We start from the raw sequence: 57,671 nt of genomic DNA, 5'->3' as shown, positions 1-57,671 counted from the left end.
TCAGGACAAAGAACTCGTCACCGCCGCGGCGCTCTTCAACATCTTTGTCTTCGCCGTCCTCACCATCTTGTCGAGCGTCGAATTCAGTGTCGCTGCAGGCTTCGGGCTGTTCGCGATTCTCGCTTTGTTTACATTGCGATCCGAGCCGATCACCAAGATCGAGATCACCTACTTCTTCGGCAGTGTGGCGGTCGCGGTGATCTGCTCCGTGCAAGGCACCACGCTTCCGCTCATTGCTGCAACGGTGGTGCTGGTCTTGCTGGGCGCCTATGTCTTCGACCACCCGCGGATCGTGCATTCGGTCGAGAACATCAAGATCACGTTCGATCAGATCCACGCTCACGCACTTTCCGACCCCAAGGTGATGAACGCCAACATTGCCGAGCGCCTTGGCGTTGAGGTGGTGACCTATGAAGTCCGCGCCATTGATTACCTCAATGACACGGTCAGCATGCGCGTCTTTTATCGCAAACGTTGAGGAGGCCACCATGCACAGGCACATCAACAGCGCCGCACTTTCATACCGGTTCGCATCACCCATACCGGTGATCACCCCGGCAAACGCCATACAGTACAACCCACAAGGCGACGGCGGCGACACGGCCCTCCCTGATGTCAGCCAGGGTGGCGACTTTCGCGCCATTGGTCTGGCACGGCTCAACGAAACTGCGTCGATGCTGGTGCGACGCGATAACAAATATGTCGTGCATCAGCATCGCCTCGCGCCTGCCTGGCCGGAGCTGGCAAGGCAATTCGACATGCTGGAGATCGATGGCAAGCGCGACTTCCGCTACGACACCTGCTACTTCGACGACCCCGCCCACACCAGCTACTTCGATCACCACCGTGGCAGGCGCCAGCGCTGCAAGATCCGGATGCGTAACTATGTCGACGCACAGCTGTGCTTTGCGGAAATCAAACTGAAAGGAAAACGCGGACAGACTGAAAAGCAGCGGATTGCCTGCGCGCCAGACCAGTACGGCCGCCTTGATCCACAGACAGAGGCACGGATTCGTGCAGCCTACCGCGACCTCTACGCGCGCGAGCTCACACAAACGCTCGAGCCGATCGTATCGATGCGCTATCGCAGGATGACGCTGGTTGCCAAGGAAGGCGGCGAACGGATGACCATCGACCGCAGCATGGTGTTCATGGACGGGACCGGAACCTATCGCGTTGGCGAAGAATTGGTGATCGTCGAAACCAAATCGGGCAACGCCAATGGCATTGCCGACAAGATTCTCCGGGCCCTGCACCAGCACCCCACCAACAGTGCCTCCAAGTACTGCGTCAGCCTGGCTGCGCTGCGCAAGGTCTCCAAGTACAACAAGCTGCTACCGGCACTGCGCAAGCTTGACGCGGTGCCAACGCGCGATACACCGCCGACATGACCGCACAGCCGCCCGCCAGGCAAGTGCCTGCCCAACAAGCCTCTACTCTTCGAAAGGTTTTGCGCATGCATCCTAAAACACTGCTGGCCATCATCCTGGCCGCCGGGGCCTTTTTGACTGCGTGCAATCAGGACGCAGATGTGGCGACCGGTCATGCTGAGCGAGTACATCCGCAACCCGGCCCGATGCAAGCCGCATCCACCCGTTTCACATTTCCTCCCACAGCGATGGTTGGCGACATTCATCTGACCGCGCTTTCCGGCCTGGCCTGGGATGCCGACGAAGAGCTGCTATACGCGGTCTCCGACACGGGCTACGTGTTTCACTTCCGTCTCACGCTCGATGGCGATGCGATCGCCGACATCCAGCCAATTCGCGCTGCGCCCCTGGCGGACCCGCACCTTGCAGGTGGCACGCCCGAGGCATTCAACGCAGAGGGATTGACGCTGGTGAATGCCACAAACGGCATCCCTGGCGACACAGAGCTCATTGCGTCGCTGGAAGGCACTCTGCCCAAGATTGTCCGCTTCAGTCCAGATGGCACGGTGCTGGGCAATCTGCCCGTGCCACCACCAGCCGACGACCTCAACAACTATCGCAAAAAGGGACGCGGCCTGGAATCGTTGGCTATCCATCCAGCGCATGGCCTGATCACTGCGCCCGAGTCTCCACTGTTGCAGCAACCGCAGGATCAACACGCACTTTACGCAATTGGCGGGCATTGGTCCTTCGTGCGCCAAGCGCCAGACAGCCGGCTTAAGGGAATGGACGTCCTGCCCGATGGCTCGCTGCTTGTTCTTGAGCGAAGCCGACAAGGAGCGAAGGACGCGCTGTCGGCGAGCGTGCGCCGCGTGGACCTTTCCAACTGCACGAGAGACCAACAATGTGCGAGCCAGACGATTATCGTGCTGCCGGTCGGGCCGGACAATATTGAGGGCATGACGTTGCTGGATGCGCGGCATGTTCTGCTCGCAAGCGACAACGGCGGCCTGGTCACTCACGGCACGACCTTTGTGCTGCTCACACGGCCATGAGCATGGATCGTACGGAGCTCGTGCACCCATGAAAACCACACTACTGGTCGCACTCATGGCCTGCCTGGGCGCCATGTCGGAGGCTGCGGCAGTGGAGGTCACGGTTGGCGGGCGACTGCACCTGGACTACGCGCGGTACAACGCCGATGTCAGGCAGCTGGACAATGGCATGCTGCTGCGGCGCGCTCGCCTGGATATGGACGGCAAGCTCACCAGTGACTGGTCGTTTGAACTGGCGTACGACTTCGCCAATGTCTATGCGCTGACAAACACCGGCACCGTCAAGGACGGCGACTTCAAGGAAGGCTTCACCGACATCGCGTTGCACTACGACGGCTGGAAGCAAGCCGATCTCAACGTTGGCCAAACCAAGGTGCCGTTCGGGCTGGAGGAATTGAACAGTTCGAATGCCATCAGCTTCATTGAGCGCGCCTTGTCGACCGACGCGTTCGCTCCGTCCCGGCGGCTCGGCGCGGAAGTGAGCAGAAACCGCGATCACTACTCGGTATCTGTGATGGGGTTCGGCTCCTCGTTCGATGGTCGCGAACGTGGACGCGGCCTTGCTGCGCGCGCGACTGTCACACCGATTTATGCAGGCGGCGGCAACACCGTACTGCATCTTGGTATCGCTGCGGTGGTCGAGCGCCCTACCGGTGAGGTCAAGTTCACTGCGCGTCCGGAATCTCGTGCACTGGACGTCAGATTCTTGAATACGGGCGATCTGGTCGACGTCACCCACGTGGGCAGGCTCGGGCTGGAAGCTGCGGCGAAATCCGGCCCACTCTCCTTACAGGCAGAGTGGATGCAGACCGCGATCAAACGCGAAGGCATCGGTACGGATGCAACGCTGGAAGGCTGGTATGTGATGGGGAGTTGGGTGCTCACAGGCGAGTCGCGTCAGTACAGCAGCGGCAGATTCAAAGGTGTCCCCGTCCAACGGCCGGGCGGTGCCTGGGAAGTGACCGCGCGGTACAGCCATCTGGATCTGGACAACGCGCACGTACGGGGCGGCGAAGAAGACAATCTCACCCTGGGCGTGAACTACTACGCCAGCAAGCACCTGCGTATCATGCTCAACTACATCGACGTGCACAGCGAACGTCGGGGCAAGGCAGACAGCCCGCAGATTCTGTTGATGCGTGCGCAGCTGGCGTTTTAAGCCCGTACCGCGCAGCCCACCGTGGAGGCAACCTTGGCAAGAACCCGAATACTCATTGTCGATGACGAAGACAGCATTCGTTTTGGCATGCGAGACTTCCTGGAGTCGCGGGGCTATGGCGTTGTAGATGCTGACAGTTGCCAACGCGCGCGCGAACTCTTTCAAGCTTCGCCACCGGATGTTGCGGTCATTGATTACCGTCTGCATGACGGCAGCGCCATCGACCTGCTCCGTGACTTTCGGCAAATCGATGCAGATGTGCCGATGATTGTCTTGACGGCGTATGGGTCGATCGACCTGGCAGTGCAAGCCGTCAAGGAGGGCGCAGAGCAGTTCTTGACCAAGCCCATCGAAATGCCTGCGCTGCATGTGATCCTCAAGCGCCTGCTGGCCACACGACGGCTGCAGCGACAGCAGCAGGTGGTAGCGACCCGTGACAGGCGGGAGCGGGTCAACCCACTGTCTGGCGACAGCCCTGCAATCCGGGACCTGGCTGAGCAGGCGAGCAAAGTAATGCACACCGACAGCCCGATCCTCATCCTGGGCGAAACCGGCACGGGCAAGAGCCTGCTCGCCAAATGGCTGCACCATCATGGCATGCGCGCAGACGAGGCCTTCGTTGATCTCAATTGCGCGGGCCTGTCGCCTGATTTTCTGGAGACGGAACTATTCGGCCACGAGAAAGGCGCATTTACAGGTGCGACCGCGAGCAAGCAGGGAATGCTCGAGATCGCCGATGGCGGCACCGTCTTCCTCGATGAGATCGGTGATGTCGACCCCCGCGTCCAACCCAAACTGCTCAAGGTGCTGGAGGAAAAGCGCTTCCGTCGTCTGGGCGCAGTACGGGAACGCGAAGTCGACATCCGGCTGATTGCAGCCACGCATCATGATCTTGCCAGCAAGGTGAAAGAAGGCACATTTCGGAGTGATCTGTACTTCCGCATCAGCAGCATTCCATTGACGATGCCTGCGTTGCGTGATCGCAAGGAAGATATCGTGCCGCTTGCACGCACGCTCCTCGCACGCTCGTTGGCCGACCCCAGCCGTACGCCGCAGTTGACCGATGACGCCGCGCTGGCGCTGCGCGAGTATGCGTGGCCCGGCAATATCCGTGAGCTCCGTAATGTGCTTGAGCGCGCAGCATTGCTCTGCAATGACAACACCATCACCCGGCGCGACCTTCGCTTTGAGTCGACATCGGCACAGGATGCACACGCAGGCGATCTCAATCTCACCTTGCAACAGATTGAACGGCAACACATCAAGCGCGTCCTGCACGACGTGGGCGGCAAGGTCGAGCAGGCCTCGCTGCGGCTCGGCGTTCCACGCAGCACGCTTTACCAGAAGATCAAGTTGCATGGGATTGCGGCAGCGCCGGGTGATCCTGACTGACCCGGCTCACGCTGTCCTATGGCGCATCAGCACGGCAATGCCACCCGACGGGAGCAGGAGCGCCACATGGTCAAGGCAAGAATCTATGCGGGCATCACGGTCATCGTTCTTTTCGGCGTGATGTCGATGCTATACGTGTACCGCGGCCTGGCTGATGTCGTGGGCCATCTGACAAGGCTGGAGCAGGTCGATGCGCCTTTCAGCATTGCAGCGCTCGAGATGGAAAAAAATGTTGGCGAATATGCCTTCGGCGTACTGCAGTACGTCGCACAGCCGTTGCCGGATGTGCGCGCAGAAACCTCTAACGACAGCGCAGACTTTTCCCAGTACCACGCGAACTACATGCAGTTGAGTAGCACCAGGCGGGAAATCGAATTGGGTCGTCACCTGGCAAGGGACTTCGACAATCTCACACGGATCGGCGCCACCTTGATGGATAAACGCGACGGTCTTGATGTCACGTTCGAGAAGGTCAACGGGCTACTGGGAGACATCGATGCCCTCGTCAACCAGCAGATCCTGCACGTGGCCCCCACGCCCGAACCGATGCGACGCCGAACCCTTGCCGCACTTGCCAACGTGGAAGCAGAGGCGGCAAAGCTGGGCTTCTGGCTGTCCGCCTATGAGCGTCGGCCAACAGCACTGACGACGCGCCAGTTGCTGGAGAGAGCCGCCAAGCTCGATCGGGCAATTGCAGGGTATCGCCAGCTGCCGTTGCAGGCACGGGAGCGTCGCCTGGCCGGTGAGGTGGAAGCCTTGCACGTGCAGGTCAAGCGCGGAGTGGACGCACTGCTGACCGGCGAAGATGCCATGACCGCGCTTGCCAGCGACTTTGTTCGATTACAAAACCACATGGACGATGTCTCCGATGAAGAGATAGAGCCGCTTGCGGCGAAGGGGTTGACCGCGCCACAGAAAGAGGCAGACCGCATCGCGGTACGGGTACTGAACATGCTGGGCTATGCAATCCCGCTGTATCTGATCGTCGCGCTACTGGTTGGCGCGCTGCTGATTCTGTCGATCGTCAGACCGTTACGAAAGCTGGCATCGGGAACCAAAGCCATCGGTGCGGGCGACCTTCACTACCGTATCGTCGAACGAGGTAAAGACGAGTTCGATGACCTCGCACGGCAGTTCAACCTGATGGTGACGCGGCTACAAGAGAGCACGGTCTCCAAGGCACTGTTGGAGGAAAGCGAGCAGAAACTGAAGTTGACGGTCACCGACTTGCGGCAGGAAATTGCGGAACGCGAGCGCTCCGAGCGCGAACGCGGAAAGCTGCAGGCCGAACTGCGACGCAGCGAGGCGATGGCGGCGGTCGGTGCCTTGATGGCAGGCGTCGCCCATGAGGTGCGCAACCCACTGTTCGGCATCTCATCGACCCTGGATGCAATGGAGGCGACTTTCAACACAGGCCGAAGCGGCGGGAGGCATCAGGAAGTGCTGCGCCGCGAGGTCCGCAGGCTCAACAAGCTGATGACCGATCTCCTTGAGTACGGCAGGCCTCCAACAGAGGAATTCAGCTCCGGGCGGCTGGGCAACGTCATCGCCGAAGCGACGCGCATCTGCGCCCCAATTGCCGACGCCGGGAACGTTGTGATCGACAATCAGGCTGACTCCTATGACGGCGTGCTGCTGCTCAATCACGGGCGGATGCTGCAGGTATTCGTCAATTTGATCGAAAACGCCGTGCAGCATGCGCCGGCCGGTAGCCGCGTCGTTATCACCGCCCGAACGCTCGATGAGAATGGGCGCGCATCGGTCGAGTGTCGCGTGCAGGACGCGGGCAGCGGCTTCGCGCCTGACGACCTGCCGCTCATCTTCGACCCGTTTTTCACAAGGCGACGGAAGGGAACGGGCTTGGGCCTGGCCATCGTTCAGCGCATCGTCGAGGAGCACAAGGGCACGATCGCTGGTCACAACAGCCCGGAGGGCGGGGCCGTGATGGTCATGCGTTTACCCTTCATGGGCTGACCAATCGTCAGCAGAAGAGCGGCTCTATATCACCCTCCGCGGGGGGCGCTTGCCCCTCCCCGGCGCAGCGAGAGATGAGTGCACGCGCCACTCATGCGCAGCGCAGAAATATCAGAGAGGTGACGCGAGGCCGCATAACCACCGCTGGTCAGCGTCCGCTATCAGCCTGGTAATGCGCCATCGTGTCTTCGATGCCCTTGCTCAGCTCCATCACCTTGAGCGCGTATTCGGCCAGGCGTTGGTCTTCCGGTGTGGACGGCCGCCATGACGGCACTTCCACCGGGGTGACGCCGTCTGGATCCATCGCCACGAACACGATGATGCAGTGGGTGCACAGCCGCGAGTCGCCGCCCATCGGGCTGCGCGCGCGTACGTCGATGGCGAAATGCATGCTGCTGCGGCCGGTGTAGACCAGCTTGGCCGACACCGCGACCAGATCGCCAATGCGCACCGGCGCCACGAAGCGGATGCCGCCCACCGCCACGGTGACGCAGTAATGCCCGCTCCAGCCACTGGCCGCCGCAAAACCCACCTGGTCGATCCACTTCATGACCACCCCGCCGTGCACCTTGCCGCCGAAGTTGACGTCGCTGGGCTCGGCCAGGAAACGAAATGTCAGATCACGTTGTTGACCAATCACCGGGGTCTCTCGCCAAAGGATGAGCTTGAAGTGTGCCATGTGCGTGCGCGCAGGCGGGCATCGCCGTCGTGTTCAACGCACCACGTCCCGCCTGGATTCCGCTGAGTGGCATCGACGGCAAGCTGCGTCTCTACGTCCCAGCAGGCCAGCGCCTTGCGAGCAAATCCGTCATTCCTCCAGCAGGCGGCCGGACAAAGACCACTTGCAACGACGAATGCGCGCCGCGGATGCCCTTCCCGTTCTCGCCACCACGCAGGATCGATAGGCGCCTGCACATGCACGCACACGCGAAACTCCTTACGCTCGGCATTCCGGCACAGACGTGCCTGCTGCAGGACGCACCGCGATGCCAGAACGGCACATCCACGACCTCCTGCAGACACGCCAGCGCCTGGAACGCGACGGCTGGCCACGGCTGCAGATGAGCGCCATCGTGATGATCACCGCCAGTGGCGGGCTGCTGAGCTCGCACCTGCTGCGCAATGGCGGCATCGACGCGATGGTGCTGCGCTATCCGCTGGCCACACTCGTCGCCTATGGCCTGTTCTTGCTACTGATGTGGGCCTGGGTGCGTTGGCGCAACGACATGGATGACGCGCATGAGGAGCTGCTGGATCACAGCATCGACCTTGACGGTGGTAGCACACCAACAACGCCCGGCTGGACCGGCGGTGGCAGCTCCGGTGGTGCGGGCAGTTCCGGCACAGGGGGCGCACGAGTCAGCTCGGGGCTTTCGGAGGGCGATGCACTTCCGGACCTCATCGATGGCGATGCGGGATTGCCTGTCCTGGCAATCGTGGCGCTACTGGCTGCGTCCGTAGCCGCCCTGGTGGCTGCTGTCTGGGTGGTGTGGTCGGCACCGGTGCTGATGGCCGAACTCCTGGTGGACGCGGCATTGGCCGGCGGGCTGTACCGGCGGATGCGCGGCATCCAGGCCCAGGGCTGGTGGTGGCTGTGCGTCCGCCACACGATCTGGCCGCTGCTGGGCGTGCTTGTCTTCTTCATCGTGGTGGGCGCGGTTGCCCAGCACCAGGCGCCGGGGGCCACCACGCTGATGGAGGCCGTGCGAGCCCACTGACCCCGATCGATTGCCGGACCGTCAGTTGTCCTGCTTGCGCAGACACAACCACGGAAAATGCGGCTGCCGCCGTTTGAACAGGCGCCCCAACCGCGCGCTCGCGCGCCGGGGATCGAACAACCACTGCACGGCGAAGCGGTCGAAGCTGGCGTAGGTGTGCTGGTGATAGTGCGCGGCCAGCGCCGGGCATCCCAGGTCGGTGAAGTAACGCAGGCTGCGTGCGGCGCTTTCCCGGCCGCGTTGCGGCGTGGCGTACAGGGGGCTGTCGAGGATGTGCAGCTCGCCGCCTTCGCGCAGGCAACCGAGCAGGCGGCTGACGAGCGCGGCGGGATCGCTGAAATACTGCACGCAGGCGGGCAACACGATCACATCGAATACATCGCGCGGCAGCACCAGCGTGTGGATGTCGGCAGCGACGAATGTCAGCCGCGTGTCATGGCCGAAGACGCGCGCGGCCTGGGTCAATTCGGTGCGGTTGACGTCGACACCGCAGACCTCGCGCTGCAGGGCCTGCGCAAGCAGATGCGCCAACCACCCATTGCCGCAGCCCAGTTCGAGAATGGCGCCATGCCCGGCGTGCGTTTGCAGGTGCTGCACCAGCAGGCTGCTGGACAGCGCACGCACCTGCCACTCAAGCGTGTTGCCCAGTGCGCCACCGGGGCGCGGCAGGCTGCGCACCTGCGCGTCGGTGTACAGCCGGCCTTCCCTGCGCCGGATCTGCAGGTACTGCTGCTCGAACGGATCGTCGGGCAGGCCGTCCTGCACCAGCACACCGTCGATGACGTGCAACGGCGCAAGCGCCTGCAATTGCCCGCGCACGGTGGGAAACCCGTCTTCCATCACCGGTTCAGCGCAGCGGCGCCGCGCGATCGGTGGGCGGATCCTCGAGCCCCACGTTGGTGGATGCGGACTCGTAGATCGTCTTGTCCAGCAGACCGGTCTCCTTGGCCACCAGCACCGGCACCAGCATCTGACCGGTGACGTTGGTCATGGTGCGCATCATGTCGAGGATGCGGTCGATCGCGTACAGATAGCCGATCACTTCCAGCGGCAGGTTGGCGGCGCTGAGCACCACCGTGGCCATCACCACCGCGGTGCCCGGCACGCCAGCGGTGCCGAAGCTGCCCAGCACCGAGGCGATCAGCACCACGAAATACTGGTTGGCGGTCAACGGCACGCCGGTGTATTGCGCGATGAACACGGCGCACAACGCCGGGAAGATCGCGCCACAGCCGTCCATCTTGATGCTCGCGCCCAGCGGCACGGCGAAGGCGGCGTAGTCCTTGTTCACGCCGAGGTTGTGGGTGATCGAGCGCATCGCCACCGGCATCGCGGCGAAGCTGGACGAGCTCACGAACGCCACCTGCATCCCAGGCGCCGCACCGCGGAAGAACTTCCATGGGTTCAGCCCGTGCAGCAGCAACAGGCTGCTGTAGACCACCACGATGTGAAGCGCGCAGGCCACATACAGCGCCAGCACGAAATTGCCGAACGGCAGCAGCTTCGCAAAGCCGTAACTGCCCACCAGGCCGGCAATCAGGCCGAAGGTGCCCAGCGGGGTCATCTCCAGCACGAAGCGGGTGACCTGAATCATGATGTCGCTCATCTGCCCGGTGAGCTTGCGTGCCTCGGCCACGCGGTCACCCAGCTTGACCATCGCAAAGCCGAGCAGCGCGGCAAAGAAGATCACCGGCAGGATCGAGCCACGCCCGGCGGCCAGCACGGTTTCGCCGGCGGCATTGGTCTTGGTGCCGATGCCGGTCAGCGCGTAGAACGGGTTGGAGGGCACCACGTCCAGCAGCACCTTGATCGGGCTGGGCACATCGCGCGGCTTCCACGCCGAGTCCACGCTCAGGCTGAAATGGCCGGCGCCGGGCTGCATGATCGTGCCCACCGCCAGGCCCACGCCCACTGCCAGTGCGGCGGTGATGACGAACCACAGGAAGGTGCGCCCGCCCAAGGCCGCAACGGATTTTTGCCCGTGCAAGGACGAGATCGCGTTGATCACCGCAAAGAACACCAGCGGCACCGCGATCATCTTGATCAGGGTGACGTACAGATCACCCAGCGGCCCAAACCACACCTCGGCGGCCGGGCCCATGGCTGCGCCCGCGATCGCGCCCAGCACGAAGCCGGCCACCACGCGTTGCCAGAACGGAATGCGCAACCAGGCCGAGACCAATGTCATGCGTGAAATCATCCGGGGGGAGTGCATGCACCTTATCGCAGGGCCGCCCTGCCCGCGAGGCCACGACTGGAACAGCGGCGTGTCATCAGTGCGACGGATGCATCCCGGCATAATGGGCATTGATTCAGTCACGAGTTCGATGCCGATGCGTTACCGCCTGCCTGCCCTCGCCGCCCTGACCACGCTATGCGTGGCCGCCTGTGCTTCCACTGCCGGATCCACCACCGCGGCGCCCGCCTCGGTCAAGGTGGACGTGCCACCGGTGACGCACCCGGCCGGCGAAACCCCGCAATGGTGGTACCGCTCCGGCGCGGCACGTGCGGCCGGCAACGGCGCGATGGCCGGCAAGGCACGCAACGTGATCCTGTTCCTGGGCGATGGCATGAGCCTGACCACGGTGGCCGCCGCACGCATCCTGGACGGCCAGCGCAAGGGCGGCCCGGGCGAAGAGAATCTGCTGTCGTGGGAGCAATTCCCCGCCACCGCCTTCAGCAAGACCTACAACACCGATTCGCAGACCCCCGACTCGGCCGGCACCATGACCGCGATCACCACCGGGGTGAAGTCGCACATGGGCGCGATCGGGGTCAGCAGCGGCAACCGCAGCGACTGTGCCGACAGCCTGGGCAAGGGCCTGCTGAGCTGGCTGCAACTGGCCGACAGCGCCGGCATGGCCACTGGCGTCGTTACCACCACCCGTCTGACCCACGCCACGCCGGCGGCGACCTACGCGCATTCACCGGAGCGCAACTGGGAAAACGACACCGACCTGCCCGAGGCCGCCCGCACCGCCGGCTGCCAGGACATCGCCCAGCAATTGCTCTCCACTGCACGCTTCGGGCGTGGCCCGCAGGTGGTGCTCGGCGGCGGCCGCAGCCAGTTCCAGACCGTGCAGGAGCGCGACCCCGAGTACGACGACAAGGTCGGCCTGCGCCTGGACGGGCGCGACCTGGTGGCCGAGTGGAAGCAGTCCCACCCGCAAGGCGCCTACGTGTGGAACCAACAGCAATTGCAGGCCGCCGCTGGCGCACCGGCGCTGCTGGGCCTGTTCGAGCCCGATCACATGCAGTTCGACCATGACCGCAACCGCACGCCGCAAGGCGAGCCCAGCCTGACCGAGATGACCCGCACCGCGATCCAGTCGCTGTCGCGCGACCCGAACGGTTTTGTGCTGATGGTCGAAGGCGGCCGTATCGATCACGCCAACCACGCCGGCAATGCCTACCGCGCGCTGGATGAAACCGTCTCGCTGTCGGATGCGGTGCGCACCGCCGTGCAGACGGCGCCGCCGGACACGCTGATCATCGTCACCGCCGACCATTCGCACACGCTCAACTTCGTGGGCTACCCGGTGCGTGGCAACCCGATCCTGGGCAAGGTGCGCGGCACCGGCGGCGAAGAAGGCGACCGCACCCAGCTGGCCACCGATCTGGCCGGCCAGCCCTACACCACCCTCAGCTACGCCAATGGCCCCGGCCATACCGGCGCGACCAACGCACAGCCGGCCGGGCCGAAAAAGTATCCGCACGAGCCCAGCAGCAGCGAGCCGGCCCACGGTCGCCCCGACCTCACCCATGTTGATACCGAGGCGCCCAGCTACATGCAGGAATCGCTGGTGCCGACCAAGTCCGAAAGCCACGGCGGCGAAGACGTCGGCATCTGGGCCACCGGCCCGGGCAGCGCGGCGTTCCACGGCACGCTGGAAGAGAACGTGATCTACCACGTCATCGTCCAGGCCACACCGCGTCTGCGCGAGCGCCTGTGCAAGGCCGGCACCTGCGACAGCGCCGGGGTGCCGGTGAACCTGCCCGCACCCGCCACCTTCGAGCGCGCGACCCAGCGCTGATGGCCGAGCCCACCGCGCACAACCGGTGCGGTGCGCGGCCGGCAGCGGTCGGCGTCATGACGGGCGTGGCCTGACGTGGACGTGATGCAGGCAGCCGGGTTGATCCCCGCCACCCCACCGGCACCGGTGCTGGTCGCCTACAGCGGTGGTATGGATTCGGCCGTGTTGCTGCATGCCCTGGCCGCCACCCCCGGCTACCGCGAGGCCGGCCTGCGCGCCGTGCATGTCCACCATGGACTGCATGCGGATGCTGACGCCTGGGCGCTGCACTGCCAACAGCAGTGCGCGGCCTTGGGGATTGCCCTGCACATCGTGCGCGTGCAGGTGGCACGCGACAGCGGTAGCGGGCTGGAAGCGGCCGCACGCGCCGCGCGGCATGCGGCCTTTGCAGCGACCCTGGCAGCGGGTGAGTGGCTGGCACTGGCGCATCACCGTGACGACCAGGCCGAAACCTTCCTGCTGCGCGCGCTGCGCGCTTCCGGCCCTGACGGACTGGCGGCGATGCGTCCGCAGCGCCCGTTCGGCCCGGGCACGCTGTGGCGGCCGTTGCTCGGCCACGCACGCGCCGATTTGGCGGCCTATGCGCAGGCGCATGCAGTGCGCTGGATCGACGACCCCAGCAATACCGATCCGCAGCACGACCGCAATTTCCTGCGCACGCAGGTTCTGCCGGCGCTGCAGCAGCGCTGGCCGCTGGCGGCCGATGCACTGGCCCGCAGCGCGCAGCTGTGCGGCGATGCCAGCACCCTGCTGCACGACGACGACGTCAACCTGCTGCCCACCGTCTGCAACAGCGCCGGCGCCCTGGAGCTGCAGCCATTGCGCAGCCATTCCCCCGCGCGCCGCGCACGCCTGTTGCGCGCCTGGGTGGCCGCTGCGCACGCGCCGCCGCTGCCGGCGCAGGGCGTGCACGCACTTGAACGCGAGATCGCCACCACGCAGCCGGATCGGCAGACCTGCTTTGCCTGGCAACAGACAGAAATTCGCCGCTGGCGTCAGCAGCTGTACCTGCTCAGTGCGCGCGCGACGTGGCCAGCGCAGTGGCAGGCCGAGTGGAACGGCGACAGCACACTGTTATTGCCCGACGGCGCGCAACTGCAACTGCGCGGCACGCCGGGCTTGCGCTTCGAGCAGCCACTGCAGGTGCGCGCGCGCCAGGGCGGCGAGCGCATCGTGCTGCCGGGCCGGACCCATTCGCATCAGCTCAAACATCTGCTGCAGCAATCAGACCTGCCGCCGTGGGAACGCACGCGCCTGCCCTTGTTGTGGGCCGGCGAGACATTGCTGGCCGCCGGTGATCAGATCGTGTCTGCCACGCTGGACCAGTGGTTGCGTGCGCACGCCGCGCGCCTGCAGTGGCGCAGCGCTGCACCCGCGAATTGACCCGCCTGCGCGCGCGCCGCACACTTTGTCGATGGCCAAGAAGTCTTTGAACGAATCCTCCCCCGTCGCCCGCTTCGAACAGTCGCTGGAAGAACTCGAGCAACTGGTGCAGAAGATGGAAGTGGGCGAGATGAGCCTGGAGCAGTCGCTCACCGCCTACGAGCGCGGCATCGGGCTGTACCGCGATTGCCAGCAGGCGCTGGAACAGGCGGAATTGCGCGTGCGTCTGGTGACCGACCCCGCACGCCCCGAACAGGCAGAAGCATTCGAGCCGCCGTCGCTGGATGGCGGCTGAGTGAGCGCGGCGTTGTTTGAGCGCTGGCTTGCACGCACCGAACGGCAGCTGGACGCCTGCCTTCCCAGCCCCGCCCTCGCCCCGCAGCGTTTGCACGCGGCCATGCGCCACGCCGTGCTTGGTGGCGGCAAGCGCATGCGTCCGCTGCTGGTCTATGCAAGCGGCGCCTTGTTCGGCGCCGAAGAAGGCAGCCTGGACGCGCCGGCGGTGGCGGTAGAACTGATCCACGCGTATTCGCTGGTGCACGATGACCTGCCGGCCATGGACGATGACGCGCTGCGTCGCGGCCGCCCCACGGTGCACATCGCCTTCGACGAAGCCACCGCGATCCTGGCCGGCGATGCCTTGCAGGCACGCGCGTTCGAACTGCTGGCCGAGGCGCCGGCAGATGCGGCACTGCGGGTGGGCTGGTTGCAGAGCCTGGCATCTGCCGCCGGTGCGGCCGGCATGTGTGGCGGCCAAGCGCTGGATATCGACGCCACCGGGCAGGTGCAGGCGCTGGAGGCACTGCAGCGCATGCATGCGCTCAAGACCGGTGCGCTGATCCGTGCCGCGGTGCGCATGGGCGTGCTGACCGGCGGCGCGGGTATTGCCGACCAGCAGCGTCTGGATGCGTTTGCCGACGCGCTGGGGCTCGCGTTCCAGGTGCGTGACGACATCCTGGATGTGGAATCAAGCTCCGCCCAGCTCGGCAAGACCGCCGGCAAGGATGCGGCGCAGTCCAAGTCCACCTACCCCGCCTTGCTGGGCATGGACGGCGCCAAAACCAAGCTGGCGGAACTGGCCAGCCATATGCACGCACTGTTGCTGCCCTACGGCGAATCCGGCGCCACCTTGGCCAGCCTCGGCCGCTTCGCGGTCGACCGCGCCCACTAGATACGGCTAACCAGGCCTCACGCGCGGCTGCCGAGCGCGTGTGATGGCGCGTGGATGCCGAGCATCTGCGGACTCCAACGCATCGCTCCGCACCACATCGCCGCCCAGCCAGACGCCAACGCAAACACGGCGGCCGCCGCATGCATCACCTCCCGGTGTTCGCGTTACGCGACACGTTTGCGCATTCCGTGCGCCACCGCACGGTCGATCACGCGGATCCATTCAGGCAACAGGCGCGCCTGGTCACAAAACGGCACATTGGTCGCCACAGTTTGTGTCAGCCGGCGACACACAGGCACCACGATTCCATGACCGACGGCACGCTTTATTGCTGAATTATCTACACCAGTGATGTATCCGGATGCATAACCCATGCGCTACATCCAGAAATATTGCTAATTGAACGACTTGTCGCGTCCGCTCGCTCTGCCTAGGTTTGGCCTGCCCGCGCTTGCGGGCATCCCCCGACCAAGGAGAGTCACTGGTGAAGAATGTTTTTCTTGCATCGTTTGCAGCAGGCACGCTGGCCGTCGTCGGCGTGCTCGGTTCGGCGCAGGCACAGTCCGTGCGCGGACCGGTTCCGTTGACCATCGAACTGGCGCCAGTGGCCGACCAGGCCGGGCGACATCAAGGCAGGATCGCGGTCACCGTCACCAACAACGGCAGCCAGGTCGCCCGCGTTCCGACCTATCAGCTGCCGCTGAAGTCGCTGGACAACGGCATCCTGGAAGTGAGCCGCGACGGCAAGCCGGTGGACTACACCGGGCGCCTGGTCAAGCGCGGCCTGCCCAAGGCAGCCGACTTCACCATCCTGCAGCCGGGCCAGAGTGTCCAGGGCGAGGTGGATCTGGCCGGTGCCTATGACCTGTCCACCAGCGGCAACTACACCATCCAGGTGCGCTCGTCGCTGCAGTACGCCTCGCTGTCCGATGGCAGCCTGATGAAGGCCGCAAACGGCCTGCCGGCAGTGGCCACCAGCACCCCGCTCACCGTCTGGCTGGATGGCGCGCGGCGTGGCGTGGCGTACAGCGCCAGCTCGCAATCGGCCCGACCGCCGTGGTCAACGGCATCAACTATCTCAACTGCAGCACCACCCGCACCAACCAGGCCGCCAGTGGCGTCGCTGCCGCGCGTAATTACTCGCAGAACGCGCGTACCTACCTCAACGGCGGCAGCACCGGGGCGCGCTACACCACCTGGTTCGGCACCTACAACGCCGCGCGCTACAGCCGGGTCAGCTCCAACTTCGTCAACATCGACAACGCGCTGGACCAGAACAATGGCCAGCTGACGATCAACTGCAGCTGCGAAGCGGATCTGGCGGACGCCTTCGCTTACGTCTATCCGAACCAGCCGTACGAGATCCATGTCTGCAACGCGTTCTGGAGCGCGTCGACAACCGGCACCGACTCCAAGGCCGGCACGCTGGTGCACGAGACCAGCCACTTCACCGTGGTGGCCGGCACCCAGGACCGCGTGTATGGTCAGTCCGGCGCACGCAGCCTGGCGATCAGCAACCCGGCCCAGGCGATCACCAATGCCGACAGCCACGAGTACTTTGCCGAGAACACCCCGGCGCAGAACTGATTGCGTGACTTTCTAAAAACGCCAAAGGCCCGGCATGACTGCCGGGCCTTTGTTTTACGCGTAATCAAGAATTACTTGATCAGGCGCAGCGTGAACGGATAGCGGTAGCTCTCGCCGCTGTTGGCCTTGACCGCCGCCAGGATGCAGAGCACCAGGTTGGCGACCCACACCAGCGTCGGCACGAAGAACAGGATGCCGAACGACACGATGGTCAGGATCACCGCAGCCACGTAGGCAATGATCACGGTGATCTGGAAGTTCAGCGCTTCCTTGGCCTGGTCGGTGGCAAACGGCTTGGACGGGCTGGCGTCCTTGCTGATCAGCCAGATCACCAGCGCGCCGATGAAGGACGTCAGGATGCCCAGCAGGTGCGCGGCCAGTGCCAGCGTGCGCTCTTCCGAGGGCGTGCCGGTGCTGATCGGCGGCGGTGGTGGCGCGGCGTGTGTGTCGAACTCGCTCATCATGTCTCCCCATGCATGGTTGTGGTGTGCGGCGGACTATAGCAACCAATCCGCGCGCCACCAGTGCGGGAAGCCATGGGTCCGCCAGCGCCGGGACGCTGGCGGGCGCAGTTACTGGGCGGGTGACTCAGCTGTCGCCGGCCACGGTCATGCGATTGATCAGCACCGAGCCGATCTTGACGTGCGAGCGCGGGTCGACATCGCTGCCCACCGCTTCGATCCCGGCAAACATGTCGCGCAGGTTGCCGGCAATGGTCAGCCCGTCGACCGGATAGGCAATCTCGCCGTTCTCGACCCAGAACCCGCCGGCACCGCGCGAATAGTCGCCGGTCACCGCGTTGACGCCGTTGCCCATCAGCTCGGTGACCAGCAGCCCGCGCGACATGCCGGCGACCATCGATGCCAGGTCGCCGGCATTGGCGGTCACCTGCAGGTTGTGCACCCCGCCGGCATTGGCGGTGGTCTGCAGCCCGAGCTTGCGCGCCGAATAGCTGCCCAGCACATAGCGCTGCAACACGCCGCCGTCGACCAAGGCCGAGCGGCGCGTGGCCACGCCTTCCCCGTCGAACGCGGCCGAGCGCAGGCCGCGACGCAGGTGCGGCAATTCCTCGATGCCGAACCACTCAGGAAACAGCTGCGTGCCGACGCTATCGAGCAGGAAGCTGGCGCGGCGGTACAGCGCACCGCCGGACACTGCACCGAGCAAGTGCCCGACAAGCGAGCGTGCCACTTCCGGCGCGAACAACACTGGCAACTGGCCGGTCGGCAGCGAGCGCGGCTGCAACCGTGCCACGGTGCGCGCGGCGGCATGCCGGCCGATCGCGTCCGGCGCTTCCAGGTCTTCGCGCGCCAGCGCACTGCTGTACCAACCATCGCGCTGCATGCCATCGCCCTGCCCGGCAATCAGCGCGCAGCTGATCGAATGGTGGGTGCCGCGCTCGCGCCCGATGAATCCGTGCGAGTTGGCGTACACCGACAGGCTGAGCCCGGTGCTGGCCGAGGCGCCGTCGGAGTTACTGATCCGCGTATCGGCCTGCCGGCCGGCGTTTTCGCAGGCCAGCGCCAGATCCACGGCGGTGTCGGCGTCCAGCGCCCATGGGTGCCAGCTGTCCAGCTCGGGAAAGTCGCGCGCCATCAGCTCCGCATCGGCCAGGCCGGCGGCGGGGTCGTCTTCGGTGTAGCGGGCAATGGCGCAGGCCTGCGCAACGGTGGCCTCCAGGCTGGATTCCTGCAGGTCGGCGGTGCTCGCACTGCCCTTGCGCTTGCCGAAGTACACCGTGACCGCAATGCCGCGGTCGCGCGTGGACTCGACGGTTTCCACCTCGCCCAGCCGCACGTTCACGTCCAGACCGCGTTCTTCGCTGCAGCTCACTTCGGCCTGGGTCGCGCCGGCGGCGCGGGCGCGCTCGAGCAGCCGCTGAGAGATGTCGGTGAGTGCCTCCAGGAGCTGCAGGCTGTCGTCGGTCACACGGGTTTCGGAGGAGAGTGCGTTCAATGCTTTATCCTTTGGATGCGGATCCGTCCGCGAAAGCCCGGCCATCGTGGCCGGACTGTCTGAATTTGGATGCGGATCCTTCCGCAGAATGCTCGGCCATCCATGGCCGCAGTGTCTGAATTTGGTGCGGAGGCTTCCGCCGGAGTCCGGCCGTTCATGGCCGGAAATTTAACTAAACACGTTTTGGGATGTAGTGGCATGCGCGGACGCGATGAAGATACCGGTGAATTTCGTGGCGCCAGCCGCAGCCAGCAACGGCGCGAGGCGTTGGAAATTTTCGACCTGGGCGAAAAACTGGTGGCGCTCACCCCGACGCAGCTGGCCAAGTTGCCGGTGCCCGAATCGTTGATCCCGCATATCGAAGAGAGCAAGCGCATCACCTCGCATATCGCGCACAAGCGCCAGCTGGCGTTTCTGGCCAAGCACATGCGCCGCGAGGACGACGAAACCCTGGATGCGATCCGCGATGCGCTGGATGCCAACAGCGATACCGCTCGCCGCGAAGTGGCGGCGATTCACCGCGTCGAACGCTGGCGCGAGCGCCTGCTCGCCGAAGGCGACGTCGCGCTGGCCGAACTGCTGGAAGCCTACCCGGCCGCCGACCGCCAGCAACTGCGTCAACTGGTGCGCAACGCGATCCACGAGCGGGCCAAGAACAAGCCGCCGCGCGCCTACCGTGAGCTGTTCCAGGTACTGCGTGATCTGTCTCAGAAGCCGGGATTGGAGAGTGGGGATGCGGGATTGGAAGACGAAGAGTCGGCGTCGGAAAACGACGAATAAGGCTCCGCCCGATCCATCCAGCCCCGCAGCGGCCATCCCTGCCGTTGCGATTCTCTGCTCCTGACTCTCGATGCCCCTCCGCTGAACCGGCAAACCGCAACCGCCCGACGCACTACTCTGCGCCCTTGCCGTTGCGATTCCCCACTCCCGATTCCCGATTCCCGGCATCTCAGGCCTGCGTTCCGCCCACGGTGATGCCGTCGATCAGCAGCGATGGCTGACCCACGCCGACCGGCACGCTCTGCCCGTCCTTGCCGCAGACGCCCACGCCTTCGTCCAGGGCCAGATCGTTGCCGATCATGCGCACCTTCTGCATGGTTTCCGGGCCATTGCCGATCAGGGTGGCGCCCTTCACCGGCGCGGTGACCTTGCCGCCTTCGATCAGGTACGCTTCGGTTGCGGAGAACACGTACTTGCCGCTGGTGATGTCGACCTGGCCGCCACCGAAGTTGACCGCATAGATACCCTTCTTGACCGAGCGGATCATCTCCTGCGGATCATGCTCGCCGGCACGCATGTAGGTATTGGTCATGCGCGGCATGGTCAGGTGCGCGAAGGATTCGCGGCGGCCATTGCCGGTGGGCGCCACGCCCATCAGACGCGCGTTGTGGGTGTCCTGCATATAGCCGACCAGCACGCCGTCTTCGATCAGCGTGGTGCACTGGCTGGGCGTGCCTTCGTCATCGATATTGAGCGAGCCGCGGCGTCCATCCAGGGTGCCGTCATCGACGATGGTCACGCCCTTGGAGGCCACGCGCTCGCCGATGCGGCCGGCGTACACGCTGGTGCCCTTGCGATTGAAGTCGCCTTCCAGCCCATGGCCCACCGCTTCGTGCAGCAGCACGCCCGGCCAGCCCGGCCCCAGCACCACCGGCATCACGCCGGCCGGCGCGGGAATCGCATCCAGGTTGACCAGCGCCTGGCGCAATGCTTCACGCGCAAAACCTTCCGGGCGTCCGTCAGCGAACAGCTCGGCATAGCCGTAACGGCCACCGCCACCGGAATAGCCGGACTCGCGGCGGCCGCCGTGTTCGACGATCACCTGCACGTTCAAGCGCACCAGCGGACGCACGTCGGCGGCCAGCACACCGTCGCTGCGCGCGATCAGTACCGTGTCCACGCCGCCGGACAAACTCACCATCACCTGCTTGACGCGCGAGTCCGCAGCGCGCAGGTACTGGTCGATGCGGCGCAGCAGGTCCACCTTGGTGGCGCTGTCCATGTCGTCGATCGGGTCGGTGGCCGGATACAGCGCACGGCCGTTGCCGCGCACCAGCGTGCGGGTGGATTGCGCGCCGCCATCGCGCGAGATCGCGCGCGCCGACTGGGCCGCTTCCAGCAAGGCTTCGCGCTGGATGTCGTCGGAATAGGCGAAGCCGGTTTTTTCGCCAGAGATGGCGCGCACGCCCACGCCTTGTTCGATGGAATGCGCACCGTCCTTGACGATGCCGTCTTCCACGCTCCAGCTCTCGCGTCGCGAATGCTGGAAGTACAGGTCGCCGAAGTCGATGCCGGGGCCCAGCAGGGCGCCGAAGGTGCGGTCGAGGTGGCCGGTATCCAGGCCGGAAGGAAGCAGCAGCCGGGATTCGGCCAGAGTCAGGGCGGTGTCGGTCATGCTGTGAGGATGGGGGTCGCGCGCCGGGGAGACAAGTCGCGCGGCTGAACGTGGCACGCGGCTATCATCGCCAGCCCGCTGCCAGCCACCGCGCACGCATGAAACTCATTGCCCACGTTCTGGACGGACACACGCTGGATATCCGCCCCGCGCCGCACGAACGCGCCTGGATGGATGCCACCGACCAACGCTACGCCTACCGTTGCCTGCCGCTGGCCATCGCCAATGCGCATGGCTGGGAGCTGCTGTGCCAGGCCGGTTTCGAGGCGGTCTGGGATGGCGGCGATGGGCTGGGCGCGGTGGTGATCACCGCCGATGCCGGCACCGCCGCGCCGGCGATCAGCCATTTCGGCTACGGCATGCTCACCTTCCACGTGCCCTGCCTGTTTCGGACCGACGCGGGTGTGAACCTGTTCGTCAGCGGGCCGTTGAACTGCCCCAAGGACGGCATCGGTGCGCTGAGCGGCATCGTGGAAACCGACTGGAGCCCGTACACCTTCACCATGAACTGGCGTTTTACCCGACCGGGGCGCGTGCGTTTCGAGGCGGGCGAGCCGTTTTGCCATCTGTTCCCGCTGCAGCGGCAGTTGATCGAACAGGTGCAGCCGCAGTGGCAGCCGTTGTCCGAAACGCCGGCGCTGGCGCAGCAGCATGCCGACTGGACCGACAGCCGCACCCGTTTCCTGGAGGCCTTGCCGGACGCGCAATCGGCGGCGGCGCGCGAGAAATGGCAGCGCGGCTACTTTCGTGGCGTGACTGCGCCTGCCGCTATTCACCCGTACCGGCGCGCCGTCTGACCCGCCCGCCGAGTGATCGACTGACTGCCTAGCGCGGCGCCTTGTCCGGCGCCGGCCTGGCGGGCGCACGCTCGCGCGCATCGCGGTCTACCACGTCCACCTGCGGCTCCTTCCACGGCCCGGTGACGTGATACGTCTTGGCACCAATCGCACCCAGCGGTTTGCCGAGCACCGCATTGGCGGCCGCGCCGACCGCCGCGCCCACCGGGCCACCGGCCACCGCGCCCACCACCGTGAGCAGATTGCCGGCCTTGGGGTTCACGTCCACGGTCTGGTCGAAGGTCTGCGCACGCAGGTCGGTCTGCCCGCGAATGGCGATGTCGGCGGCCGGGCCTTCGATCCGGATCGCATCGGTGCGCGCAAAGCCATCGCCAAAGCGCACTTCGCCGGCAAGCTTGTTGAACGCCAGGCCCTTGGAGAAGAAGTCGCGGAAGTCGAACATCAACCGGCGCGGCAACTGCGCCACGCTGAGCAGGCCAAGTACGCGGCCGGCGCCGGGGTCCACCTCCAGCAACTGGCCGTTGCGGGCGTCCACGGTGAGGTTGCCCTCGAGCGAGCCGAGCGCAAACCCGGTCGGCGAGCCCTGCCAGCCGGCGTTGAGTTCCAGCTGGCCTTCGCCACCGCGCAGCTGCCCGCCCAGGGTGAGGTTCTGCAGCAGATTGCCCAGGTTGCGGCTGTCCACGCGCGCAGACAGCCGCGTGCTGGCGGCCTCGCCCTTGCCGCGCCAGGCGCCGGTCAGGCCGATGTTCTGGTCGTCCGAGCGCAGTTGCAGCTGGTCCACCTGCATGCCGTCGGTCAGCCGGCTGCTGCGCAAGGTGGCAGCACCCAGGGTCATCTTGCCCACGCGCAGGTCGTCGATATCCAACGATAGCGGCGGGATCGACACCGGGTCGAACTCTGCCACCGCGCGCCGCGCCGGCTCCGGCAATGCGCCGGCGAGCGGGTCGCCAGGCTCGGGCGCGGCCGGTTCCGGCGCAGCGGCCACCGGCTGCCAGCGCACCGTGCTGAGCTTGCCCTGCACTGCGGCGCCGTCGGCATTGGGCACGGTGAGCTGGCCGGCCAGCGACGGCCCATCCAGCGTCACCGCCACCGCATCGCGGGTGGGGCGCAGGCGCAGGCGGGTTTGCGGAAAGACGCCGCCAATCATCAACAATTTATCGGCCTGCACATCCACCTGCAGCAGCGGCAGCTTTTCGCTTGGCTGTGCCGGTTGGCCGGGGAGCGGCGGCATGTCGGGCTCGGCACTGCCGCGCGCCAGGCCGATCCAGTCGATGGCATCCAGCGAGGCGGTGCGGCCATTGACCACCAGGCCATTGGCCGGCGGCCGCTCGGTCACGGTGTCGGTGCCCATCACCACGCGCACGCCGGTCTGGGTGCCCTGGCTGCTGGCCTTGACCGCCACCAGCTGGCCGAACGCCACATCGATATCGCCATTGCCCACCGGCAAAGCCACCTTGACCCGCGTGTCCAGCGGCTGCGTGGCCGGCTTGTCCAGCGGTGCGGGCAGATCCAGCGTGGTGCCGACCAACTGCGAGCGCAACGTGAGCTGTGCAGGCACATCGGGCTGCCCCGGACGCGCCAGCGGCACATCCACGCCCACCTGCCATGGCGCGCTGCCATGCACATACGGACGCAGCCATTCCATCTGCGGCGCGCGGTCGAACAGCTCCTTCGCATCCAGCGTGGCCCCGAAGCGCGCCTCGAACGCCTGCGCCGGGTCCTGCACGAAGCCGCCGGCACGCAACGCCAGCTCGCCGGTGCGGCCCTGGTGCTGCACGCTCAGATGCTCGGCGCCGAAGCCGCTGTCGCGGTACTCGGCCTGCCCGCTGACCTGATCGAAGGCCAGGTTCCAGCGCGCGTCGGCCAGCTTGGCGCCCTGCAGCGCAACGGTGCCCTGCAGATGCCCGCCCACGCCCTTGGTGCGTAACGGGCGCAGCAGATCGAAGGTGACCGCGGCCGGGCCGGAGGTGGTGAGGTTGCGCAAGGTATCGCCATAGCGGCGCTCCAGCGGGCTGCTGCGCAACATGCCCAGCAACTGCGCAGTGTCAGCCTGGGTGGAGGCGCGCACATAGAGCTCGGAGGTGGCGAAATTCGGGATACCGGCCTCGAACTGCGCCACCGGCGTGCCGGCCAGCGCGCCGCTGCCTTGCAGCGAGAAACCATTGCCGATGAAGCGCAGATCGGCCTGCACCTGGGTCATCGCCGGCCAGTCCGGCTGGAAGCGGATCTCGCCATCGCGGATCTGCCCGAAGGCTTCGAAGCGGCCATCGTTGTTGTCGAACGGCCAGTCGTCCAGGTCACCGCTGACCAGGCCGGTGCCGCCGGTGATCACGCCGCCGGCCACGGCCATGTCGAGCCAGTCGATGGCGGCCTTGCTCATCTTCGAACGGATCCAGAACTTGCGCGCCACCGGCAGTGCGGCGTCATCCAGCTGCGCCGCCAGGGAGATGCGTGGCCGGGTGCCATCGTTCTCAAACCACATCCCGCCGCGCAGGTTGGCGCCGTAGTCCTTGGCCTGCACCCGCAGCGCCGGCGTGGCGACCTGCCAGCCGTCACCGTCGCGCCAGCCAACGATGCTGCCGGCCAGTTGCACTTCGTGCACCACGCCAAAGCCGGTAGGCCAGTCGAAGCGCAGCGTGGCATCGGGCGCAGTTTGCAGCGCGATCGCCTGCGCATCGCCGTCGAAGTGCCCGCGCAGGCCGCTGATACCCGGCGATTTCCCGACCGGCTGGAATGCCAGTTCCTCCACCTGCCCCTGCGCGCGCACCGCGCCGCCCTGCTCGCCCGCCAGCTGCAGCTTGCTCACGCGCAACTGCGGCCTGGACAACGCCAACCAGCGGCGCAGGCCCGGCGACAGCTGGTCGCTCAGCGCAGCGGCGGCGATCAGCCCGGACACATCCAGTGCATCGCCCACCACCGCATAACGGCGCCCGGCGGCGATGCTCAGGCCGTCGAGATGCTGCAGCGTGTTCGCGCTGCCCAGCCGCAGCTGTGGTGCATCCAGCTGCCAGCCACCCGCCACGGTCTGCCAGCGCGCACGCGCCTGCAGGCGTTCCCACTTGAGCGTGCGGCGCGCCGATTCGCCAGCCAACGGCGCTCCCGACAATTGCACCTGGGTGAGGTCGGCCACCACGGTGACCGCAGACACGCGGCGGGCACGCAGTTGCGCCCAGGCCTGCAGCCGTCCACTGCCGCCATCCACCCGCACGCCGCCGGCCTGCAGCAGCGACGCCCACGCGGCCAGGTCCGCCGGCGCGGCCTGCGCGTACGCGCTGCCATCGCCACTGTCGCGGTCGAACTCCAGCACCGAGGTCAGCGGCGCACGTGCCGGGTCGATCCAGCTGCGGCTGCCGACGCGCAGGGTCGCGCCCTGCACGCGCAGCCGCAGATCGATCCGTGGCAGCGTGGTGTCCAGCCCGATCGACGGCGCATCGATATGCAGCCGCGCCTCCGACACCTGGATTTCGCCTAACCGGCGCAAGGCGTCCAGGGGATCCGCATGCCGGCCACTGGGCAGCCCCTGCACCGACCACACCCCGTCATCGCCACGCTGCAGGGTCAAGGCCAGCCCACGCAGGCGCACCTCGGTCAGCGCATGGCCCGGCAGCAGGCCGGCGTACATCGCCAGCACCACTTCGGCCTGACCCACACGCACGTCATCGTTGGGGCCGATGCGCAGCCCATCCAGACGCAACAACGGGCCGCGGCGGGTCCATTCGGTCTGCAGGCGGTCGAAGCGGATCGGCTGGCCGGCACGCTCGCTCAGCCACGCGGCGATCTGTTGCGGATGCTGCTCTGCCAGCGGCAGCGCCTGGCTGGCCGCGCCCACCAGCACGGCGAGCGCCACCAGCGCGAGCGCACTGGCGGTGATCGCATAACGGCGAAACAGGCGGAGACGGCGGCGCAGCGGGGTCGGCATTAACGGCGGGGAATCGGGAGTCGGGAGTCGGGAGTCGTAAGAGCACGCAGCGCCCCGTACGCACGATCATCCGTTCGCGCACTCCCCCATTCTAAGGCCGTTAACAGTATCCCGCAGAGAGCCTTTCGCTCTTCCCCCATTCCCGATTCCCGACTCTCCATTCCCTGCCTCACAGCAGCACCACGTCGAACTGCTCCTGCAGGTACTGGTCGTCGGACTGGAAGCGGATGCTCTTGCCGAGGAATTCCTCCAGTTCGGCCACCGCCGCGGATTCTTCGTCGGTGATGCGCGCCACCACCTTGGACGAGGCGATCACCAGCAGCCGCGCGGCATCGAACTGCCGCACCGCGCGGGTGATCTCGCGGAAGATTTCGTAGGTCACCGTTTCGGCGGTCTTGATGGTGCCGCGCCCGCCGCACTGGCCGCAGGTTTCCGACAACTGCCGCTCCAGGCTTTCCACGGTGCGCTTGCGGGTCATCTCCACCAGGCCCAGCGGCGAGAACTCGTACACGGTGGTCTTGGCGTGGTCGCGGGCCAATGCCTTTTCCAGCGTGCGCAACACCTGGCGCCGATGCTCGGGATCATCCATGTCGATGAAATCGATGATGATGATGCCGCCCAGGTTGCGCAGCCGCAGCTGCCGGGCCACCGCCTGCGCCGCCTCCAGATTGGTGCGGAACACGGTTTCTTCCAGATTGCGCTGGCCGACGAACGAACCGGTGTTGACGTCGATGGTGGTCATCGCTTCAGTCTGGTCGATGACCAGGTAGCCGCCGGACTTGAGCGGCACCTGCTTGTCCAGCGCGCGGCCGATTTCGTCTTCCACGCCATACAGGTCGAAGATCGGGCGGTCGCCGGTGTACAGCTCCAGCCGCTCGGCCAGCACCGGCATGTACTTGGCCACGAAGGCCTGCAGCTGCACGAACGTCTCGTTGGAGTCGACCTTGACCTTCTCCACGTCCTTGCGGATCAGGTCGCGCACCGCACGCAGCGGCAGGCTCAGGTCTTCGTAAATGATGCTGCACGCCGACGCCTCGCGGCCGCGCCGCTCGACCACGTTCCAGACCCGCGACAAATAGGCGATGTCTTCGGCCAGGGCTTCGGCCGGCTGGCCCTCGGCATTGGTGCGGATGATGTAGCCGAAGCCGCCATGCTGGGCCGAGACCTCGCTGACGATGGTCTTCAGGCGCAGGCGCTCGGCCTCGTCTTCGATCCGCGCCGAGACACCCACCACCTTGGACTGCGGCAGCAGCACCAGATACCGCGAGGGAATGCTGATCTGCGTGGTCAGCCGCGCGCCCTTGGTGCCGATCGGGTCCTTGACCACCTGCACCACGATGTCCTGGCCGTCGCGCAGCAACTCCACGATCGGCACCGAGGCGGCCAGCGGCGGCGGGATCGGGGTTTCTTCGGTATCCACCACGCTCGCGGGCGCCGGGGCCGGCCGCACCACGTCGTTGGCATGCAGGAACGCGGCGCGCTCCAGGCCCACTTCCACGAACGCAGCCTGCATGCCGGGCATCACCCGCTGCACCTTGCCCTTGTAGATATTGCCCACCACTCCGCGGCGCCAACCGCGTTCGATATGCAGCTCTTGCAACATGCCGTTCTCGATCACGGCCACGCGGGTTTCGCGGGGGGTGACGTTGACCAGGATCTCTTCCGACATCTAATGTGCTCCGAAGGCTGTGAGCAATTGCGAGGTCTGGAACAGCGGCAATCCCATCACGCCGGAATAGCTGCCAGACAAATGGGTAATGAAGCGCTCCGCACGCCCCTGGATCGCGTACGCGCCGGCCTTGCCCATGGGCTCGCCAGACGCCGCATAAGCGGCAATCTCGGTCGCATCGAGCGCATCGAAGGTGACCTCCGACACCACCAGCGCCTGCTGCGCTGGCCGTTGTGCTCCGACCAGCACCACCGCGGTGAGCACCTGGTGGGTGCGCCCGGCCAGCACCGTGAGCATGGCGATCGCATCATCGACATCGACCGGCTTGCCGAACACGCGCTCGCCGAGCACCACTTCGGTATCGGAGCCGAGCACGATGGCCTGTGCATCGTCGGCCTGCACCAGTGCCAGCCCCGCGCGCGCCTTGTCCAAGGCCACGCGGTGCACATAGTGCTCGGGCGATTCGCCCGGCGCGCGCACTTCGGGCACGTCCAGTTCCAGGGTCTGGAACGGAACGTCGAGGCGATGCAGGAGTTCGTGTCGGCGCGGCGATCGGGAGGCGAGATAGAGCATCCACCCAGCATACCTGTTGGCCGTCCCTGCACGCTTGCCTGTCGCGCCATCGCCGCGCACGATCGACTCACAGCATATTCATCGGTCCCACAACACGCTGCGCGCACAGACAAGGAGACTCCATGCGTACCACCCTCAAGCCGTTGTTGCTGGCCCTGTCCATCGCTGCCGGAACCGCCATGACCGCCCACGCCCAGACCGCTCCGAGCTACACCATTCCCAAGGATGGCACCTTGCTCAATGTGTCGGCCGAAGCAGAAGCCAAGCGCGTGCCGGACATCGCCACGGTGTCGGCCGGTGTGGTGACCCAGGCGGTGGATGGCAACGCCGCGATGCGCCAGAACGCAGAGCAGATGAGTAAGGTCATGACCGCAGTCAAGGCCGCCGGCATCGCCGACAAGGACGTGCAGACCAGCGGCATCAATCTCAATCCGCAGTACAGCTACAAAGAAAACGAAGCGCCGAAGATCATCGGCTACCAGGCCAGCAACACCGTCAGCCTCAAGGTGCGCGACATCGCCAAGCTGGGCAAGGTGCTCGATGCCCTGGTTGCGCAAGGCGCCAACGACATCAACGGCCCCAGCTTCTCGATCGACCAGCCCGAACCGGTCTACGACGAAGCCCGCGTGGCCGCGCTCAAGAAGGCGCAGGCCCGCGCCGAAACCTACGCCAAGTCGCTTGGGCTCAAGGTGCGCCGCATCGTCAGCATCTCCGAAGGCCGCAGCGGCGGTGGCGTGGTGCGCCCGATGATGATGGCCGCCTCGATGCGCTCGGCCAAGGCCGAGATGGACACCCAGGTGGCTCCGGGCGAAAGCACCCTGTCGATCACCCTGGATGTGACGTTCGAACTGGGGCGCTGATGCGCTAGCACCGCAATAGCGCGCTCAAAAAGACTGCCCGTCATGGGCAGTTTTTTTTGCCTGTTGGTCCGCCAGCGTCGTAGCTTGGCTGCGTTCGCCGGTGAACGCATGCCCATCGCGCGGCTGCAACGTGCAGCCGTTTGCAAGATGAATAGGACAAATCTGACGGTTGTGCTTAAAGACGCATGAAACTCAGAGAAATCTTTCTTTAAGCGAACGCGACCGCTCTCTAGCATCGGGTGTCAGCGCACCGTCACATTCGTTGGCGGCGCTCATCTGGAGAGAGAGATGACCCGCAATCCCGCTGTGCACCGTTCGTTGCAGCCCTCGCGCGCAGGTTACCGCCGGATCAGTGTGCTTGCGCTGGCACTCAGCGGTGCCGTAGGCATCCTGGCGAGCGGTACTGCCGCGGCGCAAAGCACCACCGCCGGTATTTACGGCACGGTGGCAGCCGGCGCCGGCGCCAGTGTGACGGTGCAGAGCAATACCGGCTTCACCCGCACCGCAACGGTGGATGCGAACGGGCGCTACACCATCGGCAACCTGCCAGTCGGCACCTACACCGTCACCTTGCAACGTGACGGAGCGGCGGTGGAAACACGCAAGGACATCGCGCTGCGGGTCGGGGCCGGCACCGATGTGTCCTTCGGCGGCAATCCGGCGTCCAGCGATGCCGCCACGCTGGGCACCATCACGGTGACCGGCAAGAACATCTCGCCGGTGGATGTGTCCGCCACCGCGTCGCGGACGGTGATCACCGCCGAGCAACTGCAACGCCTGCCCCTGGCGCGTTCCGGCGAAGCGATCGCACTGCTGTCGCCCGGCGCCGTCCAGGGCAGCGGCTATTTCGGCAACGCCATTTCCTTCGGTGGCGCAGGCGTCACCGAAAACGCCTACTACCTCAACGGGTATCTCACCTCCAATCCGTTGACCAACATCGGCGGCGTCACCCTGCCGTTCGGTGCCATCGATCAACAGGAAACCTATACCGGTGGCTACAGCGCGCGTTACGGGCGTTCGGCCGGCGGCGTGCTCAGCCAGGTCGGCAAGCGCGGCACCAACGAATGGCATTTCGGTGCACAAGTGCTGTGGCGCCCGAAGTCGCTGTCCAGCGACAACAAGAACGTGTTCTATCCCTCGACCACGCCGCCAGACGGGTATGAATACAGCGACCCGACGCTGCCGGGCAGCTTGTACCGCAGCCGCAAGGACGACCAGTTCTGGAACACGGTGTACAGCGTGTATGCCGGCGGCCCGCTGATCGAAGACCGCTTGTTCGTTTTCGTGGCCGCCGAGCAGGAGCGCAGCGAAGGTGTGACGACGGCGCGCCGCGACGACCCGGTGATTGGCCGCAACAACTACCGCATCGATGAGCCGAAGGTCTACGCCAAGGTCGACTGGAACATCAACGACAGCAACATCCTCGAACTCACCGGCATCAAAAACAACTACCGCGAAGGCGGCGCCTACAGCGACTTTCTGGGCTACGAAGGCCTGGGTGGCGATGCCGCCGACGCCTTCGCCGATACGGTCAAGGTCAACGACCGCTACTACATCGGCAAGTACACCAGCTACATCACCGACGACCTGACCTTGAGCGCGACATACGGCAAGAGCAGGCAGACAGACTTTCGCAACAATCCCAGTACTGCAGCACTTCTTTCCGGGACGAACCTGCAGGATCCGGCCATCACTGGCGGCCAGGAAATCCGCAACAACCAGACCTCCAGCCAGGCCCGGGATGGCGAAAACACCACGCGTGGTTTGCGGATCGATCTGGAGTATGTGCTGGGTGCCCACACCCTGACCGCCGGTGTGGACAACATGCACTTCGATGCAAGCAACGAAGGCGTGATCACCACCGGCCCTGGCTACACCTGGACCTATGGCCGCTCCTCGCGACCGACCTCGCCGATCAGGGCCGGGCTCGGCGTTGGCCCGGCAGGCGGCAATGGCTATTTCGTCAATCAGACCGTTTTCAATACCGCGACCAGCATGTCGGTGGAACAAAAAGCCTATTTTCTCGAAGACAAATGGCAGGTCACCGATACGCTGCTGCTGACCTTGGGCATTCGCAACGACAAGTTCACCAACTTCAATGATGCCGGTGTGGCCTACGTGTCCAGTGGCGACCAATGGGCGCCGCGTTTGGGCCTGAGCTGGGACGTGTTCGGCGATTCGTCACTCAAGGTGTATGGCAATGCAGGCCGCTACTACTTGGCACTGCCCAACAGCGTTGCGATCCGTGGCGCCTCGCCGTCCACGTTTACCAACGAGTATTTCACCTACAGCGGCATCGATGCCCAAGGCAATCCCACCGGGCTGACGCCGGTGGCGGTCGACCCGTCCGCAGGATTCACCTGCTCCGGCAATATCGTGTCGGCCGGCCTGGAATGCGGCCAGGCACCGGATGCCGCCGGCATCGCCGCCACCGACCTCAAATCGATGTACCAGGACGAGTTCATGCTCGGCTTCGACAAGACGCTGGGCGAGAACTGGGTCACCGGCGCCAAGGCCACCTACCGCACGCTGGGTGCCACCATCGACGACGTCTGCGATGCCGACCGGATGCGCACCAAGCTCACGGCCTCGGGGATCGATCCGGACAGCGTCAACGTGCCCGGCTGCATCATCTTCAATCCGGGCGAAACCAATTCCTTCAGCCTGGCCAACCTGGATGGTTCCGGTCGCACGTCGGTGTCAATGTCGCCATCGGACTGGGGCTTCGACAAGAAGGCCAAGCGCACCTATCTGGCCGTGGACCTGTTCCTGCAGCATCCGTTCGACGGCAAATGGGAAGGCCGCATCGACTACACCTGGTCGCGCAATTTCGGCAACACCGAAGGCCAGATCAAATCCGATATCGGCCAGACCGATGTCTCCAAGACGCAGGACTGGGATGCCGCTGCATTGATGTGGTATTCCGGCGGCTATCTGGCCAACGACCGTCGCCATCAGATCAAACTATACGGCTCGTATCAGATCGCACCGGAGTGGTTGATTGCCGGCAACATCCGCATTCTGTCGGGCACGCCGAAGTCATGCCTTGGCTACGTCAGCATCAACGGCATCAGCGAAGATTCCGACGCTGGCGATCCAATCGGTTACGGCTCGGCCCACCACATCTGCAATGGGCAGCCCTCGCGTCCGGGCGATGCCGGCCGCTTGCCGTGGACCAAGATCGTCGACCTGGGCCTGACCTATCGCCCCGCGTTCGCCGACAACAAGCTCGCCATGACGCTGCAGGCCTTTAATATCTTCAATGAGCGCAAGCCGCTGCAGGTCGATTCCACCTGGGAGGACGGCGCCTTCACCCTCTCCAACACCTATGGCATGGGCGCGTTTTTCACCCAGCCCCGCTACGCCATGTTCTCGGTGTCGTACGACTACTGACGTCTCTCCCGTCACTGTCGTTTCCCCAGCCCCGGAAGGGGCTGGGCTTTTCTTGATCGCCACTGCTCGCGTCGGTGTTTGCATGCGGCAATGGATCGTTTTCAGCACGCGTCGTTGCAGCCAATCGACGGCGGCGGCACGCTGACTACGCACCGCAGCTACTGGTCAATGAGGTGCGCGGGACGCAAGCACGCCCACAGCCGCTCGCACCTTCCTGACGCATCGAGCAACACGGCGGCACCTCCCACGCTTCACGCAAGCGGGCATGGCGCCGATTGCCCACGCACCATTCCACCCACGATCGACCGGCTGCTTGCAGTCGCCACCACGCGTCGCTTGTGCAGCCGTGCGCGCTGCGGTAAACCTACGCTACCGGATGGTGTAGTGCGTCCGGGCCGCGCTGGTCCTTTCCGCAGTTCCGTTTTGGAGGTGGATGATGGTTCGCACGCAATCGCAGGTTTCTTCCCGTCCCCTTGGCATCGACACCTCGCGCGTCCTGGCGATGAGCACGGCCGTGGCGCTGCATCTGCTGGCCGGTGGCTTGTTGTTGATCCCGTTGTCGCACCACCAGGTCATGCAACCGCCCACGCCGAAGGAGCGCTGGCTGATGCCGATCACCGTGCCGGCGACGCCGCCCCCGCCGCCGCTCGTGTTTCCGGTCGAGGTGACGTTCAAGGCGCCCAGCACGCACACGCCCGTCATTGCCGACCCGGTGGTGAAGCAGCCATCGGTGACGCAGACAGCGGTGGTCGACACCGCGCACGTGGCGTTGGAGGCAGTGTCGGATACGGCGCCGACCATCAGCGCCCCGGCCGCCCCCCCTTCAAGCGGGCCGGTGGACGCCGGGCAGCTGCACTATCTCAGCGCGCCCGCACCGAGCTATCCGGTGGCGGCACTGCGCGCCGGGCAACAGGGCACGGTGATGCTGCGCGTGCTGGTCGGTACCGACGGCCGCCCGGCCGAAGTGAGCGTACAGACCAGTAGCGGTCACCGCGCGCTCGATCTGGCCGCGCGTAGCCAGGTACTGCGCAGTTGGCGCTTCCAGCCGGCAATGCAGAACGGCCAGGCGGTGCAGGCCTACGGGTTGGTGCCGGTGAGCTTTTCGTTGAATTGAAGCGTTGACCGACGCGGCGGCCTGCAACTGCAGCCGCCGCACTGCTGCCAATCCCCACCTGCCGCCCCTCCTGCCGAGCAGGCATGCGTGCTCGGCAGCAAGCGTAACCACCGACGCTGCCGTGTCGGTGGCCTTTTGCGTCATCCAGGGAAGGCCGGCGATGACCTGCCACATCAACAGGCTTGAAGCGACCAACACGGGGCCGGCTAGTGACCAGGCGTCATCCCCGCCGGCACGATCAAAATGGCAACGACGCGGGGGTACACGCTGGACGCGACTCCCGAACGCCTCCCTCTGGACACAGCGCAATCGGCGACCAGGCACTTGATGAAGTTAGCTGCACGGCGCTCGCCATGACGCGCGATGGTGAGGACGCCCTGCCTGCTTGAAATAGCGACGACGCGTGTACAAGCAGGCCGCAACTGCCGAGTGCATCAAGCTGGACGCTGCACAATCAGCGCTCGGTTGCGCTGATCAGGCCCTCTGCACAGCACGTGCCATGACAGCGCTACGCGCGATGGTAAGGATGATTGGCCAGCATCGCGGCCGCGCGGTAGAGCTGCTCGGCGACGATCAGGCGCACCAGCATGTGCGGCAACGTCAGCGGGCCGATCGACCAGCTCTCGTTGGCGCTCTTCACCACGTCGGCGGCATGGCCCTCGGGCCCGCCGATCAGAAAGGCCAGATCGCGGCCCTGCCCGCGCCAATGTTCCATGCGCTGGGCCAGCTGTTCGGAACTGAGCGGGCGCCCGGGCACATCGAGCGCGACCACATGCGCATTCTTGGGAAGCGCCGCCAGCACGCGGCGCCCTTCGTCGTCGATGGCGCGTTGCGCGTCGCGGCCCTTGCCGCGCAGGCCGGGCTCGATCTCGACCAGCTCCAGCGGCATCCAGTGCGAGAGACGTTTCTGATATTCGGCAAAGCCCTGCGCCACCCAGGCCGGTGCGCGCTCGCCGGTGGCGATGAGTCGGCATTTCATCCGTACATGATATCCGCGTCACAGCCTGGGCAGTCCGTGGCGATTTGCCGTTGTGTGTCATGGCGTGGTTACAGGCGGCAATTAGTGTCGCCCGACCACCCAGCCCGCAGGAGTCGTTCGATGCATGTTTTCGATCCCGCCCGTCGCCAGGTCCTCAAAGGCAGCGCCGCCGTGATGGCCGCCGGTGCCCTTGGCAGCCTGAGCGCATTGCAGTCGCGCCAGGCCCAGGCCGCCACCACGCCCTCCATGCGCCTGGCGCCGGTGCCCAGCCGTTACGGCCCGCTCGCGCCGGTCGCCGACCAGAGCACCGGTCTGCCCTTGCTGCAGCTGCCGCGCGGCTTCAGCTACCGCTCGTTCGGTTGGAGCGGCGACCGCATGGACGATGGCCAACCCTGCCCCGACCGGCATGACGGCATGGCCGTGGTCAGCCTGCGTCGGCCCGGCTGGCGCCCCGGCACCGATGGCCTGCGCGGCCTGGAATACGTGCTGATCCGCAACCACGAGCGTGGCGCCGCCAGCCAGTTCCGTGCGCCGGCGATGTACGACACCGGCATCGTCAGCGGCACCGCGCAGGCCGGCGGCGGCACCACCACGCTGAGCTATGGGCGGCGCGGCTGGGGCAGCCTGGAACCGAGCCTGGGCGGCACCCTGGTCAATTGCGCCGGCGGTCCGACGCCCTGGGGCACCTGGCTGAGCTGCGAAGAGATCAAGACCAATGCGGTCTCCAGCACCGGGCGCAAGCACGGCTACGTGTTCGAAGTGGACCCGGACAGCCACCGCACCACCGGCCGGCCGCTGGTCGGGCTGGGCCGCTTCAGCCATGAGGCGGTGGCGATCGACCCGCGCACCGGCATCGTCTATCTCACCGAAGACGACCGCAACAAGGCCGGCTTGTACCGCTTCATTCCCAACGACCGCCGCGGCCGCAACGGCTCGCTGGAGAACGGCGGCCGGCTGCAGGCCGCGCGCGTGCGTGGCAAGCGCAACGCCGACCTCACCGTGGCCAGCATCGGCCAGCAGTTCCAGCTGGAATGGGTCGACATCGAAGAGCCGGATCTGGACAGCATCGCCGCACCGGCGGGCTTTGCCGACATCGGCGCCAACGACACCCTGAGCGGCCCGTTCGCGCAGGCCTGGACCGATGGCGCGCTGCGCATGAGCCGCGGCGAAGGTATCTGGTACAGCTACGGCAAGCTGTTCATTGTCGACACCAGCACCGGCGTGGATGCACAGGGCCGGCGCGGCTACGGCAATGGCGCGGTGTGGGTGCTGGACCTGTTTACCCAGCGGCTCAGCGCGCTGTTCGTCAGCGGCAACCAGCTGGCGGCGCATAACCCGGACAACGTCACCGTCAGCGCGCGCGGTGGCGTGGTGCTGTGCGAAGACGGCGGCGAGAGCCCGGACGAATACGGCCCGGGCGCGCGTCTGCTGGGCCTGACCCGCAATGGTGAGTCGTTCTATCTAGCCAAGAACAACGTGCAGCTGACCTCGCAGCAGATCGCCGATGCCGGCAAGACCATTGCCGAGGGCGACTACCGCGACACCGAGTTCTGCGGCGCCTGCTGGGACCCGCTCGCGCAGACGTTGTTCGTCAACATCCAGACCCCGGGGATCACGCTGGCCATCACCGGCCCGTGGGAGCGCGGGCCGCTATAAGCCGCCCGACCACGCGCAAACACGAACGGCGCCCGAGGGCGCCGTTCGTTGGTGTGACGCAGCTGCGCAGACTTAAGCCTGCTCGTCGTCCGCCTCTTCCAGATCGGACGGACGCTGGTCGCCAACAGTCCACAAGCGCTCCAGCGCATAGAACTCGCGCACGCGCGGCAGCATCACATGCACCACCACATCGCCCAGGTCCACCAGCACCCACTCTGCCTCGCGCTCGCCTTCCACGCCCAGCGGCATCACGTCCAGACGCTTGGCGAACTTCACCACTTCTTCGGCGATCGACTTCACGTGGCGGGTCGAGGTGCCCGATGCCACCACCATGTAATCGCAGACGCTGGACTTGCCGCGCACGTCGATCTCGACCACGTCCTTGGCTTTCAGCTCCTCGACGGCCTCACGCACGGTGGCCAACAGGGCCGGCACGGACGGCGGCGGGTTCGGAATGGAGGTCTTGATGACTTGGGCTTGGCTGGTCAAAGCAGGCAACTCGATAGATTTGGGTGAATTATAGGCAAGTCCGGCCGCTCGCGTGTTCAGCTAGCCGGCCGAACGCAGCCATACAGGCCTTCTTCGGCGATAAATGCGGCAACCGCCGGCGGCACCAGCTCCTGCCATTGGCCACCGGCGGCAATGCGGCTGCGCACCGCGCTGGCCGATTCGCCGCGCAACGGATGCGGCAGCCGCCATAGCCGACCAGCCGGTGCGGTGAGCAGGTCGCGCGCGTCGGTGGCCCACCGGCCCTGCACCGCCTGCGCCAGCACCGGCGCATCGGCCAGGTCCAGCGCCGTGCCTGGGCGCGCAGCGATCACCAGATGCGCCAGCCCGAAGAGTTCGGTCCACTCATGCCAGCCGGGCAGGCCCACAAAGGCATCGGCACCCAGCAGCCAGGCGACGGGCGTGGCGGGCCCAAGCTGGGCGCGCACCTCGTGCAGGGTGTCCACCGTGTAGGACGGCGCCCCGCCCTGCGCGGCGCGGCGCACCTCGCGGGTATCCAGCAGCAGCCCGGGGAGATCGGCCAGGGCCAGTTCCAGCATGCGGGTGCGCTGCGTGGCAGTGGCACCGGGCGCGGGGCGATGTGGCGGGTCTGCGGCCGGCACCAGATGCACCTGCGCGCCGAGCGCATCGCGTGCGGCGCAGGCAATGGCCAGGTGGCCGAGATGGATCGGGTCGAAGGTGCCGCCGTAGTAGAGGTGGAGCTTGGGGCGGGAATCGGCAATCGGCAATCGGCAATCTGTGTGGGACCGGGATTCGGGATTGGGGATTTGGGATCCGGGAAGAAGCGCCTCTGACGCGGCGGCCTGCGCGTGGGTGGCTGCTGACCTAGGAGCGACGCCGGTGGGAGGGGCCGTCCGTGCGCCTTGCGCTGCGGTTGGAGGCTCTCGCTCTGCGGCGCCGGCGCCCCGCTCAGCAGTTCCGGCCTGCCCCGCTGTCACGCCAGCAATCTCACCGCGCGGGCTTCGGCGACAGCGACCAGCAGGCGTTCCAGCGCCACCCAGGGGTCACCCTCGGCGCGGCCCTTGGCCATGCGATCGACCAGCCCGGCCTCGGCGACGAAGCGTTCCCACCGGCGCGGCTCGGGATGCCGCTGCAAGGCGCGCTTGAACGGTGCCTGGCGGGATTCCCAGATGCCCTGGGCCTTCATTTCGGCGCCCAGGTTGCCGCCGCCGGCCTGCACCTTGGCCAGGGAGGCGGTGCGCAGCAATTCCTTGATCAGGATGGGCATCAGCGCCGCGACTGCCTCGCCTTCGGCGCGCAGGCCGGCGAGCATGCGCACCACCGCGGCCGGCTGCCCGGAAAAAGTGGTTTCGGCCAGGCGGAAGACGTCGTAACGGGCGGCATCGGCCACCAGCGATTCCATCGCCTCCAGATCCAGCACCTTGCCATCGGCCAGCAAGGCGAGCTTGTCGATCTCCTGCGCGGCGGCCAGCAGGTTGCCTTCCACCCGCTCGCTCAGCCGCTGCACCGCGGCCGCATCGGCGCGCAAGCCCTGCGCACGTAGGCGGCGCTCGATCCAGTCCGATAACTCATGCGGTTTGATCGCCCAGGCCACGGCGATGGTGCCGATCCGCCCGACCGCATCGGCCCATTTGCCCTGGTGCGCCTTGCTCCAGTCGTTGGCGGTGATCAGTAGCACCACGTCCGGCGGCGGGTTGGCGCAGAACCGGGTGATGACCTCGGCGCCGTCCTTGCCCGGCTTGCCGCTGGGCATGCGTACCTCGACCAGGCGGCGCGGGCTGAACAGGCTGGGCGCATTGAAGCTGGCGTCCAGCTGGTTCCAGTCGAACTCACGCCCGTCGGCGTCGAACACTTCGCGTTCACTGATGCCTTCGGCGCGCGCGCGGGCGCGCACCGCGTCGGCGGCCTCCAGCACACGCAAGGTTTCCGGGCCGGCAATCAGATAGACCGGCTGCAACGGCTGGCTGGACTGGCCGGCCAGCTGCTCTGGGCGAAGTTCCATGGACGAAAAGCGCGCGAGCGCTTAGTTGTTGTTCGACGGCTGCGGTGCGGGCGGCAGCGAGGCCGGCACGCTCGACTCCGGCGTGCCGGACGGCTGCACCGGCGGCGTGGTGCTGGGCTGCAGCGGCGCGGTAGGCGTGCTTTCCAGCGATTCGCCGCGCTCCACGCGGGCGCGCACCACGCTGTCGATGCGGCGCAGGATCGAGGCGGACATGTCCTTGCGCAGCTCGTCGGCCAGGATCTCGCGCTCGGTCGCGGTACCGGTGGCGTCCACCGGCGGCGACACGTAATCACGCGACAGCTCGATCACCTGCTGCGGCACCAGGATTGCGCCGTTGGCGGTGGTCACCGTGAAGATCGCCGCATAGCGCAGGCTGAACTCCTGCGCACGGCCCTGGCTGTCGATGGCGATCGGCAGATCGCCCCAGCGCTCGGACAACACCTGCACCTTCGCAAAGCCGCTCTTGGCGTCGTCGTCGGCCAGGGTGGCGCCGGCGGCCTTCAGGCCACGGCGCAGCAGTTTGGCCAGCTCGCTGTATTGCAACGCCGACTGCACCTTGACCGCGGGCGTATCCGGCGGCAGCGCCAACGAATTGCGCAGGTGGAAGCCGCAGGCGGTGAGGCTCGAGACAAGCACGAGGGAGGCGGCGAAGGCAGTAGGAAATCGGATCATGGGCACAGTCTGGAGGAGCGCCCCGGCGGCGGCAACAGGCGGCTAGCCTGCCCGAGACGGCGTGAACGGGGCTTGAGAGGGCGCCGCACTACATTGCGGCGCCCGGAAATGAAAAACGCGTCGCCGCGCGCCAGTGAACTGAATCACCGGGAACACGGCAACAGATCTGACAAACGTCGCCACGCGCCAGTGCGATGATTGCCATGAACCGCCTGAGCAATCTCTCCGCGCGCGTCACCACGCACCAGTGGAGTTCCTCACGGGAACGCGGCAACACCCGCAACGGCGCATTGCAACTGACCAACGCAATGCATCGCCAGCAACACAGGTAAAACCTGAGCTACCGTCGCCAGAAGCCGATCCGACAAATCGGCCGGATCGGGCCTGGCAACCCGGCACTACGCAGCACTCAGCCCGCCACGATATTCACGATCTTGCCGGGCACGATGATGATCTTGCGCACGCTCAGGCCGTCCAGGAACTTGGCTGCGTTCGGCTCGGCCAGCGCCAGTGCTTCGATCTGCTCGCGCGCTGCGTCGGCGGCCACCTCGATGGTGCCACGCAACTTGCCGTTGACCTGGATCGCCAGCGTCAGCGCATCACGCACCAGCGCCGCCGCATCGACCTGCGGGAACGGCACGTTTTCCAGCAGCGTTTCGCCACGGCCCAGCACCTGCCACAGCGCATGACTGGCGTGCGGGGTGATCGGGTTGAGCAGCAGCACCATCGCTTCCAGCGCTTCCTGGCGCACGGCGTGCCCCTGCGCACTGGCGTCGTCGAACTTGGCCAGCGCGTTGGACAACTCCATCACCGCGGCAATGGCGGTGTTGAAGCTGTGGCGGCGGCCGTAGTCGTCGTCCACCTTGCCGATGGTTTCGTGGGTCTTGCGGCGGATCGCCTTCTGCTCGGCACTCAGGCTGGCGACATCCAATGCAGCAGCAGCGCCCTCGCCCACATGCTTGTGCACCTGCACCCACAGCCGGCGCATGAAGCGCGCCATGCCGTCGACACCGGCCTCGTTCCATTCCAGCGACTGCTCGGGCGGTGCGGCGAACATCGAGAACAGGCGCACGGTGTCGGCGCCGTACTTGGCCACCATGGCCTGCGGGTCCACGCCATTGTTCTTGGACTTGGACATCTTCTCGGTGCCACCGATATGAACCGGCTGGCCGTCGGCGATCAGGCTGGCGCCGACCACGCGCCCACGCTCATCGCGCTGGATTTCCACATCGGCCGGGTTGATCCAGTCCTTGCCGCCGTTGTCGGCGTCGCGATAGAACGTCTCGGCGATGACCATGCCCTGGGTGAGCAGGTTGGTCACCGGCTCGTCGCTATCCACCAGCCGCGCGTCACGCATGAGCTTGTGATAGAAGCGGAAATACATCAGGTGCAGGATCGCGTGCTCGATGCCGCCCACGTACAGGTCGGCCGGCATCCAGTAGTTGGCGCGGCGGTCGACCATGTCGCGTGCGTTCGGGCTGGTGTAACGCGCCACGTACCAGCTCGACTCCATGAAGGTGTCGAAGGTGTCGGTTTCGCGCTCGGCCGGGCCGCCGCACTCCGGGCAGGTGGTCTGGCGCCAGGTGGGGTCGGTCTTGATCGGCGAACCGGTGCCGGCAAATTCCACGTTTTCCGGCAGCACCACCGGCAGTTGGTCTTCCGGCACCGGCACCGCGCCGCACTTGGCGCAGTAGATCACCGGAATCGGGCAGCCCCAATAGCGCTGGCGGCTCACGCCCCAGTCGCGCAGGCGGTAATTGATGCGGCGCTGGCCCTGGCCCTTGCGCTCGAAGCGCTCGGCCAATGCTTCGAAGGCGCCGTAGTAATCCAGGCCATCGAACTCGGCAGAGTTGATCAACTCCAGCTGGCGGCTCTTGTCGGTGTACCAGTCGCGCCACTGCGTGGCATCCCAGGCCTGTTCGTCCTCATTGCGTGGCTCACGCAGCTTGACCACCTGCACGATCGGCAGGCCGTACTTGTTGGCGAATTCGAAATCGCGCTGGTCGTGACCCGGCACCGCCATCACCGCGCCGGTGCCGTAGCCCATCAGCACGAAGTTGGCCACCCACACCGGCACTTCCTCGCCGCTGATCGGATGCACCGCGGTCAGGCCGGTGGCCATGCCGCGCTTTTCCTGGGTTTCCAGCTCGGCTTCGGACACGCCGCCGTGCTTGAGCGTCTCCAGCATGCTGGCCAGTTCCGGATTGGACTTGGCCGCGTGCTGCGCCAGCGGATGTTCGGCGGCGATGGACACAAAGGTCACGCCCATCAAGGTGTCCGGGCGGGTGGTGAACACGCGCAGCGGATCCAGCGCGGCACCGGTGGTGTCGCGCACGTCGAACTGGATTTCCAGCCCTTCCGAGCGGCCGATCCAGTTGCGCTGCATGGTCTTGACCGAATCCGGCCAGCCGTCCAGCTGATCCAGGCCGTCGAGCAGTTCCTGCGCGTAATCGGTGATGCGCAGGAACCACTGCGGAATCTCGCGCTTTTCCACCAGCGCGCCAGAACGCCAGCCGCGGCCATCGATCACCTGCTCGTTGGCCAACACGGTCTGGTCGATCGGGTCCCAGTTCACCACCGCGTTGCGGCGATAGGCCAGGCCCTTGCGCATCAGCCGGGTGAACATGCGCTGCTCGTGCACGTAATAGTCCGGCGTGCAGGTGGCGAACTCGCGCGACCAGTCGATCGCATAGCCCAGCGATTTCAGCTGCGCGCGCATGTGTTCGATGTTGGCGTAGGTCCACTTGGCCGGCGCGGTCTTGTTCTTGATCGCGGCGTTTTCGGCCGGCAGGCCGAACGCATCCCACCCCATCGGCTGCAGCACGTTGTGCCCGGTCATGCGCTTGTAGCGGCTGACCACGTCGGAGATGGTGTAGTTGCGCACATGCCCCATGTGCAGCGCACCGGAGGGGTACGGCAGCATCGACAGGCAATAGAACTTCGGTTTGTCCGAGTTCTCGTCGACCTGGAAGGCGCGGGTGGCATCCCAGAACTGCTGGGCGGAGGTTTCGACCTGCTGGGGGTCGTAGGCGTTCGGTTCGACGGTGGACATTGGGAGCAGATGCTCGGGCGGTGCAAAGCGGTACAGGGTACCGCAGTGCAGCAGGTGCTCCAAACCGCTGGCTCAGACCGGGCGGCTACCCGGCCGCACCAGCGCCGGCCAGGACCAGCCCGCCACCGCCAACCAGCCCACCCAGGCCAGGAACGCCACGCGCTGGGCCACGGCCTGGCGCAGCAACCCGGGCGGGCCGAACGACAGCACCGCCACCAGCAGGCCGGCGGCCAGGCTCAGCCACGCCAGCGCGCGCATGCCGGGCTGGTTGAGCAACTGCGCGGCAATCAACAGCATGCCGGGGACGAAAGCCACCGCCCACAGCAGCCAGGCGGTGGCATGCGACTGGCTGGCGCGCCCGTCCAGGTCGGTGGGATCCAGCGGCAACAGGCCCATGCCGATGAAGGCCAGGCCCGCCAGTACGATCAACTGCCCACCCACGCGCAGGCTCCAGCCGGCCTTGGGCGGCATGCGGGCGAGCAGGCTGATGCCGGTGGCCATGCCCAGCCCGCCCACCAGCACGAACGCCAGCAGATTGAAGCCCAGCGCATGCGGCACCCCGGCTGCGCCCAGCAATGCCACCGGGTGGCTGCCCTGCAGGTAGCCGGGAAGCGCGGCTCCGAATCCAGCCACTGCCAGCACAAAGGCAGTGGCGGCGATCAAGCCCAGGTACCGCTGCAAACCCTCGATGATCGCCATTGCCCTGCTCCACGTCGCGGCGCGCACCACGCCAGAGCACGGCATTGTCGTGCGCGGCGGTCGCGGCGTGAACCCCTGGCGGCGGCAACGCTGGCCTTGTCTGGGCCGGGTTTGCCACCATTACGGTCCACTGTTGCCGTCATTCTCCTGGAAACCCATGTCCGACAAAGCGCATGTATTCGATGTCACCACCGACACCTTCGAGACCGAGGTCCTGCAGAAATCGTTGACGACACCGGTGCTGGTGGACTTCTGGGCCACCTGGTGCGGGCCATGCAAATCGCTGACCCCGATCCTGGAAAAGCTGGCAGCCGACTACAACGGCGCCTTCGAGCTGGCCAAGGTCGACGTGGACAAGGAGCAGCAGATCGCTGCGGCCTTCCAGATCCGTTCGGTTCCCACCGTGTTCCTGGTCAAGGGTGGCGAACTGGTGGACGGCTTCCCGGGCGCCATGCCGGAAGGCCAGATCCGCGAGTTCCTGACCCAGCACGGCGTGCTGCCGGCCGAGCCGCAGGTGGCCGAAGAGGTTCCGCTGGCACCGCTGGACCCGCAGGCGCAGGTCGCCGCGCTACGCGAGGCAATCGCCGCCGAGCCGGACAAGGACGAACTCAAGCTGGACCTGGCGCTGGCGCTGCTCAAGACCGGCGACACGCTCGAGGCCGAGCAGTTGATCGACGCCCTGCCCGCCAACCTGGCCACCGACGACCGCGCCGTGCGCGCCAAGGCGCGACTGGGCTTTGCGAACGTGCTCAAGGATGCGCCCGACGCCGCCGCTCTGCAGACTACGGTGGCCGCCGATGGCAGCGACCTGCACGCGCGCCATCTGCTCGGGGTCCGTCACCTGCTCGACGGCGACGACGAAGCGGCGCTGGAGCAGTTTCTGGAAATGCTGCGCCAGAACCGCGGTTTCGAGGACAACCTGCCGCGCCGTAGCCTGATCGACGCGTTCCGCGTGATCGAGGACGAAGACCTGGTGGGCCGCTACCGCCGCAAGATGTCGGCGCTGTTGTTCTGATCCTCCGCGCTGCAGATGCCGGCCCTTGCGGCCGCATCTGCAGCGCGACGTGCCTTCGGCGTTACTCCATACGCATACGAATGTTATTCTCGGCGCTGGCCTGGAGAGCTGACGTCGAGCATGCGCGCACCCTTGTTCAAATTCGGCCTCAACCTGTGGCCGCCGTTCCTGTTCGCGGGTATCCACGTCACCGTGTTGTCGGCCGATTACCGCTACACGCGGGTCGAGCTGCGCCAGCGGCCATGGAACCGCAACTACGTGGGCACGCATTTCGGCGGCAGCCTGTTCGCCATGACCGACCCGTTCTGGATGCTGCTGGTGATGCAGAACCTGGGCCGCGATTACTACGTCTGGGACAAGGCCGGCAGCATCGACTTCATCAAGCCCGGCCGTGGCACGGTGACCGCGGACTTCGTGCTCGACAACGCCATCCTCGACACCCTCCGCAGCGCCACCGACAGCGGCGAAAAATACCTGCACTGGTTCGACACCGACGTGCACGACCGCAGCGGTGATGTGGTTGCGCGCGTGCGTAAGCAGCTCTACGTCAAGCGCAAACCGCAGCGCTGACGAGCGCAAGAAATGCGCGTCACAGCAGGCCGTAGACGAGGTCGATTACCGTCCTCACCACGTGAGTGATGCGTCTTTGCAATGCAAAAAGAAGCGTTGAAACGCTCACGATGCATTTGCGCTGCGATGGTGAATCTAGGCACTCCAAACCCACACACACGGACTGCCTCCCATGAAAGCGATCAATGTCATCACCCTCGTGCTTCTTATCGTCGGCGGATTGAACTGGGGCCTGGTCGGCCTGTTCCAATTCGATCTGGTTGCCGCGCTGTTTGGCGGACAAGACGCGGCCCTGTCGCGCGTGGTGTACACACTGGTCGGCCTGTCTGCGCTGTGGCAGCTGATCCCGCTGTTCCGCAACAACCATGCGCCGGCACAGCACCACACCAGCCCGCACGTGCGTAACCACTAAGCGCAGCTAGCAACAACGACGCCGTTTTGTTAGCCGCTCCAACGTTGCATCGGCGGCGCGCTGAGCCGGTTGTGTCCAGACAGCTGACTTATCGTGCCGCTGCTGCATTTGCATCCTTACAACGCCGGGCTTCGTGCCGGCGTTGTGGTGCTGGCGTATGGCATAGGGAGCGCACCGCCCTTTGCGTTGGCGCGCCGCGTCGGCAAGAATCAGTCACCTCCCCGCCGGCTGCCTTCATGCTTCTGCGCACCCTCGCTTCTGCCTGCCTGCTCGCCCTGTTGCTGCCAACTGCTGCCAGCGCTGCCTACCGAAGCCCACAGCAATTGCTCGACGCCTCGCCCGCCTCCGCATGGCGCGTCCTGGATCCCGAGCGCACGCTGTATCTGGAACTGGACAGCGGCCGGGTGATCATCGAACTGGCTCCGCAGTTCGCGCCGGCGCATGTGGGCAACATCCGTACCCTGGCGCATGAGCGCTTCTGGGACGGGCTGAGCATCTATCGCTCGCAGGACAATTTTGTGGTGCAGTTCGGCGACCCCGACGGCGAGACGCCGGCCAAGGCCAAATCGCTGGGATCGGCGAAAACGCATCTGCCGGCCGAATTCGAACGCGCCTCGCAGGGCCTGGATTTCCAGCGCCTGCCCGACAGCGACGGCTGGGCACCGCAGGTCGGCTTCGTCGACGGTTTTCCGGCGGGCCGCGATCCGGCCAGCGGCAAGACCTGGCTGGCGCATTGCTACGGCACCTTGGGCGCGGGCCGCAATAACGATGAAGACAGCAGCATCGGCGCCGAGCTCTACGTGGTCACCGGTCAATCGCCTCGTCAGCTGGACCGCAACATCACCGTGGTCGGCCGCGTGGTCAAGGGCATGGAATTGTTGAGCGTGATTCCGCGCGGACCTGATCCAATGGGCTTTTACGAAGACGCCGCACAGCGCACCACGCTGCGCGCGATCCGGCTCGCCAGCGAGGTGCCGTTGCCCGAGCGCACGCCGCTGCAATTACTGCGCACCGACAGCCAGACCTTTCGCGACGTGGCCGAAGCACGCCGCAACCGCAAGGACGATTTCTACAAGCGACCGGCCGGGCATATCGATCTGTGCAATGTGCCGTTGCCGGTGCGGACGCCGCCTGCGGCGTGAATGGGGAATCGGGAATGGGGAATCGCAGGAGCGGATTGCTGCGAATTCTCGAACACTGCCGATGCTTAGCGTGCGCGTTGGCTGAAGGCCACGCTGCCGAGGATCAATACCGCGGCCAGCAGCATGGTCCAGGTCAGTGCCTCGCCCAATAGTGCCCAGGCCAGCAGCGCGCCGAATACCGGCACCAGATAGGTGACGGTGGAGGCGCGCGCGGGGCCGATGCGCTGGATCAGGCGGTAATACATCAGGAAGGCCAGCCCGGTGCACACCACGCCCAGTGCACCGGCGCAGGCCCACGCGCTGGCCGGCACCGGCGCGCTCGGCCACTGCCACCACGCCACCGGCGCCAGCAGCAGCGCACTGCACCCCAATGTAGAGGCTGCCGACGCTGCCGGCGGCAGATCGCCCATGTGGCGTTTCACCAGGTTGTAGCCGATGCCATACAGCAGCGACGCAGTGGCGCCGGCCAACGCGGCCGGCCCCACGCTGAGCCCGGCGGACTTGCCGGTGGCCAGTACCAGCACGCCGATGAAGCCGATCAACAGTGCCACCGCGCGGCGCGTGCCGATGCGTTCGCCAAAGAACACAAACGCGATCAGGGCAGTGAACAACACCGTCATCGCGTTGCAGATCGCGCCCACCGCCGCGGGCGCATGCTGCGCACCCCAGGCGAACAGCAGGAACGGCAAGGCCGAATTGAGCACACCGATGGCGGCCAGCATCGGCCAACGGTGCAGCGGGAAGCGGCTGCGCGCCACCCACAAAAACGGCAACAACACCGTGGCACCCAGCGCGAGACGAATTTCCACCAGTGCGGCGGCGCCGAAATGCGGCGCGGCCACGCGCATGAACAGGAACGAGCAGCCCCATACGATTCCCAGGAACACCAGTTCCAGCGGGGTGCGCCAATCGCGCACTCCCAGCGCTGGTTGCAGTGACGGCTGTGCACTCATGCGTGCGCCCTCCTGACCTGCAGTGCGCCAGTGCGCACGCGTGAAAGAACATCGGGCAGGCGAGCGGTCATGGCGCGGGATCGAGGTGGGGAGCGACAAAGCATCCGCGTACATCGCAGGCGCGACAAGCGCGTAGTATCGGGGCGAGCCACAAATCTCACTCATGCCTCATGCACCTGCGCCCTACCTTGCTGCCTGCGCTCGGCGTCTTCGCCGCAGCCGCGCGCCACCAGAACTTCGCCCATGCGGCGGAAGAACTGCACCTCACCGCCAGCGCGGTGAGCCATCACGTGCGCAAGCTCGAGGCACTGCTCGGTGCAACCTTGTTTCAGCGGCTGCCGCGCGGCGTGATGCTCACCGCCGAAGGACGCCAGCTGGCCGATGCCGCCAGCGCGGCGCTGGCCGAGATCGCGGCGGTGGCAGGCAATCTGCATCCGCGCGAAGACGCCATCCCGTTACGCGTGACCACGCTGCGCTCACTGTCGTATTGCTGGTTGTTGCCGCGCCTGCCGCGGTTCTGTCGCCTGCACCCGCATATCCGCCTGGACCTGCAATCGGACCCGGCATTCTCGCGCTTCGAGGAAGGCGGGCCGGAAGTGGGCATCCGCTACGGCCAGGGCGCCTGGCCGGGGTTGACCTCGCACCACCTGATGGACGACGAACTGTTCCCGGTGGCCTCGCCCTCGTTGCCCGAAGTGGCCGCATTGCAGACGCCGGCGCAGATTGCGCAACTGCCGCTGTTGTCGGACATGTCGCCGCAGGGCTGGCGCGACTGGTTCCGCGCGGCGCAGGTGCGCGGCACCACGCTGCCGCCGATGCACACCTTCAACGACAGCACCGATGCGATGCGCGCGGCCGTGTACGGACTGGGCGCGGTGCTGGCACGCAAGCACATTGCCCAACCGTATCTGCAGCGCTATGAGCTGGTACGCCTGCCCGGCCCGACCTTGAAGGCGCGCTACGCCTACTACATCGTGCACCCCAGCCATCGCGCGCCCAGCCCGGCGGCCACCGTGTTCATCGACTGGCTCAAACGCGAAGCACTGGACGAGCGCACGCCGATGCCGGCACTGCCCGCCGAACTGCTGGCATTGCCCACCGGCGAGACCGCGCACGCGCCGGACAGACGGCGGCGATCGCGCCGTGCGCCGGCAACCGAGTGAGCCTTCGCCGCAGGTAGTGCATCGCCATCTGCAACTGCGCCGCGATGTCTCCCGTTGTGCAAGCGATCCAATCAGTCTGCCGCCCAGTGGCGCGTCAGGCGGCTGCGAAAGCAACAGTAGACGTGCACGCCAACACGGCCTTGCACCGCACTTCCGCCTCTCCAAACAGGGACGGGCGACGCTCCCAGTTCGACCCGCCAGTAAAAATCGCTTGACACCTCGCACACCAAGCGAGTTAATTAGCTAATTCGTTAATTAGCTAAGCCATCATGTCGATCGATCGCATTTTCGAAGCCCTGGCATCGCGACCACGTCGCGAGATCCTGGCCTATCTGTCGGCGCAGGAACTGACCGCTGGCCAGATCGGCGAGCGCTTTGCGATGAGTGCGCCCGCCATTTCGCGGCATCTGTCGGTGTTGTCGGCGGCTGGCCTGGTCAGCAGCGAACGGCGCGGCCAGTTCGTGGTGTACCGGCTGACCCCGGACAACATGGTCAACACGCTCAGCGGTTTCGCCTTCGAGGTCTGCCCCAAGGCCGGTCCGTTGCAACGCGAATCGCGCAAATTAGCCAAGAAACCGCGCTGACTCCCGCTCTTCGTCGTGACTGCAAGGATTGCCATGTACCCACAACAGGTTGTTGCCGAAGCGAGTTTCCCCCGCGTGTTGCTGCCCTCCTGCAGCGGCGGGCGGCCGGTGGAAGTGATCCTGATCGCCCAGCTGGATCCAGGCGCCGGCGACGGCCTGATCGCGCAGGCCGGCCGGCGGCAACAGCAGCACCCGGCCCATCACGCTGCGCTGGACGAGCCATCGGCGCAGCTGTCGGCACCGGACTTCCAGCTGGGCGACCCGGCCTCGCTGTTCTCGTTTTCGGTCGGCCCGCAGGGGCACCCGTTCCACTGCCATGCCGGCAACCGCGTGTTCACTGCGGTGACCGGCAGCGGTGGCGCGCAGTTGCGGTTCTCCACCGCTTCGGCGCGGCAGATTGCGCAGGATCCGCAGGCCTTCCTGCACGCGTTGCGCCATGTGGACCTGCCCGGCGACAGCCTGTTCACGGTGCGCTTTGGCGGTGGCACCTGGCATCAGTTCGTGCCGGCGCGCGGCAGCGCGAACCATTCGGCGTTGTTCGCCCTGTCCTGCCATCCCGATGAAGCCGCGGGTGCGCTGGACAGCGCACAGCAGGCGTTGGTCAGCAGTGGCCAGGCCACCATCGCCAGCCTCACCGAGCTGCTGCCGGCGGCGGTCACCGCATTGCTGGAATCGGACCAGTTCCGTACCAGCGAGGTGCCGACCACCGCGCTGTCCTTCAACGTCAGACCACAGAGCTGGCAGCAGCGTGCATGCGCCCGTGCGCGGCGCTGGGCCGGTCGCCTGCGCCAGGCCCTGGCGCTGACGCAACGTGGCGGCTTCGTGGCCACCAGTGCGCCGGCACCGCGTGTGCGCGCACTGCCCACCGTGGCAGAGGATGCGCTGCTGCACGCGCACTTCAGCGCGCCGGTGCACTACCAGGACAGCCATCAGGTGCAGCTGGATACCCGCCAGCTGCGCAGCGACCGGCTGCCGGAGCTGATGTGCGACCTGCTGCAGGCCTTCATCGACCAGCCACCGAGCGGGGTGAGCGGATTGATGCGGCTGCGCAACCTGATGGTCAGACCGCTGGGGCTGCGCACCTCGCCGCTGGGTTGCCCGGTGTCGTCGTTACTGGACCCGCATGCAGCGCAGCGGTTCGCCGGCCGTTACCCGGTGCTGGCCCACCGCAGCGACGCCGATGGCCGGCAGGTGCAGGTGCTGCTGGGCGCGGACGACAAACACGTGCGTTTCCGCTCGGCGATCAGCGTGCGCCGCACCGGTGAACACACGCTCGCGGTGACCATGGCTACGCAGGTGCATTGCCGCAACCTGTTCGGGCACCTGTACATGGCGGCGATCCACCGCACCCATCGTCACTACATCATGCCGGCCATGCTCGGCAGCGCCGCACGGCAGGTGCTGGAGACGGCGCAGCACGCGCAGGCAAGCTGGCGCCCGCAGCCGGCATGAAACGCATGACGCGGAGGCGGCAGGCCATCACCTTGCCTTTGCCTGCCGCTACCTAGGCTTTGCGTTCCCACCACTCAGGACCAACGCCCATGCCGACTCTTCGCATGCGTATCACCGGCACCGACGACGATGCCCGCGCCATTGGCAATCTGTTGCAGAGCATCGAAGGCATCGAGCACGTCGAGGAAGTCGACGATCTGATGCCGCACCTGGACGATGACGACTCCAGTTCGGCAGGTCTGTCCGACGACGAAGGTCCGGGCACGCACGAATTCGAAGTGGAAGCCGGCAACGAATCCACCGCGCAAAAGGTGCGCGACGCCGTGCAGGAACTGGCGCTGCAGCTGGATGTGTTCATTGAATTCGAGGTCGACGAGGGCTGAGAGCGGCTAACAAAACGTAGCGAGCAGCCGTCAGGTGGGTGCGGACGGCGCGGAGAAACCGGAGTGTACGTGGGTACATGCCGATTCCGAGCACCGGCCGCGCCCGCCTGGCGGCTGCGCAGTAGTTTTGATAGCTGCTCTAAGCCCGCATCGCACTGCCGCATCTGGGCAGGCCAGCGCTGTGCGTCGGCCTGCCTGACGCGTCACACCACCCGGCGGCGCCGCGCCCGCCAGCGCCACGCCAGCCGCAGCAACCAGCCGACAATGGCCAGCACCACCACGACCGGCACCAGTGCCGCCACCGCACGGATGACGAAGGCTACGCTGGACGCAAACACCTGACCGAACTCGGCAGCCGCTTCGGCAATCTCGCCGCGGCCCTGTTCGCCGCTTGTCCCGCGGAACTCGATGGTCAGCAACTGCGTGCGCACGCGGCGCTGCTGTTGCACAGCCTGTTGCTGGGTCTGCTGCGCTTCGGCTTCGATCTCGGCCAGCCGCTTGGACAAGGCCAGCAGATCCGTCACCGCCAGGTCATGCCGCTGTTGCAACTGCAGCAGCCGGGCATGTTCGTTTTGCAGGCGCGCTTGCGCCAGACCGGTGTCGGCAATTTGCTGCGCCAGGTCTTCGGCATGCGTGGTGCGCGCGGCCACATCGCCTTGCTGGCCAGCCAGCTGCACCAACGGGTCCACGCCGTCTGGCGCCACGCGCACGCGAATGCTGCCGCTGGGCGCGCGCCCGCCTTCCTGCGACACCGCCAGCAATGCGCAATCGCCGTACTGCGCCGACTGGCAGGCAGTGCGCACCGCGGTGATGCGCGGGCCGATCTGGTCGGCGGCCAACTCGATCCGCACCTCGTGCTCATACGCCAGCAAATTGCCCTGGCCGGACGGCGGCGCCGCCGGCGCAGCGGCTCCGCCGGCAAGCTCGCGCTGCTGTTTCGCGCAGCCTGCCACCAGGCCACAGGACAACAACGCCAGCAGCACCGTGCGCAGCGCAGCGCTCATCGGCTGGCTCCTTCGGCAGCATGGCACGGCGAGCAATTGCAGCCGTCCACGCCACGGATGGGGGTTTCGGTGTGCAGATCGAACGCGATGCGTCCGCAATCAAAACTGCCGGTGTCGTGCATGGTCCACCTCCTTGGAAGGTGACCAGGGTAAACCAATGGCGGATGCGGCCGGCAGCCTGGATGCCTATGCTGGACGATTGCTACCACCCAGGACTCACGAATGCGTCAACGCCTGCTCGTCCTCGCCCTGCTCGCCGGTCTCAGCGCCTGCCAGCAGCCCGAACCGCCGCGTGCCGGCACCGCCGCCACCACTGCACAGGATGCGCAGAGCCCGGATGCGCGCTTTGCCGCGCTCTCCAAGCACGCGCTGGACACCTGGATGCAACTGTCGCCGGTCAATGCCACCCAGGTCGGTGACCACCGCTTCGACAGCCAGCTCGATGATCTGAGCACCGCCGGCCGGCAGCGCAGCCTGGACGCCGGCAAGCAGTTGCTGACCGAGCTCGATGCGCTGGACGTCAGCAAGCTCTCGCGCGAAAACCAGGTGGACGCGGCGATCCTGCGCAACCAGCTGCAATCGGAAATCTGGAACACCGAGGTGTTGCAGAGCTGGGCCTGGGACCCGCAGGTCTACAACGGCCTGGCCGGCAGCGCGCTGTACAGCCTGATGGCGCGTGAATTCGCACCGCTGCCCGAGCGCCTGGCCTCGGCCACCCAGCGCATGGAAAAGATCCCCAGCCTGCTCGCGCAAGCGCGCGAGAACCTGGATCCGGCGCGTGTGCCGAAGATCCATGCCGAGACGGTGGCCAAGCAGAACAAGGGCATCCTCAGCATCGTCGACACCTTCATCGCGCCCAACATCGGCCAGCTGTCCCCGCCCGATGCCGCGCGCGCGCAGGCCGCCATCGACAACCTGAAGAAAGCGGTGGCCGAGCAGCAAACCTGGCTGGACACGGTGCTGGTGCCCAATGCCAAGGGCGACTTCCGCGTGGGCGCGGACAAGTACGACCAGAAGCTGAAGTTCGCGCTGTTGTCGTCGCTGTCGCGTGCGGAGATCAAGCAGCGTGCCGAGTCCGAGCTCACGCGCGTGCGCTCGGAGATGTATGGCATTGCGCGCACCGTGCTCAAGGACAAGCCCGGCGCGCCGGCCCTGCCGGATGCGCCCAGCGATGCCCAGCAGCAGGCCGCGATCGAGGCGGCGCTGGAACTGGCCTATGCCGACAAGCCGGCACGCGACAAGGTGGTGGACGATGCCAAGGCGGCGCTCGCGCAGTCCACCGAATTCGTGCGCCAGAAAGATTTGATGACCCTGCCCGATTCGCCGGTGGACATCATCCTGATGCCGGAATTCCAGCGCGGCGTGGCGGTGGCCTACTGCGACTCGCCCGGCCCGCTCGACAAGAACCTCAAGACGTTCTATGCGGTGTCGCCGATCCCCGACGACTGGAATGCCAAGCAGGTCGATTCGTTCCTGCGCGAATACAACAGCCGCATGATCCATCTGCTCAGCATCCACGAAGGTACCCCGGGCCATTACCTGGAAGGCTGGCACTCCGGCAAGTTCCCCTCCACGCTGCGCGCGGTGCTGCGCTCGGGCATGTTTGCCGAAGGCTGGGCGGTCTACACCGAACGCATGATGCAGGAACAGGGCTACCTGGATAACGACCCGTTGTTCCACCTGGTGCAGCTCAAGTTCTACCTGCGCACGATTGCCAACGCGATCCTCGACCAGGGCGTGCACGTGGACGGCTGGGATCGCGACAAGGCGATGCACCTGATGACCCACGACACCTTCCAGCAGGAGAGCGAAGCGTCGGGCAAGTGGGTGCGTGCGCAGCTGTCGTCGGCCCAGTTGCCGACCTACTTCGTGGGCGTGCAGGAGCATCTGGATACGCGCAAGGCGGTGCAGGACAAGCTGGGCAGCACCTTCAATCTGAAGGCCTACCACGACAAGATCCTGTCCTACGGCGCGCCGCCGGTGCGCTTTGCACGCGAGTTGATGCTGGATCAGCCGATTCAGTGACCGCGTCCTTCTCCCCTCGGGAGAAGGTGCCCCAAAGGGGCGGATGAGGGTGCGGGCGAAGCCTCGTGTAGTCCAACTAGCGAGTGGCTACGCCCCGCACCCTCACCCCAACCCCTCTCCCGACGGGAGAGGGGCTCAATGAGAGCTGCCTGCATCCCTTCTCCCCTCGGGAGAAGGTGCCCCGTAGGGGCGGATGAGGGTGCGGGCGAAGCCTCGTGAGTCCAACTAGCGAGTGGCTACGCCCCGTACCCTCACCCCAACCCCTCTCCCGAGGGGAGAGGGGCTCAATGAGAGCTGCCTGCATCCCTTCTCCCCTCGGGAGAAGGTGCCCCAAAGGGGCGGATGAGGGTGCGGGCGAAGCCTCGTGTAGTCCAACTAGCGAGTGGCTACGCCCCGCACCCTCACCCCAACCCCTCTCCCGACGGGAGAGGGGCTCAATGAGAGCTGCCTGCATCCCTTCTCCCCTCGGGAGAAGGTGCCCCGTAGGGGCGGATGAGGGTGCGGGCGAAGCCTCGTGAGTCCAACTAGCGAGTGGCTACGCCCCGTACCCTCACCCCAACCCCTCTCCCGAGGGGAGAGGGGCTCAATGAGAGCTGCCTGCATCCCTTCTCCCACCGGGAGAAGGTGCCCCGTAGGGGCGGATGAGGGTACGGGCAAAGCTTCGTGCGGCCAACGTAGCAAGTGGCTACGCCCCGTACGCTCACCCCAACCCCTCTCCCGACGGGAGAGGGGCTCAATGAGAGCTGCCTGCATCCCTTCTCCCCTCGGGAGAAGGTGCCCCGCAGGGGCGGATGAGCGTGCGGGCGAAGCCTCGTGTGGCCAACATAGCAAGTGGCTACGCCCCGTACCCTCACCCCAACCCCTCTCCCGATGGGAGAGGGGCTTGGATGCTTGCTAATTTCCGTTGGCAAGTTTTCAAGCCACACGAAGCCAATTGCGTGTCCTTACGCGTGGCTTTTTCCGTCACGCATCCGCCGCAACAAACCCACCGGTCTGCCGCGCCCATAGCCGGGCGTACAGGCCGCCGTGCGCGATCAGTTCCGCATGCGTGCCTGTCTCGACGATGCGCCCACCATCCATCACCACCAGGCGATCCATGCGCGCGATGGTCGAAAGCCGGTGCGCAATCGCAATGACGGTCTTGTCACTCATCAACGCATCCAGGCTGTCCTGGATGGCCGCTTCCACTTCCGAATCCAGCGCCGAGGTGGCTTCGTCCAGGATCAGGATCGGCGCGTCTTTCAGTAGCACGCGTGCGATGGCGATGCGCTGGCGCTGGCCACCCGACAACTTGACCCCGCGTTCGCCCACATGTGCATCGAAACCGCGGCGGCCTTCGCCATCCACCAGCGTGTCGATAAAGCCATCCGCACGCGCCTTGTGCACTGCGTCCAGCAGTTGCGCCTCGGTGGCCTGCGGGCGGCCGTACAGCAGATTGTCGCGAATGGAACGGTGCAGCAGCGAGGTGTCCTGCGTGACCAGACCAATCTGCCCGCGCAGGCTTTCCTGCGTGACCTGGGCGATGTCCTGGCCATCGATCAGGATGCGCCCCTGCTCCAGGTCGTACAGGCGCAGCAGCACGTTGACCAGTGTCGACTTGCCCGCGCCGGAGGGCCCCACCAGACCGATCTTTTCCCCGGCGCGCACCTGCAGATCCAGCCCGGCAATCACCCCGCCGCGCTTGCCGTAATGGAAGTGGATCTGGTCGAAATGCACGGCGCCGCGTGTCACCTGCAGCGGCAGCGCGGTGGGCTGGTCCTGCACCGTCAGTGGCTGGGCAATGGTCTGCATGCCGTCCTGCACGCTACCGATGTCTTCGAAAATGCCGTTCACCGTCCACATGATCCAGCCGGACATGTTGTGGATGCGGATCACCAGCCCGGTGGCCAGCGTAATGGCGCCCACGCTGATCTGGCCGCGGCTCCACAGCCACAACGCCAGCCCGCAGGTGCCCACGATCAGGAAGCCGTTGGCGATGGCAATGGCGGTGTCCATTGCGGTGGTCACGCGTGTCTGCAGGCGATGCTTGACCGCCAGCTCGTCGATCGCATCGCGCACGTAGGCCTCTTCGCTACGCGCATGAGAGAACAGCTTGAGCGTGGCGATATTGGTGTAGCCATCCACGATGCGGCCGGTGGCCTTGGAGCGCGCGTCCGATGCCACCCACGCACGCGCCTTCATGCGCGGCACGAAGAACGCCATCAACCCCACATACACCACCAGCCAACACAGCAGCGGCACCATCAACCACGGGTCGGCCTGCGCGAACAACCACAGTGCGCTGCCGGTATAGATCACGATGTACCAGAGTGCATCGACCATCTGCACCGCCGATTCGCGCAGCGAGGTGCCGGTCTGCATCACGCGGTTGGCGATACGCCCGGCAAAATCGTTGTGGAAGAACGCCAGACTCTGGCGCACCACGTAGTTGTGCATCAGCCAGCGCGAGCGGTTGCTCAGGCCCGGCACGATGGCCTGATTGACCAGCAGGTTATGCAGCCCGGTGAAAAACGGCCGCGCCACCAGCGTGATCACCGCCATCCACGCGAGCTCGCTGGCATGGCGCCGGAAGAACTCCGGCCCCGGCTGCTCGGCCAGCATGTCGACGATGCGGCCGAGGAAGTCGAACATCGCCACTTCCACCAGCGCCAACAACAGGCCGGCGATCAGCGTGGCCAGCAGGATCGGCCACAACGGCCGCAGGTAATGCAGGTAGAAGCGCCAGACACTGCGCGGCGGCATCTGCTGCTCGATCGGCGGAAAGGTGTCGATCAGGGATTCGAACCAGCGGAACATGGGGCGCACTTCGGGTCTATCGGGGCGTCAGGCTAGCCGATCGGGTGTCAAGCCGCAGTGGCGCCGTGCGGTGCAATGCGACGACGGCATGCGCAGGCGTGTGATCACGGCCGTCGTGATCGCCGGCTTCAGCGTCCTTTTAGGGCATCCAGATTCTGCGCAGTGCGTTCGCGATGGAAGCCGCGCAGGCGCTCCTTCAAAGCCGATAATGCTGGCCACGCAAGGCGGCGGCCGCGCATAACGCCGCCATCAAGCAACTTCACGATTGCATTCTCTTGTGCCCGGTGCACGCACGCGGCATGCACCGGCTGCCGGCTCAACGCCCCTGCAGGCTCGGCACCGCGTCCACCACATGCGCGTAGCGGCGCATGATCCAGTTGAACAACGGCGTGGCCATCAGCGTGGACAGGATCGCCATCAGTACCAGCACCGAGAACAGGCCTTGTTCGATCACCCCGGCCTGCAGGCCGATGTTGATGATGATCAGCTCCATCAGGCCACGCGCGTTCATCAGCGAACCGATCGCCATCGCATCACGGTTGTTTTCGCCGGTGGCACGCGCCGCGGCCCAGCAGGCCACGCCCTTGCCGATGAACGAGGCCGCCAGGATCGCCACGCCGGCCAGCATGATCTGCGGCTGCATCAGCACGCTGAGCTGGGTCTTGAGCCCCGAGTAAGTGAAGAACAGCGGCAGCAGCAACACCACCACGAACGGCTGCATCATCGCGCGCAGCTTTTCGGTCAACGCCCCCTTGGGCAGGCAGGCACCGAGCAGGAAGCCGCCGAACACCGCATGGATACCGATCGCATCCATCGCCCAGGCGCTGAGGCAGAACAGCATCAGGATGACCGCCAACACGCCGTTGCCGAGCGGCTGATCGGGCACCACGTAATCAGACAACCGGCGCAGCAGGTGGCGACCGACAAAGAGCATGAACAACGCATAGGCCACGCCGCCGCCGATGGCCAGATACGCGCTGCCCCAGCTGCCACCGAAGCTCGCCAGCACCACGGCCAGGATGCACCACGCCGCCGCATCGTCGAACGCGCCGGCGGTCAGCGCCAGCGTGCCCAACGGGCTATTGGTGAGGCCGCGCTCGTGGATGATGCGTGCCAGCATCGGGA

The 57,671-nt window shown here is 66.0% G+C and carries 49 protein-coding genes, 1 other RNA gene and 1 pseudogene (2 of these 51 cut by a window edge); 27 read left to right on the top strand and 24 right to left on the bottom strand.

Annotated features, from left to right (window positions below; translation table 11 throughout):
* The 6 genes from ACD584_RS06020 to ACD584_RS05995 all read left to right on the top strand — a co-directional run.
* Window positions 1–478, top strand: partial view of a DUF4956 domain-containing protein gene (locus ACD584_RS06020; protein WP_012437921.1) — the 3' portion only. Its footprint begins 107 nt before the window's first position; only the last 478 of its 585 coding nucleotides appear in the window; the start codon falls outside the window, past its left edge; its stop codon occupies window positions 476–478.
* A gap of 10 nt (window positions 479–488) precedes the next feature.
* Window positions 489–1,391, top strand: a complete 903-nt coding sequence (locus tag ACD584_RS06015) for a polyphosphate polymerase domain-containing protein (protein ID WP_012437920.1) — start codon at window positions 489–491, stop codon at window positions 1,389–1,391.
* 65 nt (window positions 1,392–1,456) lie between these two features.
* Window positions 1,457–2,425 carry an esterase-like activity of phytase family protein gene (locus ACD584_RS06010; RefSeq protein ID WP_228438019.1) on the top strand — a complete coding sequence of 323 codons (969 nt, stop codon included), beginning with the start codon at window positions 1,457–1,459 and terminating at the stop codon, window positions 2,423–2,425.
* Window positions 2,426–2,453: 28 nt separating this feature from the next.
* Complete coding sequence (locus ACD584_RS06005; protein ID WP_076036724.1) at window positions 2,454–3,584, top strand: OprO/OprP family phosphate-selective porin; 1,131 nt, start codon at window positions 2,454–2,456, stop codon at window positions 3,582–3,584.
* A gap of 33 nt (window positions 3,585–3,617) precedes the next feature.
* The gene (locus ACD584_RS06000; RefSeq protein WP_076037832.1) at window positions 3,618–4,976 is read left to right on the top strand and encodes a sigma-54 dependent transcriptional regulator; all 1,359 of its coding nucleotides are present in this window, start codon (window positions 3,618–3,620) and stop codon (window positions 4,974–4,976) included.
* A gap of 66 nt (window positions 4,977–5,042) precedes the next feature.
* Window positions 5,043–6,950, top strand: a complete 1,908-nt coding sequence (locus ACD584_RS05995; protein ID WP_228438018.1) for a HAMP domain-containing sensor histidine kinase — start codon at window positions 5,043–5,045, stop codon at window positions 6,948–6,950.
* Between the two features lie 148 nt (window positions 6,951–7,098).
* Here ACD584_RS05995 and ACD584_RS05990 read toward each other — a convergent pair whose 3' ends face one another.
* Window positions 7,099–7,590 (bottom strand): acyl-CoA thioesterase, encoded by a 492-nt coding sequence (locus tag ACD584_RS05990; protein ID WP_040942279.1) that lies wholly within the window; start codon window positions 7,588–7,590, stop codon window positions 7,099–7,101.
* Between the two features lie 322 nt (window positions 7,591–7,912).
* On the opposite strand from ACD584_RS05990, the gene ACD584_RS05985 reads away from it, so the two are divergent.
* Window positions 7,913–8,668 (top strand): hypothetical protein, encoded by a 756-nt coding sequence (locus ACD584_RS05985; protein WP_042598334.1) that lies wholly within the window; start codon window positions 7,913–7,915, stop codon window positions 8,666–8,668.
* A gap of 21 nt (window positions 8,669–8,689) precedes the next feature.
* Here the strand turns inward: ACD584_RS05985 and ACD584_RS05980 are convergent, their stop codons facing one another.
* The gene (locus ACD584_RS05980; RefSeq protein ID WP_175611617.1) at window positions 8,690–9,508 is read right to left on the bottom strand and encodes a bifunctional 2-polyprenyl-6-hydroxyphenol methylase/3-demethylubiquinol 3-O-methyltransferase UbiG; all 819 of its coding nucleotides are present in this window, start codon (window positions 9,506–9,508) and stop codon (window positions 8,690–8,692) included.
* Between the two features lie 7 nt (window positions 9,509–9,515).
* A complete protein-coding gene (locus tag ACD584_RS05975; RefSeq protein ID WP_011037726.1) occupies window positions 9,516–10,856 on the bottom strand; it encodes a dicarboxylate/amino acid:cation symporter in 1,341 nt (446 codons plus the stop codon).
* Window positions 10,857–10,995: 139 nt separating this feature from the next.
* Here ACD584_RS05975 and ACD584_RS05970 point away from each other — a divergent pair, with 139 nt between their 5' ends.
* From ACD584_RS05970 to ACD584_RS05955, 4 genes are all read left to right on the top strand, one after another.
* On the top strand, window positions 10,996–12,702 hold the full coding sequence (locus tag ACD584_RS05970) for an alkaline phosphatase (protein ID WP_076036722.1): 1,707 nt from the start codon (window positions 10,996–10,998) through the stop codon (window positions 12,700–12,702).
* An 84-nt stretch (window positions 12,703–12,786) separates the two neighbouring features.
* The gene (gene tilS, locus ACD584_RS05965) at window positions 12,787–14,085 is read left to right on the top strand and encodes a tRNA lysidine(34) synthetase TilS (protein WP_175611838.1); all 1,299 of its coding nucleotides are present in this window, start codon (window positions 12,787–12,789) and stop codon (window positions 14,083–14,085) included.
* Window positions 14,086–14,116: 31 nt separating this feature from the next.
* On the top strand, window positions 14,117–14,380 hold the full coding sequence (locus tag ACD584_RS05960; protein WP_011037729.1) for an exodeoxyribonuclease VII small subunit: 264 nt from the start codon (window positions 14,117–14,119) through the stop codon (window positions 14,378–14,380).
* Window positions 14,381–15,256 (top strand): polyprenyl synthetase family protein, encoded by an 876-nt coding sequence (locus ACD584_RS05955; RefSeq protein WP_076036720.1) that lies wholly within the window; start codon window positions 14,381–14,383, stop codon window positions 15,254–15,256.
* 164 nt (window positions 15,257–15,420) lie between these two features.
* On the opposite strand, the gene ACD584_RS05950 is transcribed toward ACD584_RS05955, so the two are convergent.
* On the bottom strand, window positions 15,421–15,630 hold the full coding sequence (locus tag ACD584_RS05950; protein WP_139328377.1) for a hypothetical protein: 210 nt from the start codon (window positions 15,628–15,630) through the stop codon (window positions 15,421–15,423).
* 110 nt (window positions 15,631–15,740) lie between these two features.
* Between ACD584_RS05950 and ACD584_RS05945 the strand changes: the two are divergent.
* Window positions 15,741–16,843: pseudogene (locus tag ACD584_RS05945) on the top strand (M35 family metallo-endopeptidase).
* Between the two features lie 71 nt (window positions 16,844–16,914).
* On the opposite strand, the gene ACD584_RS05940 reads toward ACD584_RS05945, so the two are convergent.
* Both ACD584_RS05940 and pmbA read right to left on the bottom strand, forming a co-directional pair.
* Window positions 16,915–17,304, bottom strand: coding sequence for a DUF4870 domain-containing protein (locus tag ACD584_RS05940; protein WP_040942277.1), 390 nt, complete (start codon window positions 17,302–17,304; stop codon window positions 16,915–16,917).
* A gap of 127 nt (window positions 17,305–17,431) precedes the next feature.
* Complete coding sequence (pmbA, locus tag ACD584_RS05935) at window positions 17,432–18,799, bottom strand: metalloprotease PmbA (RefSeq protein WP_076036719.1); 1,368 nt, start codon at window positions 18,797–18,799, stop codon at window positions 17,432–17,434.
* Between the two features lie 198 nt (window positions 18,800–18,997).
* Here pmbA and yjgA point away from each other — a divergent pair, with 198 nt between their 5' ends.
* The gene (yjgA, locus tag ACD584_RS05930; protein ID WP_014508290.1) at window positions 18,998–19,579 is read left to right on the top strand and encodes a ribosome biogenesis factor YjgA; all 582 of its coding nucleotides are present in this window, start codon (window positions 18,998–19,000) and stop codon (window positions 19,577–19,579) included.
* A 169-nt stretch (window positions 19,580–19,748) separates the two neighbouring features.
* On the opposite strand, the gene tldD is transcribed toward yjgA, so the two are convergent.
* Window positions 19,749–21,194, bottom strand: coding sequence for a metalloprotease TldD (tldD, locus tag ACD584_RS05925; protein ID WP_076036718.1), 1,446 nt, complete (start codon window positions 21,192–21,194; stop codon window positions 19,749–19,751).
* 98 nt (window positions 21,195–21,292) lie between these two features.
* Here tldD and ACD584_RS05920 point away from each other — a divergent pair, with 98 nt between their 5' ends.
* Entirely contained in the window at window positions 21,293–21,991 is a 699-nt protein-coding gene (locus ACD584_RS05920; protein WP_076036717.1) for a DUF6065 family protein, read from the top strand.
* 28 nt (window positions 21,992–22,019) lie between these two features.
* Here the strand turns inward: ACD584_RS05920 and ACD584_RS05915 are convergent, their stop codons facing one another.
* The 3 genes from ACD584_RS05915 to ACD584_RS05905 form a co-directional block, all read right to left on the bottom strand.
* The gene (locus ACD584_RS05915) at window positions 22,020–25,910 is read right to left on the bottom strand and encodes a YhdP family protein (protein ID WP_076036716.1); all 3,891 of its coding nucleotides are present in this window, start codon (window positions 25,908–25,910) and stop codon (window positions 22,020–22,022) included.
* 169 nt (window positions 25,911–26,079) lie between these two features.
* On the bottom strand, window positions 26,080–27,579 hold the full coding sequence (rng, locus tag ACD584_RS05910) for a ribonuclease G (RefSeq protein ID WP_076036715.1): 1,500 nt from the start codon (window positions 27,577–27,579) through the stop codon (window positions 26,080–26,082).
* The gene (locus ACD584_RS05905; RefSeq protein ID WP_076036714.1) at window positions 27,580–28,152 is read right to left on the bottom strand and encodes a Maf-like protein; all 573 of its coding nucleotides are present in this window, start codon (window positions 28,150–28,152) and stop codon (window positions 27,580–27,582) included.
* Between the two features lie 122 nt (window positions 28,153–28,274).
* On the opposite strand from ACD584_RS05905, the gene ACD584_RS05900 reads away from it, so the two are divergent.
* From ACD584_RS05900 to ACD584_RS05890, 3 genes are all read left to right on the top strand, one after another.
* Window positions 28,275–29,012 (top strand): SIMPL domain-containing protein, encoded by a 738-nt coding sequence (locus ACD584_RS05900; protein ID WP_070690581.1) that lies wholly within the window; start codon window positions 28,275–28,277, stop codon window positions 29,010–29,012.
* 288 nt (window positions 29,013–29,300) lie between these two features.
* Window positions 29,301–32,405 carry a TonB-dependent receptor domain-containing protein gene (locus ACD584_RS05895; RefSeq protein WP_076036713.1) on the top strand — a complete coding sequence of 1,035 codons (3,105 nt, stop codon included), beginning with the start codon at window positions 29,301–29,303 and terminating at the stop codon, window positions 32,403–32,405.
* A 433-nt stretch (window positions 32,406–32,838) separates the two neighbouring features.
* Window positions 32,839–33,519, top strand: coding sequence for an energy transducer TonB (locus ACD584_RS05890; RefSeq protein ID WP_011037742.1), 681 nt, complete (start codon window positions 32,839–32,841; stop codon window positions 33,517–33,519).
* Between the two features lie 508 nt (window positions 33,520–34,027).
* On the opposite strand, the gene rlmH is transcribed toward ACD584_RS05890, so the two are convergent.
* Window positions 34,028–34,498 carry a 23S rRNA (pseudouridine(1915)-N(3))-methyltransferase RlmH gene (gene rlmH / locus ACD584_RS05885; RefSeq protein WP_011037743.1) on the bottom strand — a complete coding sequence of 157 codons (471 nt, stop codon included), beginning with the start codon at window positions 34,496–34,498 and terminating at the stop codon, window positions 34,028–34,030.
* A gap of 120 nt (window positions 34,499–34,618) precedes the next feature.
* On the opposite strand from rlmH, the gene ACD584_RS05880 reads away from it, so the two are divergent.
* Window positions 34,619–36,154: an alkaline phosphatase PhoX gene (locus ACD584_RS05880; RefSeq protein ID WP_076036712.1), complete on the top strand. Its 1,536-nt coding sequence runs from the start codon at window positions 34,619–34,621 to the stop codon at window positions 36,152–36,154.
* 72 nt (window positions 36,155–36,226) lie between these two features.
* Here ACD584_RS05880 and rsfS read toward each other — a convergent pair whose 3' ends face one another.
* From rsfS to ACD584_RS05850, 6 genes are all read right to left on the bottom strand, one after another.
* Window positions 36,227–36,643, bottom strand: coding sequence for a ribosome silencing factor (gene rsfS, locus ACD584_RS05875; RefSeq protein ID WP_014508300.1), 417 nt, complete (start codon window positions 36,641–36,643; stop codon window positions 36,227–36,229).
* Between the two features lie 56 nt (window positions 36,644–36,699).
* Complete coding sequence (gene nadD, locus ACD584_RS05870; RefSeq protein ID WP_228438021.1) at window positions 36,700–37,428, bottom strand: nicotinate-nucleotide adenylyltransferase; 729 nt, start codon at window positions 37,426–37,428, stop codon at window positions 36,700–36,702.
* A 167-nt stretch (window positions 37,429–37,595) separates the two neighbouring features.
* A complete protein-coding gene (gene holA / locus ACD584_RS05865; RefSeq protein WP_070690565.1) occupies window positions 37,596–38,624 on the bottom strand; it encodes a DNA polymerase III subunit delta in 1,029 nt (342 codons plus the stop codon).
* Between the two features lie 21 nt (window positions 38,625–38,645).
* Window positions 38,646–39,296, bottom strand: coding sequence for an LPS assembly lipoprotein LptE (gene lptE, locus ACD584_RS05860; protein WP_040941001.1), 651 nt, complete (start codon window positions 39,294–39,296; stop codon window positions 38,646–38,648).
* Window positions 39,297–39,705: 409 nt separating this feature from the next.
* Window positions 39,706–42,348, bottom strand: coding sequence for a leucine--tRNA ligase (leuS, locus tag ACD584_RS05855; protein WP_076037830.1), 2,643 nt, complete (start codon window positions 42,346–42,348; stop codon window positions 39,706–39,708).
* Window positions 42,349–42,420: 72 nt separating this feature from the next.
* On the bottom strand, window positions 42,421–43,047 hold the full coding sequence (locus tag ACD584_RS05850) for a DUF998 domain-containing protein (RefSeq protein WP_014508306.1): 627 nt from the start codon (window positions 43,045–43,047) through the stop codon (window positions 42,421–42,423).
* Between the two features lie 157 nt (window positions 43,048–43,204).
* Between ACD584_RS05850 and trxA the strand changes: the two genes are divergently transcribed.
* From trxA to ACD584_RS05830, 4 genes are all read left to right on the top strand, one after another.
* Window positions 43,205–44,062: a thioredoxin gene (trxA, locus tag ACD584_RS05845; RefSeq protein WP_011037752.1), complete on the top strand. Its 858-nt coding sequence runs from the start codon at window positions 43,205–43,207 to the stop codon at window positions 44,060–44,062.
* A gap of 120 nt (window positions 44,063–44,182) precedes the next feature.
* Complete coding sequence (locus tag ACD584_RS05840) at window positions 44,183–44,632, top strand: DUF4442 domain-containing protein (RefSeq protein ID WP_076036710.1); 450 nt, start codon at window positions 44,183–44,185, stop codon at window positions 44,630–44,632.
* A gap of 172 nt (window positions 44,633–44,804) precedes the next feature.
* Window positions 44,805–45,044, top strand: coding sequence for a DUF378 domain-containing protein (locus ACD584_RS05835; RefSeq protein ID WP_042598290.1), 240 nt, complete (start codon window positions 44,805–44,807; stop codon window positions 45,042–45,044).
* A gap of 236 nt (window positions 45,045–45,280) precedes the next feature.
* Window positions 45,281–46,186, top strand: a complete 906-nt coding sequence (locus tag ACD584_RS05830) for a peptidylprolyl isomerase (RefSeq protein WP_076036709.1) — start codon at window positions 45,281–45,283, stop codon at window positions 46,184–46,186.
* A gap of 65 nt (window positions 46,187–46,251) precedes the next feature.
* On the opposite strand, the gene ACD584_RS05825 is transcribed toward ACD584_RS05830, so the two are convergent.
* Window positions 46,252–47,139, bottom strand: coding sequence for a DMT family transporter (locus ACD584_RS05825; protein ID WP_011037756.1), 888 nt, complete (start codon window positions 47,137–47,139; stop codon window positions 46,252–46,254).
* A 170-nt stretch (window positions 47,140–47,309) separates the two neighbouring features.
* Here ACD584_RS05825 and ACD584_RS05820 point away from each other — a divergent pair, with 170 nt between their 5' ends.
* The 4 genes from ACD584_RS05820 to ACD584_RS05805 all read left to right on the top strand — a co-directional run bounded on the left by ACD584_RS05820 (window position 47,310) and on the right by ACD584_RS05805 (window position 50,721).
* A complete protein-coding gene (locus ACD584_RS05820) occupies window positions 47,310–48,302 on the top strand; it encodes a LysR substrate-binding domain-containing protein (RefSeq protein ID WP_011037757.1) in 993 nt (330 codons plus the stop codon).
* Window positions 48,303–48,571: 269 nt separating this feature from the next.
* Complete coding sequence (locus tag ACD584_RS05815; RefSeq protein WP_012437889.1) at window positions 48,572–48,886, top strand: metalloregulator ArsR/SmtB family transcription factor; 315 nt, start codon at window positions 48,572–48,574, stop codon at window positions 48,884–48,886.
* 117 nt (window positions 48,887–49,003) lie between these two features.
* Window positions 49,004–50,338, top strand: coding sequence for a DUF2867 domain-containing protein (locus ACD584_RS05810; protein ID WP_228438020.1), 1,335 nt, complete (start codon window positions 49,004–49,006; stop codon window positions 50,336–50,338).
* Between the two features lie 89 nt (window positions 50,339–50,427).
* Complete coding sequence (locus tag ACD584_RS05805) at window positions 50,428–50,721, top strand: hypothetical protein (RefSeq protein ID WP_014508313.1); 294 nt, start codon at window positions 50,428–50,430, stop codon at window positions 50,719–50,721.
* 4 nt (window positions 50,722–50,725) lie between these two features.
* Here ACD584_RS05805 and ACD584_RS05800 read toward each other — a convergent pair.
* From ACD584_RS05800 to ACD584_RS05790, 3 genes are all read right to left on the bottom strand, one after another.
* Window positions 50,726–50,800, bottom strand: a non-coding RNA gene (locus tag ACD584_RS05800) — sX9 sRNA.
* A gap of 124 nt (window positions 50,801–50,924) precedes the next feature.
* Window positions 50,925–51,725: a DUF4349 domain-containing protein gene (locus tag ACD584_RS05795; RefSeq protein WP_076036708.1), complete on the bottom strand. Its 801-nt coding sequence runs from the start codon at window positions 51,723–51,725 to the stop codon at window positions 50,925–50,927.
* Window positions 51,722–51,847 (bottom strand): hypothetical protein, encoded by a 126-nt coding sequence (locus ACD584_RS05790; protein WP_016944354.1) that lies wholly within the window; start codon window positions 51,845–51,847, stop codon window positions 51,722–51,724. The genes ACD584_RS05795 and ACD584_RS05790 overlap by 4 nt, the downstream gene beginning before the upstream one ends.
* A 100-nt stretch (window positions 51,848–51,947) precedes the next feature.
* On the opposite strand from ACD584_RS05790, the gene ACD584_RS05785 reads away from it, so the two are divergent.
* Window positions 51,948–53,750, top strand: coding sequence for a DUF885 domain-containing protein (locus ACD584_RS05785; RefSeq protein ID WP_076036707.1), 1,803 nt, complete (start codon window positions 51,948–51,950; stop codon window positions 53,748–53,750).
* 963 nt (window positions 53,751–54,713) lie between these two features.
* Here the strand turns inward: ACD584_RS05785 and ACD584_RS05780 are convergent.
* The 3 genes from ACD584_RS05780 to ACD584_RS05770 all read right to left on the bottom strand — a co-directional run.
* A complete protein-coding gene (locus tag ACD584_RS05780; protein WP_076036706.1) occupies window positions 54,714–56,546 on the bottom strand; it encodes an ABC transporter ATP-binding protein in 1,833 nt (610 codons plus the stop codon).
* A 128-nt stretch (window positions 56,547–56,674) separates the two neighbouring features.
* Entirely contained in the window at window positions 56,675–56,809 is a 135-nt protein-coding gene (locus tag ACD584_RS05775; protein ID WP_256267732.1) for a hypothetical protein, read from the bottom strand.
* A 53-nt stretch (window positions 56,810–56,862) separates the two neighbouring features.
* Window positions 56,863–57,671, bottom strand: partial view of a cation:proton antiporter gene (locus ACD584_RS05770; protein ID WP_076036705.1) — the 3' portion only. Its footprint extends 457 nt past the window's final position; 809 of the gene's 1,266 nt are visible here — the last part of the coding sequence; its start codon lies off the right edge, out of view — the gene reads right to left on this strand; it ends in the stop codon at window positions 56,863–56,865.

Origin of the sequence: Xanthomonas sp. NCPPB 2922 (assembly GCF_041520885.1) — a bacterium.
Classification (GTDB): Bacteria; Pseudomonadota; Gammaproteobacteria; order Xanthomonadales; family Xanthomonadaceae; genus Xanthomonas; species Xanthomonas campestris.
This window is presented reverse-complemented; position numbering and strand designations above follow the sequence as displayed.

Bases quoted from the DNA above. Each gene is read 5' to 3' on its own strand.
- ACD584_RS06015 (WP_012437920.1), top strand. From the start codon at position 489: ATGCACAGGCACATCAACAGCGCCGCACTTTCATACCGGTTCGCATCA.
- ACD584_RS06010 (WP_228438019.1), top strand. From the start codon at position 1,457: ATGCATCCTAAAACACTGCTGGCCATCATCCTGGCCGCCGGGGCCTTT.
- ACD584_RS06005 (WP_076036724.1), top strand. From the start codon at position 2,454: ATGAAAACCACACTACTGGTCGCACTCATGGCCTGCCTGGGCGCCATG.
- ACD584_RS05995 (WP_228438018.1), top strand. From the start codon at position 5,043: ATGGTCAAGGCAAGAATCTATGCGGGCATCACGGTCATCGTTCTTTTC.
- ACD584_RS05980 (WP_175611617.1), bottom strand. From the start codon at position 9,508: ATGGAAGACGGGTTTCCCACCGTGCGCGGGCAATTGCAGGCGCTTGCG.
- ACD584_RS05975 (WP_011037726.1), bottom strand. From the start codon at position 10,856: ATGACATTGGTCTCGGCCTGGTTGCGCATTCCGTTCTGGCAACGCGTG.
- ACD584_RS05970 (WP_076036722.1), top strand. From the start codon at position 10,996: ATGCCGATGCGTTACCGCCTGCCTGCCCTCGCCGCCCTGACCACGCTA.
- tilS (WP_175611838.1), top strand. From the start codon at position 12,787: ATGCAGGCAGCCGGGTTGATCCCCGCCACCCCACCGGCACCGGTGCTG.
- ACD584_RS05960 (WP_011037729.1), top strand. From the start codon at position 14,117: ATGGCCAAGAAGTCTTTGAACGAATCCTCCCCCGTCGCCCGCTTCGAA.
- ACD584_RS05950 (WP_139328377.1), bottom strand. From the start codon at position 15,630: ATGGGTTATGCATCCGGATACATCACTGGTGTAGATAATTCAGCAATA.
- ACD584_RS05940 (WP_040942277.1), bottom strand. From the start codon at position 17,304: ATGAGCGAGTTCGACACACACGCCGCGCCACCACCGCCGCCGATCAGC.
- yjgA (WP_014508290.1), top strand. From the start codon at position 18,998: ATGCGCGGACGCGATGAAGATACCGGTGAATTTCGTGGCGCCAGCCGC.
- tldD (WP_076036718.1), bottom strand. From the start codon at position 21,194: ATGACCGACACCGCCCTGACTCTGGCCGAATCCCGGCTGCTGCTTCCT.
- ACD584_RS05920 (WP_076036717.1), top strand. From the start codon at position 21,293: ATGAAACTCATTGCCCACGTTCTGGACGGACACACGCTGGATATCCGC.
- ACD584_RS05915 (WP_076036716.1), bottom strand. From the start codon at position 25,910: ATGCCGACCCCGCTGCGCCGCCGTCTCCGCCTGTTTCGCCGTTATGCG.
- rng (WP_076036715.1), bottom strand. From the start codon at position 27,579: ATGTCGGAAGAGATCCTGGTCAACGTCACCCCCCGCGAAACCCGCGTG.
- ACD584_RS05905 (WP_076036714.1), bottom strand. From the start codon at position 28,152: ATGCTCTATCTCGCCTCCCGATCGCCGCGCCGACACGAACTCCTGCAT.
- ACD584_RS05900 (WP_070690581.1), top strand. From the start codon at position 28,275: ATGCGTACCACCCTCAAGCCGTTGTTGCTGGCCCTGTCCATCGCTGCC.
- ACD584_RS05895 (WP_076036713.1), top strand. From the start codon at position 29,301: ATGACCCGCAATCCCGCTGTGCACCGTTCGTTGCAGCCCTCGCGCGCA.
- ACD584_RS05890 (WP_011037742.1), top strand. From the start codon at position 32,839: ATGATGGTTCGCACGCAATCGCAGGTTTCTTCCCGTCCCCTTGGCATC.
- rlmH (WP_011037743.1), bottom strand. From the start codon at position 34,498: ATGAAATGCCGACTCATCGCCACCGGCGAGCGCGCACCGGCCTGGGTG.
- ACD584_RS05880 (WP_076036712.1), top strand. From the start codon at position 34,619: ATGCATGTTTTCGATCCCGCCCGTCGCCAGGTCCTCAAAGGCAGCGCC.
- holA (WP_070690565.1), bottom strand. From the start codon at position 38,624: ATGGAACTTCGCCCAGAGCAGCTGGCCGGCCAGTCCAGCCAGCCGTTG.
- lptE (WP_040941001.1), bottom strand. From the start codon at position 39,296: ATGATCCGATTTCCTACTGCCTTCGCCGCCTCCCTCGTGCTTGTCTCG.
- leuS (WP_076037830.1), bottom strand. From the start codon at position 42,348: ATGTCCACCGTCGAACCGAACGCCTACGACCCCCAGCAGGTCGAAACC.
- ACD584_RS05850 (WP_014508306.1), bottom strand. From the start codon at position 43,047: ATGGCGATCATCGAGGGTTTGCAGCGGTACCTGGGCTTGATCGCCGCC.
- trxA (WP_011037752.1), top strand. From the start codon at position 43,205: ATGTCCGACAAAGCGCATGTATTCGATGTCACCACCGACACCTTCGAG.
- ACD584_RS05840 (WP_076036710.1), top strand. From the start codon at position 44,183: ATGCGCGCACCCTTGTTCAAATTCGGCCTCAACCTGTGGCCGCCGTTC.
- ACD584_RS05835 (WP_042598290.1), top strand. From the start codon at position 44,805: ATGAAAGCGATCAATGTCATCACCCTCGTGCTTCTTATCGTCGGCGGA.
- ACD584_RS05830 (WP_076036709.1), top strand. From the start codon at position 45,281: ATGCTTCTGCGCACCCTCGCTTCTGCCTGCCTGCTCGCCCTGTTGCTG.
- ACD584_RS05825 (WP_011037756.1), bottom strand. From the start codon at position 47,139: ATGAGTGCACAGCCGTCACTGCAACCAGCGCTGGGAGTGCGCGATTGG.
- ACD584_RS05820 (WP_011037757.1), top strand. From the start codon at position 47,310: ATGCACCTGCGCCCTACCTTGCTGCCTGCGCTCGGCGTCTTCGCCGCA.
- ACD584_RS05815 (WP_012437889.1), top strand. From the start codon at position 48,572: ATGTCGATCGATCGCATTTTCGAAGCCCTGGCATCGCGACCACGTCGC.
- ACD584_RS05805 (WP_014508313.1), top strand. From the start codon at position 50,428: ATGCCGACTCTTCGCATGCGTATCACCGGCACCGACGACGATGCCCGC.
- ACD584_RS05795 (WP_076036708.1), bottom strand. From the start codon at position 51,725: ATGAGCGCTGCGCTGCGCACGGTGCTGCTGGCGTTGTTGTCCTGTGGC.
- ACD584_RS05790 (WP_016944354.1), bottom strand. From the start codon at position 51,847: ATGCACGACACCGGCAGTTTTGATTGCGGACGCATCGCGTTCGATCTG.
- ACD584_RS05785 (WP_076036707.1), top strand. From the start codon at position 51,948: ATGCGTCAACGCCTGCTCGTCCTCGCCCTGCTCGCCGGTCTCAGCGCC.
- ACD584_RS05780 (WP_076036706.1), bottom strand. From the start codon at position 56,546: ATGTTCCGCTGGTTCGAATCCCTGATCGACACCTTTCCGCCGATCGAG.